Source organism: Stenotrophomonas sp. GD03794 (assembly GCF_029842145.1).
GTDB classification, from domain to species: domain Bacteria; phylum Pseudomonadota; class Gammaproteobacteria; order Xanthomonadales; family Xanthomonadaceae; genus Stenotrophomonas; species Stenotrophomonas riyadhensis.
Map to the genome: position 1 here is coordinate 52,934 of NZ_JAOCFV010000008.1, position 49,750 is coordinate 102,683.

The following is a 49,750-nucleotide window of genomic DNA, read 5'->3' on the forward strand; positions in this document are numbered from 1 at the left end:
GCCAGCGGCTGTACTGGCGCGGCCCTGGCTGCCCTGTGCCTGAGACGTGGTCAGGTGACGCAGATTCTTGATGAGAAAGTCCATGCGGGAAGGTTCGCGTCTACCGTTCGTCAGGTCGAATGCCTATAGGCATTGAATTTGCTTGACCGGAACATTCCTATAGGCATACTTGGCGCATGAACCCATCCGCCGCCATCGAGCTTCTGAGGGACGCCGGCATGACCGAACAGGCCATTGGGGCCAAGGTCGGTGCCGGGCAGTCGACCATCAACAAGATTAGACGCGGCCAGATGCAGCCCACCTACGAGGTGGGGCGTGCACTGGTCGAGTTGGCTGTCGCGGCTCGCCGCAGACAGGCGCGACGTAGGCAGATTCCGAGCTGACATGAGCGGTCAACGCCCCGCGCTCGGGAAGGGCAGCACTTCCCCCAGCGCCGTCCCTGGCGCTCGGCGGGGCTGGCGCAGACACCGCACCACATCCCGGCCTTTGACCCTCCTGATCGCGTACGACCTCCCCGCCATGTGCACCAGCCTGACCACATTCGGTGCCCACAGCAGCCTTGCTTCCTTTTTCGCTCGCTTCTCCATGCCGCGCATCTTGCGCCGGCGTCGTAACGCAAACCACGTTCACCGAGACCGCCCATGAACATCACAGACGCCGCACACAAGACCGTGAAGGACTACCCCGGTGGTAGTGAAGCGCTGGCCGTCCGCATCGGCATGTCCGCCGCAGTGTTGCGCAACAAGGTCAACCCGAACAACAACACGCATCACCTGACCCTGGCCGAAGCCAGCGAGATCATGGGCGTGACCGGTGACGACCGCATCCTCCACGCGATGGCCGCTGAGCACGGCTACACCCTCCAGAAGATGCAGGCGGACGGCATGGCGTCGGTGATGGGCGCCATGCTGGAGAACGCTGCCAAGCAGGGCGCGTTCGCCCAGGCGCTGCAGGAGGCTCTGTCAGACGGACTGATCAGCGAGAACGAGATGAAGGCCATCAGCAGCGCCGGCACTGCGCAGGTGGAGGCGATGATCAACCTGCTGGCACGCCTGCGGGCCGTGACCGGCCAGCGTGGGGTAGGGGCATGACCACCAACTTCGACCAGGCCCGCGAAGAGCGCATCCAGATGCTCGCCGCCCTTATGCGAGTGGCGATGGTTGCTGGGGAGAGGGAAGAGGCTACCCGCCTCCATTCCGAGTTCAAGGCGGCCGTGCTGGCCCGTTCTACCGAGCAGGTGCGTTCCATGGAGAAGCGTATGGGGGTGTCCCATGCGTGAGTACGGACAGATCCAGTGCGCGTTCTGGCAGAGCCAGGACGCACAGGAGTGGAGCGACGCCGGCAAGCTGCTGGCCGCCTACCTGATGACCGGCCCCCACTCGAACGGGCTGGGTTGCTACCGCTGCCCCGACGGCTACGTGATGGCCGACCTCGGGTGGTCTCTGGAAAGGGTTTCGGAAGGGTTTGCCGAACTGTCTCGAAACGGTTTCGCATACCGTTTCGAAGGGGTTGTTTTTCTGCCCGGATTCCTGCGCTGGAACAAGGTCGCCAACGGCAACGTGGCGGCAGCGCGCATGGCGGAGTTCGAGGCGCTTCCAAAAGGGGAAGCAAAGGCCCGCGTTGCCGGCGCAATCCTGAAGTACGTCAAGCACTTGGGTAACGACTACCGAACCGTTCTCCAAACGGTTGCAGAAACGGTTTCTGAAACGGTTCCCCCAACTGTTACCCAAACAGAACCCAACCCAACCCAACCCAGAGAGAACCCAAACCAAACCACTTGCGCTGCGCCGGCCGAGCCGGCTCCGGCTGCTGACCTGCTTCCACCGGAGCCTGCTTCGCCAGTGGCCGTCAGCTTCCTGCTGAACGACGGCAAGGACTTCGAAATCACCGAGGCCCAGGTCCGTGAGTTCGCCGAGCTGTACCCGGCCATCGACGTGATGCAGACCCTGCGGGCGATCAAGGCCTGGACGATCTCCAACCCGAAGAACCGGAAAACCCGTAGCGGTGCAATGCGGTTCGTGAATTCCTGGCTGAGCCGCGCGCAGAACCAAGCGCCGACGCGGCCGGGTGCTGCGGCGGCACCGCAGAAGGGCGCACTGCCGAGGCTCAGCGCATGACGACCGTCGAAGCCAACCATCGCGCCGCCATCCACCAGGTCGAGCGCCAAGTGCTGCACACGGCAATGTGCCGTCCGTCCAGCATCGCCGACATGCCGCTGCAGCCGGGTCACTTCGGCAACGAGGCGCACGGCCAGCTGTGGGAGCTGATCCGCAGCATGGACGCAGGCGGAAAGCCGGTGGACGCGGTGACGATCTCCGACGTAGCCGATCGCATGGGTAGCCCGCGACTGAGCGAGCTGGCGATGCTGATCGGCGTCGACCGCGATCTGTACCCCAGCAGCCAGCCGGCCTATCAAGCGTCCATCCTGCTGGCCGCGTGGCGTGACCGTGAGGCCTTGGCGATCGCACGGGAGCTGCAGGAAGGCGCGCAGGCTCGGCAGGAGGACGCGGTGGACGCCGCGATCCAGCGGCTGATGACCCTGCACACCGCCGACCGCAGCTACGAACACACCTCGCAGTCGGCGCTCGATGCTGCTGTGGCTCAGGCCATGGAAGCGCAGCGCAACGGCGGCAAGCTGATCGGCGTCTCCACTGGCATCTTCGACCTCGACGAGGCGCTGGGCGGCTTCCACGACAGCGACCTGATCATCGTGGGTGCCCGTCCGGCGATGGGAAAGACCGGCTTCCTGCTCGGCGCCACTGCCGCCGGCGCGAAGGGTGGGGCGGTGGGCCTGATCTCTGGCGAGCAACCCGCCGACCAGGTCGGCCTGCGCTGGCTGGCGGCTGGCTCCGGCGTCAACGTCGGCCGCCTGCGTGCTGGCAAGTTCCGCCACGACGATGTCGGCTCGCTGCTGCACGCCGCCGAGCAGTATGGCGCGCTCCCGGTGCGCATCCACGATCGGCCATCGCCGGACATCACCGAGGTGGTGCGCGAGGCCCGCCGGTGGAAGCACCAGCTGGGCATCCGCGCGCTCTACGTCGATTACCTGCAGCGCATCGAGATTGCATCGATGTCGCGCGCACCGAAGCACCAGCAGGTGGGCAGCATCACCCGCAGCCTGAAGAACCTCGCGCGCGACCTGCGGATTCCGGTGGTGGCCTTGGCCCAGGTGAACCGCGAGGCCGACGGAGAGCGGCCGCAGATGAAGCACCTGGCCGACAGCTCGGAGATCGAAAAGGAAGCCGACCAGATCATGATGCTGTGGCGCGACCTGTCCAACCCGCAGGCCGAACGCACCGCGGCAGAAATCAACGTGGTGAAGAACCGGCACGGGAACATCGGCGTGGTGCCGGTGACGTGGCATGGCGGATCGACGTCCTACGTCAACCGCAGCGCTGCCGACGAGCTGGGGGAAGTCGCATGACCCTGACCGCTGCAGCGAAGAAGATTCGCGCCAAGCGCGCGCGCCGGCCGATCTACCTGGTCGTGGCCAAGCTGATCGACCCGAACACGGGCGAGCTGGTCGGCGCCCTTGTGCCGGCCAATGCGGTCGACCAGCGGCTGCTGCGCGATCGCAAGTTCCGCGTGGGCCGGGAGATCCGCGGCGAGCTGAAGCAGCCGCGCGAGGAATGGCAGCACCGGCTGATCCACAAGATCGGGCATCTGATGGTCGACAACGTCGAAGGCTGGGAGCAGCTGGACGCGCACGATGCGATCAAGCGCCTGCAGCTGGACGCCGGCGTGTGCTGCGAGACGGTGGAAATGGACGCCACGCCGGTCATTGCTGCGGTGCTGGACGCCTGCGAGGCGCTGCTGGGTGCGGGCGCCCGCAAGGTGCTGGCCGGCGTGCTTCCGGAGATCCGCACGATTCCGGTCAAGCGTGCCGAAAGCCTGTCATTCGACGAGATGGAACAGGCCCGGTTCCAGGAACTGTTCGACGGCCTGACCGAGTACATCGGCAGCCACTACGCCCACGTGATGCTCGACGACGTGCGCGCCGAGTTCTGGAACATGGCCGGCTCGAACAGGAGGGTCGCGTAATGGACGCCATCGAGAAGCGGGCGCGGAAGTTGCTGGACACCGAGCTGCGAAAGCTTGGTCTGCACGAGGACGCCTATCACGTTGGCTGCGGTGCTGACCTCGACAGAAACGACCAGGCCGCGATCAACGCCATAGCCGCCGCCCTCACGCCACCCGAGGGCTTCGTTCTGGTTCCGGTGGATCTAGAACAAGGCCTAAGAATGTGGCAGGCGGGCATCAAGGCGAGGAATACAGGCGGCACAGTCGAGGCTATCTACGCGGCCATGATCGCCGCTCGCCCGGAGGTGACGCCGTGACCCGTGTCGGTTTTATCCCGCATCGTCAGTGCATGGTCGCCAGCGGCGAGTGCTTTATGCAGGGGCGATGCCTGCAGAAGTGCAACCCGTCCACTCTGCATGGCCTGAGCGCCGAGCAGCTGCTGATCATGGCTGCGCAGGCGCAACGGAAGGCAGTGGGCCAATCCTCACGCATTGCGGCCGTGATCGACCAGATGGTGCAGGACGTCCGTGGGGGTGCCCGATGAAGCGCGGCCGCTCTACCGGCAAGCCGACCGTGTCCCAGCAGCAGCGGATGGATGCCATCACTGAAATCGGCTGCATCGTGGCCCATAGCCTGGGCGTCGACTTGGGCGACAGGCCCATCCCCGCCGAGGTGCATCACCTGACGGTCGGAGGCAAGCATGGTGCCAAGCGCCGTGGCCACGATTTCACCATCGGCCTGAACCCATGGTCGCATCGCGGCGAGCCGTTCGGCGGGATGTCCGCTGCCCGATGCGAGGAACTGTTCGGACCGTCCTACGCCCGGCAGCCGCGCAAGTTCCGCCAGGAGATCGGCAGCGACGACTACCTGCTGGATCTGCAGAACACCCTGATCGAGAAGCACATGAAGGAGAGCCGCCAATGGCGAGCCGCTTGATTATCAGCATCGACCCAGGCCTGACCGGCGCCATCGCGGCGCTGGTGGACGGTGCGCCTGGCCCGGTGATTGATATGCCGTTGCAGACAGTGGGCGAGAGCCAGGAAGTGGACGCCCGGGCGATTGCGCTGTTTATCCGTGCCTCGCGCGATATGAACCCAGGTGCGGCCGTGTCTGGCGTCATCGAGCGGGTTCGTGCCATGCCCCCGAAGCGCGGTCCTGACGGAAAGGAAGAGCGGAAGGCGGGACCGCAGTCGTCGTTCAACTTCGGCGACCACTACGGCAAAGCCAAGGCGGTGTTCGAGTTGCTGGGCGTCCCGTACCTGCGAGCCGAGCCAGCGAGCTGGAAGCGCTGGTTCGGACTGACCAACCAGGGAAAGGACGCGGCTCGTCTGCTGGCGATCCAACGGTTCCCATCCGCCGCAGACCAGCTGACGAGGAAGAAGGACAACGGCCGCGCTGATGCGCTGCTGATCGGCCTGTATGGCGACAGTCAACTCAGGGGCGGCGCATGACCACGGCCGAGGCGCGCACGCGAAAGCGATACAACGCCTACCTGCGCCGGCATGGCGTGTGCGCGGTTTGCACCATGCGCGAGCGCGGCAGCAGCCCGGCGCACTGCCAGCGCCGGCCGGATCGGCAGGGCGGCTGCGACACCGACGGCCTGCTGCCGGTGTTCCGATTTGACGAGAACGTGCTGAAGGGGATGCGCGATGCGAAATGAAGATGAACTGATCGCTGAGCTGCGACTCTGGGGCAATGCCCACGTGAACCGCTTCGCGCTAAGCCGTGCCGACCGGAGCTATCACGTCCTGGACAAGGCGCGGGACCTAGCGCCCGGCACCACTGAAAACGCGATGCGTGATCTTGTGGGCCGGGACGGCTCAGAGCGCCGCAGCTTCATGGCCGAGCGGAGCGGGGTGCCTGGCATGGGCATGCTCCCGGCTTGGGCTGTTGATCCCGTTCGCTCGACAAACGATGCCGATCACCCTCACGACAACCCGGAGATAGCCGTCGACCTGGGAATCCCCGATGAGCTGCGGTGGATCGACAGAGCAGTTGCGGCCATGCACAGGCAGAGCCCGCTGAGGGCGATCATCCTGCGGGTCGAGTACACCAGCGCGGTGAGCAGGGGCATCAAGGCCCGTATGGCTTGCGAGCAGTTCGAGAAGGAAATGGCCCGTAGGTTGGGGATCGAGCCTATTGAGGCCCCGGACGACGAGCCGCCCGCCCTGTCTGTTCGGCAGTACCGACACGAACTGGCCAGAGCGCTGGACCTGCTCCGGGGAATGAGGTGGGCGATTGCCGCTTGACAGTGACGGCACCAAATGGTTGAATTCTGCAACTGTCAAGAATTGTCCCTGAAGCCCCGGCCCCGTGTCGGGGCTTCTGCGTTTCCGGGACTGCTTTTCCTGCGGGCGTGGGCCAGTGGTCTAAGCCGCCGGGCTCATAACCCGGAAGCCCCCGGTTCGAATCCGGGCCCCGCAACCACCTATGCCCGTCAGCCCACACCGGACCAACCATCGCGAGCCTGCCGGGCTGCGGTGACGGGCGCCCTTTCGCCGGAGATTGACCCATGGCACAGATCACCCCCAAGGAGGCTGGCGGCCAGAACGTCGTGGCGTTCTTGGACATGCTGGCCTGGTCCGAAGGCACCGACAACGGCCGGCAGCTCACGAAGAGGAACGGCTACGACGTCTTGGTGGGCGGTGGCCTGTTTACCGACCTCGGCAAGCATCCGGAGAAGCTGGTGCGGCTGAACTCCACGCTCAGCTCCACCGCAGCCGGCCGGTACCAGTTCCTGAAACGGACCTGGGCCACCCTGCAGGCACGGCTGAAGCTGCCCGATTTCGGCCCCCTGAGCCAGGACAAGGCGTGCATCGAGCTGATCCGCGGCCGCCGCGCGCTGGATGCGGTCAAGGGTGGCCAGTTCGACCGCGCCGTGGCGCTGTGCTCCAAGGAATGGGCGAGCCTGCCAGGTGCTGGTTACGGCCAGCATGAGCAGAGCCTGGAGAAGCTGCGACAGATCTACCGGAAGGCCGGCGGCGCCGTGGGTGAGGCCGCATGACCATGGAAGTCCAGCCGAGCCAAGACGGCAGCACCCGGATATCGTTCGGGCCCTTCGCCAAGGTGATCTTCACCGCGTTCACAAGCCTGGTGGCGGCTGGTGGCGTGTGGCTGGTCAGCTCCATGCAGGCGGTTCTTACCCAGCAGCAGGTCACCAACCAACAGATGGCGACCATGCAGCAGCAGCTTCAGGCGTTCAACACCCAGCTGGCCGACGTGCCGGCCGTGAAGCTCGAGCTGGCCAAGCAGGCCGTGCAGGTCGAGCAGAACAAGCAGGACATCCGCGAGCTGAAGCAGCTCAGGGGGCTGAAGTGAAGAACGTGAAACTCACCAGCGACCGGCACCACTTCTGGCGGTTCTGGTCGGTCCGCCTGTCGCTGCTGGCCGGCATCATCAGTGCCACCGCGCTTGGCATCATCGGCGCCTATATGCTGCTGCCGGCGGACTGGCTGCCTGTGGTGCACGACGGGTTCAAGCAGACCGTGGCCTACAGCGCCCTGGCATCGACCGGCGTCACCTCGTTCCTGGCTGCGGTGTCCCGCATCTTCGTGCAGCCCAAGCTGAGCAACGGCGATGCTGATCCCTGACCCGCTGCGGCCCTATGTGGGCCTGATCCGCGTGGGGCTGTGGGTTGCCGCGGTGGGCGCCGTCCTGCTGATAGGTGCCCGGCTCGGGTCGGACTATCGAAGCAAGAAAGACCAGGCCCTGATCGCCGCCGCCGAGAAGCAGCGCGACCTGGCCAAGGCCAGCTCCGACGAGAACCAGCGTGCGGCGAACGCCTGTGGCCAGCTGCTGCAGCAGGTGAACCGGCAGACCCAGTTGGCCATTGATGAAGCCGCCCGGCAGCAGCAGGCAGCCAAGGAGGCCGCCCGTCAGGCCGAAGCGGCAGCAGCCCAGAGCCAGCGTCGCGCCACCCAGGCCGAGCAGGCCCTGCAGGCGGCCAAGACCCAGCCGGGATGCCGGCAGCAGTTGGAGCAGAACCTATGCGACGCCATTCCGTTGCTGTGATCCTGGCCGCGGCCCTGCCGCTGTGCGGGTTCGGCAGCTGCAGCAAGGCCCAGAAGCCGGAGATCCCGCAGACCGTGTACGTCACCGTCGAGCGCACCGTGGCCGTGCCGGCGCCGCTGACCGCCCGCTGCCCGGTGAAGCGCGCAGTCGCCCGAACCATCGAGAGCGTGGTGTCGGCCTACAACGCCAACGTGCTGAGCCTGGAGCAGTGCAACAGCCAGCTGGGCGCCATCGAGAAGCTGGCTCCGGCCAACGAACAGAAGCAGGTGAAGCCGTGATCCTTGACCGATTCAACCCGCGTGTGTGGTTGCGCAACTGGCTGCTGAAGCCCACGGCAGCGGAAGCATCGATCGGTCAGGAGCTTCCCAACCGCGTGACCCTGACGGCAGAGCGCTTTGCGGTGGTGAACACCCATGCACAGGGTCAGCCGGTCGCTCATCCATTCGAATGCGCAGATGCCCAAGTGTCCTTGGGCATGGCGCTGGCCGAGAAGATCGACAAGGCCATCGGCCAGTGGGCGGATCGTGAGCAACGACCAGGTGGTGTTCTCTATGGCCGCTGCCCCGAGGCGTCATGGAAACTGATGAACGACGGCAGCCTCAAGATCCAAGGCATGGGGCCGAATGAGGGGCCGACTAGTGAGCCTGTCTGAGCGCTTGCGCCGCATTGAACTGCGGCAGGAAGAACAGAGCCGAGCAACAGCTCTGCTCGAAGAGAAGGTCGATGCCCTGCTGTCAGCGCTGGCAGCTGAGGGCGAGGAAGAGCAGGAAGAGCCAGCCCGCAGCCTGGACGGTGAGCTGGTGCCAGGCGAGCGCGACCAGTCGCAGAGTCTCGGCTGATGCCTGGGTTTCCGAACCGCCACCGCCCAATGCCGCAACTGGCGCCGGTGCATGTGGCTCAGTCCGCGCCTGAGAACTATGGCAAAGGACGCGGAGGTCGGCCATGGCGTCGCAAGCGCGATGCTGTGATGGCGCGTGACATGTACCTGTGCCAGCTGTGTCGCGCTGCTGGTCGCATCCGCCAGGCAGAAGAGGTCGACCACGTTGTGCCGCAGGCAGAAGGCGGCACGGATGCGTTGGACAACCTGCAGGCGATCTGCTGCGAATGCCATGGCACGAAGACCAAGGCAGAGGCAGCACGAGGCGCGAATCGTTCTCATCCATACCTCTCGAAGCGATGAATGCGAGCGATTCGCATCGCATACCCCGGGGGGAGGGGAAAAAGTTCGAAGCGTTCCCCTCGGACACCGGCCGCTCAGCCGTTTTTTTGCACCGTCAATTCAGAAAATTCAGTTTTTGAGGCCCGTCTATGTCCCGCCCCCGCAAGCCGACAGCGCTGAAGGTGGTGGCCGGCACCGACCGGCCTGACCGCGAAGCGCCCCCCGTCGCCGAGCTACCCCTGGTGTCCGATGTGCCACCGGCACCGGACTGGATGCCCAACGCACACGCACGTAAGGAATGGGAGCGCTTAGCCCCAATCCTCCACGCAAACAAGCTCCTGACCGAGGCCGGCCTGTCGGCGCTCGGCCAGCTCTGCGCTCTTCATGGAAAGACCGTCCAGCTGTACGCCGCCGGCGAGGCGCCGGTTGCATCGATGGTTGCCCAGCTGCGTGGACTGATGAACGACTTCGGCCTGACGCCAGTGGCGCAGGGAAAGGTGAAACCGAATGGCGACACGGAAAAGCCGGGCAACGCGTTCGCCGCGCTCGGAAAGCCCCGCGCCGCCGGAAAATGACTACGTCGATGTCGCGATCGGGTATGCGAAGGCGGCTGCGGCAGATAGGGGAGGGAGGTTCGGCCGGCTGATCAAGCTGGCGGCGAAACGGTTCCTGGACGATCTGAAGCGCGCAAAGAAGAAGGGTGCGCCGTTCTCCTTCTCGCGCGATCACGCCAATCACGCCTGCAGCTGGATCGAACTGCTGCCCCACGTGGAAGGTAAGTGGGAGACGCCGGAGATCCGGCTTCACCCGTCGCACGTCTGGTTCGTGGTTCAGCTGTTCGGGTTCCGCAAGCCCGATGGAACCCGCCGCTTCACGTCCGCACTGTTCGCGGTCGCGCGCAAGAACGCGAAGTCGACGCTGTCGGCCGCCATCCTGCTCTACTGCGAATGCTGTGAAGAGGAAGAGGGTGCGCAGGTCATCTCCGCGGCTACCACTGGCAGCCAGGCGCGCATCATCTTCAACGTGGCCAAGCGAATGGCCGAGAAGAAGGCCGATCTGCGGGAGGCGTACGGGCTGGAGTGCTGGGCCAACGCGATCGGCCGGGTCGAGACCGGCGCGACGTTCAAGCCGATCAACGCCAAGGCATCGACTCAGGACGGTCTGAACCCGTCCCACGTTGGTCTCGACGAGATCCATGCGCACAAGACCCCCGATCTGCTGAACGTGTTGCAGTCGGCGGCCGGTGCGCGCCGGAATCCTCTGTGGTTGTTCACGACCACAGAGGGGTACGCGAATCCTGGTCCATGGTCAGAGATTCGGCAGTTCGCTACACAGCTTCTGGAGGGGGTGTTCGGCGAAGCCGCCGACCACTTCCTGGCTATCTTCTTCGCAGTGGACAAGGACGACGGAGACTTCGACGAGAAGGCCTGGCACAAGGCCAACCCGTTGATGGACGTAAACCCCCACCTTCTCGCGGCAATCAGAAAGGAATCAATCGAGGCGAAGGCAATGCCTTCGAAGCTCGCTGAGTTTCAGATCAAGCGGCTGAACCGGCCTGCTGCAGCGGCCAACGGCTTCATCCTGCTGCCAAAGTGGAACGCCTGCCATGGCGTAGTCGATCTGGAGGCGCTGAAGGACGTTCCATGCTGGGGTGGGCTTGACCTGGCCAGCACGCGCGACCTTGCATCGCTGCGGTTGGTCTGGCGCTTGGACGACAAGATCATCACTTGGGGCCGCCGCTGGGTGCCTGAGTCGGCAGTGGCGCAGCGCACCGAGCGCGGAACGGTCCCGTATGCGGGCTGGGTCGCGGCCGGGTTGCTGGAGCAGACCGAGGGCGAGGTCACTGACTACGCGGTGATTGAGCAGGCGGTTCTGGGCGTACACGAGCGGTTCAACCTGCAATCGCTCGCGTTCGATCGCTGGAATGCGACCGAGATGGTCAGCCGCTTGGTAGCGGCAGAGGTTCCGCTGGTTGAGTTCATCCAGGGCACGAAGTCCTACCACCCAGCGATGGTGGAGCTGGAGCGCGCCTATATCGGAAAGCGGCTGGTGCACGACGGTGACCCTGTGCTTGCCTGGTGCGCGGCCAACCTGGTCGCTCGCAAAGACGTGAACTTGAACATGGCGCCGGACAAGCGCCGGTCCGCCGACAAGATCGACGACATCACCGCGCTGCTGATGGCCATTGGCATCAGCATTCCGGTGGCCGAAGAGAAGAGCAACAAGAAACTCGTCCTCATGACCCTGGGTGGAACTGAATGAACACCGAGAATCGCGCCTACAGCGTGTTGGAGGTCAAGTCCTACGACGACGACCAGCAGATCATCACCGGCTGGGCGACCACGCCGGAACCCGACCGCTATGGCGACGTCGTCGAACCGCTGGGCGCCAAGTTCGCCGCCGAGCTGCCACTGCTGTGGCAGCACCGCCACGACAGCCCGGTGGGCATCGTGAAGTTCGGCAAGCCAACGGCCAAGGGCATCCCGTTCACGGCCAGCGTGGCAAAGATCGCAACGCCCGGCGCGCTGAAGGATCTGTGCGACCTGGCTTGGCAGTCGGTGAAGGAGAAGCTGGTGCGCGGCGTGTCGATCGGCTTCCGCGCGCTGGAGTACAGCTACATGGAAGGCGGCGGTATCCGGTTCACCGAGACCGAGATCTACGAGCTTTCCCTGGTCACTATCCCGGCCAACGCCGCGGCGACCATTCAGACGATCAAGGCTATGGACACAGCCGGCGGCCGCCGCTCGGCGAACTACGGCGTCCCCCTCATCCAGCGCCAAGCGGCCAAGGTAGAACGACCGGCTGGCGGCGCGGTGAAGTTGCTGCACTGAAGCACCGGGCCTGACGGCCCTGCGGGGTGGAACCCGCTTCCCATCATCTGCAGGCACTGCCCGGCGTGGAACCCGGGCCGAACGGCTGCGCCTACGAAAGAGACCCCAAAAATGAACATCGCAGAACAGCTGGAGAAGCTCCGCGCCACCCGCATCGAGCTGGAGAAGAAGCTGAATACCGTCGTCGAGAAGTCGATGGGTGAAGGCCGGTCCATGAACACCGGTGAGCAGGAAGAGTTCGACTCGATCAAGGATCAGATCAAGACCCTGGATGGCGACATCGAGCGCTTCGAGGACCTGCTGGCGATTCAGGCGCGCTCGGCGGCCCCAGTTGCGCCGATCGCCGCCGACGATGCAGGCCGTCAGGCCGGCGCGGTGACCCACCAGCGAGGCGCAGTCCAGGTCCGATCGTCCGAGCGGCTGGAGCCGGGCATCATGTTTGCCCGCCATGCCATGTGCGTCTTCTCGGCGCGCGGCAACATGCGTGAAGCGTCGTACATCGCCAAGGAGCGTTTCGGCGCAGAGAGCGCGATTGCCAAAGCACTTGCCTTCTGCGGCTCGCAGAAGATGGAGTCCATCCTCCAGGCGAACGTTACCAAGGCAGCCGTGGACGCTGCCACCACGACTGACGCGACCTGGGCGGCCCCACTGGTGGCCTACAACCAGTACACCGCAGACTTCGTGGAGTTCCTGCGCCCCCGGACTATCGTCGGCCGCTTCGGCCAGGGCGGCATCCCGTCGCTGCGCCGCATTCCGTTCAACGTGCACATCCGCGGCGCGACCTCGGGCGGCACCGGCTACTGGGTGGGCCAGGGCAAGCCGAAGCCGGTAACCGCGTTCGGCTTCAACGACGTCTACCACGGCTGGTTCAAGGTCGCTGGCATCACGGTGGCGACCGACGAGCTGATCCGCTTCAGCGATCCGGCGGCGGAAACCCTGTTCCGCGACATGCTGGTCGACGCTCTGGTCGAGCGCATGGACACCGACTTCATCGATCCGGCTTTTGCCGGCGTGGCGAACGTCGCTCCGGCGTCGATCACCAACGGCGTGACTGCCATCCCGTCGTCGGGCAACACGGCTGCGGATATCCGTGCCGACCTGAACGCTCTGTGGGCAGCCTCCGATGAGGCGAACCACGTGTTCACCACGCCGGTGTACATCATGCGTGCCTCCACCGCGCGTGCAGCCTCGTCCCTGGTCAACCAGCTCAGCCAGAAGGAGTTCCCGGACCTGACCCCGCAGGGTGGTTCGATCGATGGCGTTCCGGTGATCGTGTCCAACTACGTGCCGGCCGATTCGAACGGCAGCTACGTTGTGCTGGTGGATGCCAACAACATCTACCTGTCCGATGACGGCCAGGCCACGGTCGACTTCAGCACCGAAGCGTCCATTCAGATGATGGACAACCCGACGAACGCCAGCGACCCGGCCACGCCGGCCCAGCTGGTCTCGATGTTCCAGACCGACAGCACGGCGATCCGCGCGCACCGTTTCATCAACTGGTCGCGCCGCCGCCAGACTGCGGTCGCGGTCCTGTCGGGCGTGAACTGGGGCAACTGACCGGAGCAGGGGAGGGCCGCGTGGCCCTCCCCGATTTCAGGAGATCTATCGATGAAAACAACCGTCATCTACCGAGGTGAGGCAGTCGAAGTTCCTTCTTTCCATGCTGAGCGTCTGGTCCGGAACGGGGTAGCGAAACTGCCGAAGGTGAAGGCGCCGAGCAGCACTCCGGGCGCGCCTGGCGCTGAGCCTCCTGCGACCGCCGCCGAAACGGCAGCGGACGATGGGACCGCGCAGGAACCGAAGGCTGGCCGCCGTTACAACCGCCGGGACATGAAGGCACAGGACTGACATGCGCATTTTCGGGATGGAAGTTACGCTGGCGAAGAAGGCACTGACTCCAGTCCCGAAGCGCGGCGGCTGGCGAGCGCTGATCCGAGAGCCGTTCGCTGGTGCGTGGCAGAGGGACATGGAGGAAGAGCACGGGACGGTGCTCTGCTACCCCACGCTCTACGCCTGTCTCAACCGCATCTCTTCCGACATCGGCAAGCTGCCGTTCGTGCTGAAGTCAGAGGACGCGAACGGGATCTGGCGGGTCGAGAAGAACAACACCGCCTACTGGCCCGTGCTGCGCAAGCCGAACAACTACCAGATCGCGCAGCAGTTCCGCGCCGCCTGGATGCTTTCGAAGTTGATCCAGGGCAACACCTACGTGCTGAAAGGCCGCGATGAGCGTCGCGTGGTCAACCGTCTGTGGGTGCTGGATCCGTTCAGCGTGCAGCCGCTGGTATCCGACAGCGGCGAGGTCTTCTACCAACTCAACTACAGCACTGGATCGAACCTGCTGCCGGAGAACTACCCGGGCAGTCAGCTGATCGTTCCGGCCAGCGAGATCATCCACGACCGGATGAACTGCTTCCATCACCAGCTGATCGGCGTGCCGCCTCTGTGCGCGGCCCACTGGCCGGCCGTGAAGAACCTGAAGATTCTGAAGGACTCGACCACTTTCTTCTCCAACGGCGCCAACCCTGGCGGCATCCTGACGGCGCCGGCGGGCATGTCCGACGAGGACGCTCAGGCTGTGAAGGACTATTGGAACAGCAGCTTCCAGGGGTCCAACGCGGGCAAGGTCGCCGTGGTCGGCGCGGACATGAAGTTCACCCCGTTTGCGTTCAAGTCGGCCGACAACCAGTTGGTCGAACAGATGCGCTATTCGGACGAGCAGATCTGTCAGCCATTCGGCATCCCGCCCTTCAAGATCGGCATCGGCTCGATCCCTGCGGGTATGAAGGTCGACGACATCAACCAGCTGTACTACTCGGATGCGCTGCAGGCGCACATCGAGGGTATCGAAGAGCTTCTGGACGAGGGCTTGGGTATCTCCCGCCCGATGGGCGTCGAGCTTGATCTGGAGCCGCTGCTGCGCATGGACGTGGGCAAGCAGGCGGACGTGCACGCCAAGCTGACCGGTGGCGGCATCGAGACGCAGAACGAAGCCCGACTTGCGTTTAACCTTCCGCCGCTGGAGGGGGGCGACACCGTCTACATGCAGCTGCAGGACATTCCGCTCGACCAGGTCCGGCAGAACAAGATCACGGCCGAACCCGAGGCCGCACCGGTGGCGCCGTCCGCCGAGGCCGACGACACGCCGCCTGACGACAGCGACGAACTGCGCGCGCTGCAGCAGGAGAATTTCATGATGAAGGCCATCCACGCCGCGCGAGCTGAGGTATTCCGCAATGACTGACCCCATCGACTTCGGCAAGGAGATCGGCGGCCTGATCCGGGAGGCGATCGCGCCGGTGAAGCGTGAGCTGGAAGAGCTGCGCGAGCGGGCTCCGGAGAAAGGCGACCCCGGCCAGGACGCCGAGCCGGTTGAAGTGGATGCGCTGGCCGACCTGGTCGTGGCCAAGCTTCTGGAATCTCCGCGCCTGCAGACGTTGGTCGACCTGGCCACCGCCGATGCCGTCTCCAAGCATTTCGAATCCAACCCAGTTCAGCACGGCCGCGATGCAGACCCCGCGGTGATTGAGGCAACGGTGAAGGCCGCTGTCGACGCACTGCCGGTGCCGAAGGATGGCCGGGACGCGGATCCGGTCACCGAACAGCAGTTGGCTGCGGCGGTGGGAAAGCACCTGGCCGAGAACCCGCCGCAGGCCGGTGCCGACGGTGTCGGCCTGGCCGGCGCCATGATCGATCGCGCCGGCGAGCTGGTGATCACCACCACGAAGGGCGAGACGATCAGGCTGGGCAAGGTCGTCGGTGAGGATGGCCGGGACGGCCTCAGCTTCGACACAGCCTCGGGTGACTATGACGCCGAGCGTGGCTTCGTCATCACACTGGGGGCCGGCGACCGCCGAAAGGAGTTCGTGCTGCCCTACATGGTGCACCGCGGCTTCTGGCGGGAAGGCCTGGGCGTGAAGGCGGGCGAATCCATCACCCACGACGGCGCCCTGTGGATCGCCAAGCGGAGCAATGCGTCGAAGCCCTGTCTGGAGAACGACCAGGACTGGGCGCTGGGCGCACGCAAGGGACGCGACGGCAAGGACGGCAAGAGCGTGCGCGTTCCGGCCGAGCCGGTGCAGCTGGGTGGCAGCCATGCGTGAGTTCGTCACCCCGGCGGACGCCCGCGAGCAGATGCGCATCGACAGTGACGCCGATGACCGCTGGCTGGCGATCTGGATTCCGGCCGTGTCCGAGTCTGTGGCAGCGTGGCTGAAGCAGGAGTGGCGCCTGTACGTGCTGCAGCGCGACTCTGATGGGGAACTGGTCCGTGACAGCGCAGGCCGGCCTGTGCCGGCCGAGGACAGCAGTGGTGAGCCGATCCTGCACCCTTCGGTGATCGCCGCGACGTTGCTGGAGCTGGCCTCCCAGTACCGCTTCCGCGAGGGCGAGGGCGACAACGTGGTGCCGGCCGATGCTGGCCACGGCTATGTGCTGTCGAAGGCCGCCACCGCACAGCTCGCGCCGCTGCGGCGCACGACGGTGGCCTGATGAGCAACGTTGCCAGTGGAATCCTGCGGCACCGGGTGCTGATCCAGCAGCAGGTGACGACCAAGGACAGCGATGGTGTCGAGCAGACGGCGTGGGTCGACGTGGCCACCGTATGGGCGTCTGTCGAGCCGCTGTCCGCCCGAGAGTTCATCCAGTCCGGGCAGACGCAATCGGCGGTCACGGCACGCATCACCATGCGCTACCGCGACGGTCTGCTGCCGTCGATGCGCCTGGTCCATCGCGGCGAGATCTTCAACATTGCCGGCCTGCTGCCGGACAAGGCATCGGGACTGGAGTACATCACCATTCCCGTCGCGGCCGGGGTCAACGACGGCCAATGATCGAGATCGACCTTCTTGGACCAGGCCCGAGCGCATCGGCCAGCCTGGCCGAGCGGCTGCGCGGGCGCCGCGTCGGCGTGGTCGCCAATGCCTTCGAGCTGGCGCCGTGGGCGGAATTCCTGGCGGCCAGCGATCGGCAGTGGTGGGACAAGTATCCGCAGGCCCGAGAGTTCGCCGGCGCACGCTACAGCAGCCACCGGATTGGCGGGGTGCTGCAGCTGCCCGGCGCGCTGACCAACTGGAACAGCGGGGTACTGGCGCTGTCGGTGGCCGCCCATCTGGGCGCGACGCTGGTTCGTCTGCACGGATTCGACATGCATGGCAGCCACTTCTTCGGGCCGTACGCCAACGGCCTGACCAACACGGCGCCGCATCGCCGTGAGATCCACAAGCAGCAGTTCGCCCAGTGGGCGAGCCAGAACCCCCACGTCCGGGTCGTGAACTGCACGGCCGGCTCAGCTCTCAGGTGCTTCGAATTCGATGAACAGATTGCCGCTTAGCTCGGTGCGAGGTCGCATCCGCGCATACATCGAGAGCCATGCTGGCGCCCTGGGCGATGACGTGCTGGAGGTCGGCAGTCGCATCCATGACCCTGCTGCATGGTGGTGCACGAACCGTGACCTGGCTACTGGCCGGTGGACCGGCATCGACATGCAGGCGGGCGAGGGCGTCGACCAGGTGGCCGACATCCACGACCTGCCGCCGGAATGGGCCGGGCGTTTCAGCGGAATCGTGTGCTCGGAGGTGCTGGAGCACGTGGCCCGGCCGTGGCTGGCGCTGCCGGAGCTTCGCCGGGTGCTGCAGCCCGGTGGCCTGCTGGTGATCACCACGCTGTTCGCGTTCCCGGAGCACGGCTATCCCGACGACTACTACCGCTACAGCCAGAGCGGACTGCGGCTGCTGCTGGCCGATGCTGGCTTCAGCGACATCGCGACCGAGTACGCCGGCGAGGTGCCGATCGAACTGAACGACCATGGCGAGCGTGGCGTGGCCCGCCGGCGCCTGCCGATGCACACCTTCTCGGTGGCGCGGTGCTGACGCTGCTCACAGCCACCGGTGCCCGGCCGTCCGCTTGGGCGCTGTGTGAGCGTTGGATGGCCCGGCAGGACTACGCCGGCCCCGTCCGCTGGATCATCGTGGACGACGGCCCTGAGCCGCAGCCAGTGACCTTCCGGCGCGAGGGTTGGCAGCTGGTGCTGGTGCGCCCATCGCCACACTGGGCGCCCGGGCAGAACACGCAGGCTCGCAACCTGCTGAAGGGGCTGGCCGCGGTTGGTCCGGAAGAGCGGCTGGTGATCATCGAGGACGATGACTGGTATGCGCCTGACTGGCTGACCACGGTCGCTGCGGAGTTGGAGCATGCCGAGCTGGTGGGCGAGCACCGCGCTCGCTACTACAACGTGGAGCAGCGGCGCGGCCGGCAGCTGGCGAACACCGGTCACGCCAGCCTGTGCAGCACCGCCATGCGTGGTTCGGCCCTCCGCGACTTCGCTGACGCCTGCCGATCACGGCCGAAGTTCATCGACCTGGAACTGTGGCGCCGTCCGCGCGGTCGCCGCCTGTTCGGTGGCCACCGTGTCGTTGGGATCAAGGGTCTGCCAGGTCGCGGTGGCATCGGCATGGGGCATGACCCGGGTTTCAAGGGTGAAGCGGACCCCGGTGGTGCCTTGCTGCGGAACTGGGTTGCAGAGGACGCCGAGGTGTACCTGTGAAGGTCGAACTTCAGATTCATGGGATCGAGGGCGTTCTGTCGACGCTGGAGGCTTTGCCGGCTGAGGTCGTCAGCAAGCGTGGCGGTCCGGTCAAGCTCGCATTGGCCAAGGGCGCCAGGTTGCTCCGCGACCAAGCAAAGGACAACTTCCGCCGTTCCGCAGCTATTGGTGGCGCCGACAGCACAGACACCACCGTCAACAGCATCATCGCCAGCCGTGGTAAGGCGCCCGTAGGAACCAAGGGCGAGCGTCAGCTGGTGCGTGTGAAGCGCAAGGCATTCGTCAACGCGCATGGTTCGAAGACGACCACCCGGAAGGCTGCCCAGCTCATGGAATACGGGTCCAGTACCCAACCCGCCTATCCGTGGTTGCGTCCGGCCGTCCAGCGCCGTGCCAGCCAGATCATCGACGTGGTCAGCGAAGACCTGCTGAAGCGCCTGGATCAGATCACCAAGCGCCTCGCCGCGCAGAATGGAGGGCGCCGCTGATGTTCCCGAAGGTGTATCGAACCATCCGCACCGCGGCGGTGTCGGCGATCGTCGACGACCGCATAGGGCGGCACGGTGAAGTGGCGCAGACAGAGACCCGCCCCTACATCGTCTGGCAGATCGTGACCGGTTCCGCGTTCGACAACCTGAGCGCAGCTCCAGGCGGTGATTTCACCAGTGTGCAGATCGACTGCTACCACAAGACCGACGCAGGAGTGGAGCAGCTCGCCAAGGCAGTGCGTGCTGCGCTGGATGGCGCACTTATCGTCAATCGTGTCGTGGTCAACAACCGCGACCCCGATACCAAGCTGTACCGCGTCGGCCTCGAGGCCGATTTCATCGATCAGCGCTGAACGCTGGTCATCCGTAATGCCGCCCTCGCGCGGCCCTTCAGAGGAAACTGCCATGACCGAGGGCGTCGTCAAGACCCAGGGCACCCATCTGTTCTTCGTCAACCCGAACGCGGCCGGTGGCCCGGCGATCGTGAAGTTCGCCTGCCCGACCGGTGCGTCCGGGCTGGGCGGAGCTGCCGATCAGATCGAATCCACCTGCCTGGATGCAACGGTGGACAAGGAGTACCAGCGCGGGTTGGGCAACCCGGGCCAGGTGTCCATCCCGTTTAACTACATCCCCAGCGACGCATCGCATGACGCGCTGTTCAAGCTGAAGGACACCGGTGAGAACGTAAGCTGGTACATCGGCCTGAGTGACGGCACGGCGGCGCCCACGCTCGACACCGAGGATGAGCTGGTGCCGCCTCTGGCTACTGCCCGTTCCGGCTTCCTGTTCAGTGGCTATATCGCCGACGTGAACATCGACATCGCCACCAACGAGATCGTGCGGGGCACGGTCACCGTGCAGCGCAGCGGCGGCGTCACCCGCTACGGCAAGCCGCTGGCCTGATCCCATCCAAGCGCCCGGCGCCCAAGCGGCGCCGTGGCGATCCATCTCTACGGAATCACCCCATGACCGAGACCAACGACGCTGCAGTGCCGCTGCTGGACCCCTCGCTGTTCATCTCCGACGACGTGCATGAGAGGGAGGTCAAGCTTGCCGATGGCAGCAAGCACACTTTCTACATCCGCGAGCAGGAGGCTGGTGTGCTGCGCGGGTTCTTCACGGGACAGTCCAGTGAAGACCCGGATAAGCAGGCTGAATCAATGGCTCGCCTCATCGCGAAGGCCATTTGCGATCCCGAGGGGAAACCGGCTCTTTCGCTGGCGCAGGCCAAGCGCCTGAAGTTCGCGGTGCAGATCGCTCTGACCAAGGCCATCAGCGAGGTGCACAGTTACCAGGGAAAGGAGAGCTTGCCCGGCGAGGAAGCAGCGAGTGGTTCCGATACCAGCTCGCTTTGACCCTGGGCAAGACACTCGGCGAGATCGATGCGATGCCAGCAGCTGAGTTGGACGGCTGGCGCGCGTTCTACGAACTGTACCCATTCGACGATCTGCACCGGTTCCACCGGCCGGCTGCAGTTATAGGAACCGCGTTCGGCGGCAAGTACGAAAGCATCATCGGATTCCTCGCCCCGAGCCCGGACGACCCGGTCCTGAGCGACGCCGATCGCGATGTATCCAAGGCCCTCGGCTTCTAACCTGACTGGACCCCACTATGGCCACTGCCGGCTCAATCGTTGTCGACCTACTGATGCGCACCGGGTCGTTCGAGACCGACACCAACCGCGCGTCCAAGCAGATGAAGAAGCTTGGCAAGGACGCTGGGGAGACTGCTGCTGATATCGGGCGTGCCTTTGGGCTAATCGGTGGAACCATTGCTGGTGGGTTGGCCACGGCCGGTACGGCAGTTCTGGGCTGGACCCGGCAGCTGGTCGATGCATCCGCGGAACTGGAGAAGTTTTCCCGCTTGTCGGGAACGAATGAGCAGGTATTCCAGCGCATGGCCGCAGGCGCGGCCACCGTTGGCATCCAACAGGACAAGCTGGCCGACATCTTCAAAGACACCCAGGACAAGCTGGGTGATTTCCTGCAGACCGGCGGCGGCGCGATGAAGGACTTCTTCGAGCAGATCGCGCCGCGTATTGGGCTTACTGCGAAGGAGCTGCAGCATCTGAGTGGCCCCGAGGTGCTGCAGCGCTATTACAGTGCCTTGGAGCAGGCCGGGGCGAGCCAATCCGAGATGGTCTTCTACATGGAGGCCATTGCCAGCGACTCATCGATGCTGGCACCGCTGCTGGCACGCAACGGCGAGGGATTCAAGAAGTGGGGCGATGAGGCGCAACGCCTTGGTGCTGTGCTCGACGCCGATACCCTGGTCGCTATGAAGGAGGTCAAGGAACAGTCCAACCTGATCCAATTGGCCTTCCAGGGGCTGAAGAACGAGGTAGCAGCCGAGCTGCTTCCTCAGTTCAAGGAGCTGACCGCTTTCCTTGGATCTGACCAGACTAAGAGCGCCTTCGTCACTATCACCAAATGGGTTGGAGACCTGGCCGCTGAGATGGCCAATGGTGCGGTGCTGATCGTCAACTTCATCGACAAGGCCAACCAGCTTCGAAAGCTGGATGCGGGCGGCATGGTCTCCGCCGCCGGCGAAGATGCATTGAACACCCAGATGGCGCGGCTGACTGACCAGATCAACTACGCCAAGAAGAACACCTCGGGCTTGTTCGGCCTTCCTCTGACCGACGGTCAGGAGGAAGCCCGGCTGAAGCGCATAAATGATCTGGAAGCCAAGCGGCTCGACATCCAGCGGGAGCTGACGAAGAGGTACAAGTCGGAGGCCGCGGGCGAGAGTTTCAAGGGAGTGACGGGTTCGGTCGATAGCACAGCCCGGATTCCTGGGAGCGGCCCACCCACCGGGTCAGGCGCTGCTGGCGCGTCCGACCGCCGCACGGGCGCTTTGACGAAAGAGAAGTCGCTACTAGAGCAGATCCAGGAGGATTACGAGGCGCTGTATGGAGCTGGCAGCGAGCGGGCTGACGATCAGATCGCCAAACTCGAGCGCGAGATTGCCCTGCATGGGGATCTCAGTGAGGTGGCCAAGGTCAACTACGACATACAGACCAACGCCTACGGCGCGCTTAGCGAGGCGCAGGCCGAGGTTCTTCGCAATCTGGCGGCGGTGAAGGACGCACAGGACGATTTTGCCGCGCTCTATGGGGATGGGCTGCAGGACCTGGCCAGCAAAACCCAGGATGCAAACAGCCAGATGAGCACCTTTGCCGACCAGGCCGCCCGCAACATGCAGGACGCCTTCGCTGACTTCCTGTTCGATCCGTTCTCGGAGGGCTTGGGCGGGATGGTTCAGAGCTTCGCGAAGACGCTGCAGAAGATGGCTGCCCAGGCGGCAGCCTCGCAGATCTTCAAGATGATAGGAAATTGGGCGAATAGCTACAGCGGTGCCGGCTCCAGCTGGATCAATGCGATCGGCAGCGCGATCGGAGGAACTGCAGGAGGCCGTGCCGGTGGTGGTCCGGTAGCGGGCGGCAGCATGTACCGAGTCGGTGAGGGTGGCCGTCCTGAGCTGTTTGATCAGGGCGGGAAAACCTATCTGATCCCTGGTGATGCTGGATCTGTCCGCCCGATCACTGCTGGGTTGCCTGCATCTTCGATGGGTGCTGGCGGAGGTATGAGCAACATCTTCAACACGACCCTGAACGTCACCAGCGACGGTACGAGCAACACGCAGCAGGGCGCCGGCAGCGAGCAGGGCCGGCAGGCGCAGCAGGCATTCACGCAGATGATCAACCAGTGGGCGGTACAGCAGTCGCGCCCCGGTGGGATCTTCCACCAGATGAGTACGCGCAATGGCTGAGGTCTTCACCTGGTGCGTGCGCACCGAGATCACCGGCACCGGCGACTTTCTTGTCCGGGAGGTGCAGTTCGGCGACGGGTACAGGCAGACCGCGTCCGATGGCCTGAACAACGAGACCCAGCAGTGGCCGATATCCATCGTCGGCCGCTCGTCGAAGGTGGGTCCTGCACTGGCCTTCCTGCGCGCACGGAAGGGAGCGGTTTCGTTCCTGTGGACGCCGCCGCTTGGAGTGCAGGGCCTGTACCTATGCAAGTCCTACACCCTCACCCCACATGGCAATGGCGTCTACACGCTCAACGCCACATTCGAACAGACGTTCCAGCCGTAAGGGATCAACATGGCACGCCAAGTAATCGACACCACCACCGACCATGGAACCTACAAAGGCGACCCCGCAAAGGCGGCCTTTGAGAAGGCAAACGCCAACTTCGAGGAACTATACGCGCGCGGGTTTGCAGCATCAGGCGTGTACGCGGCGCGGCCGGCTGCGGCGCAGAACAAGGGGCTCGGCTATTTCGCCACCGACGTGCAGGAGACTTACATTAGCGACGGGACTGCGTGGCGAGTGATGCCTAGCGGTGGCAGCGAGCTGGGATTCGCGCAGATGGGATCTGTCTTCAGCACCTCGTCCACAACCCTTGTCGATGTACCTGGCATGGCGGTCTCCTGCCGCGTTGGTGAGCGTCCCATCGTTGCGTCGTTTGGTGGACTGATGACTACGAGCGGAGACTTCTCCCGCCTCTATCTGCTGTGCGATGGCGTCAAAGTCGCCAACATCCTCAGCCCTAACCCTGTAGGCAAAGGAGGAGCCTCAGACCAGTACAACACTCGTTGGCGTGAGGCTCGCGTTGCGGGACTAACGCCGGGCAGGTCCTACTTATTCAAGCTCCAGCTGATGGTGCTTGGTACTGGCAATGCCAACCTCTACGGCAATGCCGCAGATGGCGACTACGCACATCTTCAGGTGAGGACCGCATGATCTGGACGGATACCGGCATCGGCAGGGCATTCGCGGGTGAGCGCGACGTTGTCGTGCGCTCAAAAGACTCAAAGGCCAGTTACCAAGGCGTGCTCTACGCACACGGTTCGGAGGGCGGCGACGGGGGGAGCTCGCAATGGATGGGAATTGGCACGCGCTGGCCTGTAATGCAGGCTGTGGGCGAGTCATGTCTCATGGTTTGCGCAGACCTTGGTGGAAATCAGACTTGGGGAAATGACACTGCGATATCCAGGATGACTTCGGCACGCGCTTACTTGCGTGGGATTCCTGGTGTGAAGCAGGGGCGGATCAACATCCTTGCCCAGTCAATGGGTGCAACGACGGCGCTGGCATGGGCTGCAGCGAACCCAACTCTAGTAGGGCGGATCGTCCTGATGATTCCTGTGATCAACCTGGCGGACATCAGGGCCAATAGCAGCCTCTACAGGCCATATATCGATTCCGCGTACGGCGGCACCTACAACGAAGCGACACATGGTGCGACCCACAACCCGTTGACTATGGCTCAGTTGGGAAAGCTTGCTGGCGTTCCGATCCAAATGTGGTACGGAATCGGAGATACGCTCTGCAAGCCGGAGTACGCGGCGCAGTTTGCCAACGCCATCAGCACATGCGACCCAAGGCCAATATCTGGTGGGCACGCTGAGACCACGATCAGCGGCGTGGACCCGGATGTGGTGGCTGCATTCCTCGGAGTGGAACGGACATGATTACTGCCGATGCCCAGCAGCTCGAGCCGGGCGGCCGCGTCACGGTCTACGAGCTGGACGCCAGCAGCTTCGGCGCCGACCAGCTGTTCTTCCACGCGCACCTGCAGTCTGGCGTGATCTGGTGGCAGGGGCAGGAGTACGGCGCCTGGCCGATTGAGGCGAGCGGCTTCGAGCGCACCAGCGACCAGCCGCCGAACCCGCGGCTGAAGGTCGGCAACCTCGACGGCCGGATCGCGGACATGTGCATGCTCTACGGCGACATGGTTGGGGCCAAGGTGATCCGCCGGCAGACGCTGGTGAAGTACTTGGACGCGGCCAACTATCCGCCAATCGTCAACCTGGTCAACTTCAGCAACAACCCCAACGGGTCAGGGTGGGTGAACAACGGTGCCGCGGCGGCACAACTACCGCAGGAAGTGGCGGACGGCATCACTTTCACGCCGACGCGCATTTCCAGCAATGGGGGCACTTCCAACAATCGCCGAGCACCACTGCGCTCATTCTCCATCGCTGCGGGCCAGTCTGCGGTTGCCACGTTCTACGTTCGGTTTGGAAGCTCGCAGCGGGTTCGACTAGTCCTCTCGAACACAGTGGGCGGCGCCTATCGCGAGTCGCTGTTCAATCTAAACAGCGATGGCAGCATTGCGGCTGCAACAGCAGCGGCTGGTCCGCTGGAGCTGCTGGGCTTTGAACAGCGCACAGGTGGTGTGGTCAAGATCACGGTGAGGATCGTCTACAACGCGGCAAATTCAGCGGCGCCGACATTGCAGGTTGGGCCCACCAGCGCCGTGGTTGGACAGGATGTGATCCTGCTGGGCGCGCAGCTGGAGCTCGGCCAGAATGCGACAACTTTTCAAGTCACCACGAATGATCCCGTCAAGGATCGACACCCCACCGCCGACCCCAATGAGCACTTCCTGGACGAGATCTGGTTCATCGAGCGCAAGGTCTCCGAAACCAAGGAAGTGGTCGAGTTCGAGCTGACCACGGCGATCGACCTCAACGGCGAGCAGCTGCCCGGTCGTCAGATCATCTCGGGCGTTTGCGGCGCACTGATCCGGGGCGGCTACCGCGGCCCCTACTGCGGCTACACAGGCCCGGCCGTGGCCGACGCCAACGATGTGCCGACCACCGACCCCGCGCGGGACCAGTGCGGGGGCAGGGTGGGGAGCTGCAAGCTGCGCTTCGGCGCCGACAAGCCGCTGCCCTATGGCGGGTTCCCTGCCTCCGGCCTGCTGCGCACCTGATTCGCGCCACGATCGAGCAACCATCCAGCCCGCCATGTGCGGGCTTTTTCATGGGCGAGACCATGCAACAGAGCACCCTGCAGGCCATCCAGGCGCACGCCGTGGCCGAGTATCCGCGCGAGTGCTGCGGCCTGATCGTGGCCGGCGCCGATGGCGAGGCCTACATTTCCTGCCGCAACGTGGCCACCACCCCCAGCGAGCACTTCCGCTTGCCGGCGGAGGACTATGCCGACGCTGAGGACCAGGGCGAGGTTCTGGCTGTCGTGCACAGCCACCCGAACGCCTCTGCGGCTGCGTCCGACGCTGACCGGGTCATGTGCGAGGCCAGCGGCCTGCCGTGGCACATCGTGAGCGTTGGGCAGTGCACCGGCGCAGAGCCGGAGTGTGGCGACCTGCAGACTATCGAGCCCTGTGGCTACGAGGCGCCGCTGGTTGGCCGCCAGTTCGCCCATGGGGTGCTGGACTGCTACACCCTGGTGCGCGACTTCTACGCCCGCGAGCTGGGCATCCAGCTCAGCCAGTACGAGCGCGAGGACGACTGGTGGGAGAAGGGCCAGGACCTCTACAGCCTCGACCGGCTGCGCGCTGAGGGGTTCGAGCTGATCGACAGCGAGCCGCAGCGCGGCGACATGGTGCTGATGCAGATCCGCTCGCCTGTGCCGAACCACGCCGGGGTCTACCTGGGCGACGGCCAGATGCTGCACCACATGCACGGCCGCCTGTCGGAGAAGGTGGTCTACGGCGGCATGTGGGCCGAGCGCACGCGCTACATCGTCCGGCACAAGGGGGCCCACCATGGCTGATCGCCTGCGCACTATTCGCCTGTACGGCCTCCTGGGCGCTCGCTTCGGCCGCAAGTTCCGCCTGGCCGTCAGCAACCCTGCCGAGGCCGTGCGCGCGCTGTGCGTGTTGCTTCCGGGATTCCAGCAGTACCTCATGGGCGCTAAGGCCAAGGGTATGGAGTTCGCCGTGTTCGTCGGGCGGCAGAACCTGTCCAAGGATCAGCTGCGTGATCCGCCAGGTGGTGACGACATCCGAATCGCGCCGGTGCTGATGGGGGCGAAGCGCGCGGGTGCGCTGCAGACGATCGTCGGTGCCGTGCTGATCGTGGTGGGCGCGATCTTCTCCTATACCCCGGTGGGCGTACCGCTCATGAAGCTGGGTGTGGCCATGGCCGCCGGCGGCATCGTGCAGATGCTTTCCCCACAGCCTACCGGGCTGGGTGCGAAGGACAGTCCTGAGAACACCCCGAACTACAGCATGAACGGTGCCGTGAACACGCAGGCGCAGGGCAACCCTGTACCCGTTGCCTATGGGGGCCACGACACCAAGGGGATGTTCGTGGGCTCGGCGGTGATCAGCGGCGGCATCTACGCAGAGGACCAGCAGTGAACGTAGCCATCAAGTATCAACCCACGAAGCTGGCGCTCGCCTGCTCGCCGGTGGCCATTGCCGGCGCTGGCGGCAAGGGCGGTGGGAACGCTCGCACGCCGGTCGAGACCCCAGACAGCCTGCACTCGATCTCCTACGCGAAGATCCTAGACCTGATCAGCGAGGGCGAGATCCGGGGCTTGGTGGCGGGCAATCAGTCCGTCTACCTCAACCAGGTTCCGATCCAGAACAGCGACGGCACCCTGAACTTTGCCGGCGTGCGCGTGGAAACCCGTGCAGGCACGCAGGACCAGGAGTACATCGCCGGATTCCCATCGGTCGAGAACGAAGTCACGGTCGGGGTAGAGCTGCGCAGCAACGCGCCTGTGGTCCGCACGATTTCAGGGGCCGATCTCTCGGCCGCGCGCATCCGCTTCGGTCTACCCGCACTCTGGCGCCAGAACACCGAAAACGCCGACATGGAAGGCTACGCGATCGAGTATGCGATCGATCTGTCGGTGAATGGTGGCGCTTTCAGCACCGTGCTGACCAATGCGTTACGGGGCAAGACGACCAGCGAGTACCAGCGGAGCCACCGCATTGATCTACCGGCCGGCTCGCAGTGGCAGGCACGCGTCCGCCGCCTGACGCCGAACGCCAACAGCTCCACCGTTGCCGATACGGTGAACATCCTCTCGCTGACGGAGATCATCGACGCCAAGCTGCGCTATCCCAACTGCGCACTGGCGGCGGTGCAGGTGGACGCGAGCGCCTTCCAGAACGTCCCCTCGCGCGCCTACCAGATCTGGGGCCGCATCATCCGGGTGCCGAGCAACTACGACCCGCGCACGCGGTCTTACAGCGGCATCTGGGACGGCACCTTCAAGTCGGCATGGACCAACAACCCGGCCTGGGTGTTCTTCGACATTGTCACCAACGACCGTTTCGGCCTGGGAAATCGGATCCCGCTGGATTGGGTGGACAAGTGGAAGCTGTATGAGATCGCGCGCTACTGCGATCAGCTGGTCAGCGACGGCATGGGCGGCCAGGAGCCCCGGTTCACCTGCAGCCTGTACCTGCAGACCCGGACCGACGCCTACAAGGTGCTACAGGACATGGCCAGCATGTTCCGGGGCATCAGCTTCTATGCCGGTGGCCAGGTCATGGCCTCAGCGGACATGCCGAAGGACCCGGGCCCGACATACAGCCAGGCCAACGTGATCGAGGGCCGCTTCCATTACGAAGGTAGCGGCCGGAAGGCACGCCACACCGTCGCGCTGGTGTCCTGGACCGACCCGGACGACTTCGGACGGCAGAAGGTTGAGCCGGTGCAGCTGCACGACGGCATCGCCCGCTATGGTGTGAACCAGATTGAGGTCACCGCGCTGGGCTGCCATTCGAAGTCGCAGGCGCAGCGGGTGGGCAACCACATCCTCTACAGCGAGAACCTGGAGACGGAGACGGTCACCTTCGCAGTGGGCCTGGACGCGTTGAACTGCATGCCGGGTGACGTGATCCATGTGGCCGATGCAAACCGTGCCGGCCGCCGCAACTCTGGCCGCATCAGCGCCGCAACTGCCAACAGCCTGACGCTGGACGTGGTGCCTCCGACAATGGCCGTGGGTGATCGCCTGCGGGCGACGCTGCCGAGCGGCAAGGCCGAGGCGCGCACCATCAATGGGATCAACCCGACCACGCGCGTGGTGACCGTCTCGGCGCCGTGGAGCGCGGTGCCGGTGGCGCAGTCGATCTGGGCGACCGAGTCGGCAGACCTGGTGCTGCAGCAGTTCCGCGTGCTGAGCATCGCCGAGGAGGAGGGGCTCACCTACCGCATCACGGCGCTCCAGCACCGCCCGGACAAGTTCGCGGCCATCGATGACGGCACCCGCCTGGAGCCGCCGCCGATCAGCGTCATTCCGCCGAGCGTGCAGCCGCCGCCGGCCAACGTGCGCATGTCGTCCCATGTGGTGATCGACCAGGGCATCGCCACGCCGGTGCTGACCATTGAATGGGATGTGGCCGACAAGGCCATCGCCTATGACGTGGAGTGGCGCCGGGACGACCTGAACTGGGTACGTGCGGGCAGGGTAGGGACCACCAGTTGCGAGGTGCGGGGCATCTATGCCGGCAAGTACCTGGCCAGGGTGCGCGCGGTCAATGCGCTCAACGCGGTTTCGCAGCCGACGCTGAGCATGCTCACGGACATCAAAGGCAAGACCGAGCCGCCGCCGGCGCTGACCTCGCTGACCGCCACGCCGGTGGTGTTCGGCATCCAGCTGGCTTGGGGCTTCCCGCCTGGCGCCACCGACACCGAGCGGACCGAGATCTGGCGCAGTGCCGGGCCGGACCGTGCCAGCGCCACGAAGTTCGCGGACTTCGCTTACCCGCAGAACCGCTACCAGCTGGACGGCCTGGCCGCCGGTGCGCGGTTCTACTTCTGGGGCCGCCTGGTGGACAAGAGCGGTAACATCGGGCCGTGGTATCCGGCCGGTGCTGGCGTCATGGGCGAGGCGAGCACCAACCAGTCGGACTACGACGCGTACTTCTCGGGGAAGATCAGCGAGAGCGCGTTGGGCCAAGACCTTCTGGCCAAGATTGAAAGCATCGACCAGATCGTGCCGCTGATCTGGGAGGCGGGTGCTACCTACGAGCCCGGCGAGACTGTTGTCTACAACGGCAAGATCTGGTTGTGGAACGACAACGCGCCGGGCAATGAGGAGCCGCCGGGCACGAAGTGGAAGGACGTGGGCGACGCGATCGCTCAGGCAGGCGCGGTGGTTGGCCGGGTAAACACCCTGGAGCTGCAGGTCAACGATCCGGAGACCGGCCTGCAGGCCATTGGCCAGAAGACCGACGGCTTGTTCGCGCAGCTCGATGTGCAGGCTGCCGGTGACAGTGATTGGGGTGCAGGTGACGCCACGGTGTTCGCTGGAACGCTCACCATCCAGACGGTCATTGCTGAGGGCGACTACGCCCTGGCGCGCCGGCAGGAAACAGTTGAGGCGAGCGTTGGCGAAACTCAGGCGATCGTGCAGCAGACCTCTCAGGCCGTCGTGGACATGGATGGTCGGATCAGCGCGTCGTGGAGCTTGAAGCTACAGGTCGCGGCCAACGGTCAGTACTACGCCGCCGGCATGGGCATCGGCATCGAGAATCAGCCCGACGGCAGCTACCAGAGCCAGATCCTGTTCCAGGCTGACCGGTTCGCGGTGATCAACCTGGTGAACGGCCAGGTGACCACGCCATTCGTGATTCAGGGCGGGCAGACCTTCATCAGCCAGGCGCTGATCGGCACGGCGTGGATCACCAATGCGAACATCGCCGACGCGGCCATCACCAACGCGAAGATCAGCGGGGTGATCCAGTCTGACGACTATGCCGCGGGCCAGACCGGCTGGCGGATCAACAAGGCTGCAGGTGGTGGGTTCGAGTTCAATGGCAGTGTTGCTGGCGGGTATCGACTGAACATCACCAATCAGGGCATCTACATCCGCTACCCGAACGGCAACCTCGCCGTGGAGCTTGGAGTGCTGCAGTAATGGTCGACATTGGGCTACGCGTGCGGAGCGAGAGCGGGTATGTGGAGACTTCGGTCACCACCAAACTGTCGAAGAGGATCGGGTCATACACGTTCCCGCTGTACAACCCGGTTAACTCCAACAACAAGTGGGTGGCTCCGCCCGAAGCAAATGGAGGTCTCGTCGTCAACGACTTTCTTGGAGGTGAGCCTTACTACTACTTCACCTGCGAGGGCCAGCGGTCGGTATACGGGATGCTGGCTCCGTCGGTCACCATTTCCGGGAACACCATCAACTGGAGTTGGGATCCTGACGTGGTGAACTACCACGTCAGGATGGAGATGTTTCCAAGCCAGCCGACTACGGGCACTGTCGGTGGCATCACGCTTCACTATGGGGTTTACAGCTGATGGACGTCGGGCTTCGCATACGAAACCAGGACACCGGGCAGATCCAGATCGGGGCTGGCTATCAGAATTTGCAGCTGGCCAAATCGGGAACGTTGGACACAGGAACCTTCTCAGGTGGCGCGACAGGTGGCTCACCGCCATTTGCAAGCTGGTCTCCCCGTGGATTGCTGGCGTCAACTGCCGGAACAACGAACCTGCACGTAGTCAGGTACATCAACGACAGCGTCGCGTACATCACCGGGTTTTCTATCGTCCAGTCTGGCGTGACATGTTCGGTGTTTGCGGCAAGTAATGCTCCGAACAAGACATTGGAGTACTACACATTCGACGCTACCGAGCGCGCCGCTTCAGGGCCGGTGGGGCTGCGCATGCGCGGGGAGGACGGATCAGTCTTCTATGACTCGAGGCGGAAGGGGGTGCGCGTGCTGCAGGTTGTGCCGCTCCCACCGCCGCCGGTCAATACGCCATTCGTTGAGGTCGGCCAGTTCTTCCCGGGCAGGAAGATTGGCATCGCTATCCCATCTCCTAGGTTCTACTACTCATCGGTGTCCCAGGACCGGTGTACGGCCTACGCCGACGCTTTCCACATGACGAGCGACAATAGGATCTACATGTCGAAGCATGAGACGTTCTCGCAGACCCTGATCACCAACACCTTCCCGGTGGGCGGCGTGACTATGGGCCCTCAGAACGCCACGATCTTCATCGTGGACCTGACAGAGGTGCCGCTGGGGTTCGGCTGAGTACGCTAGGTTTACCAAGATCACAGCCGCGAGCAGTTGCTGTATCGTTGGGCCATGAAGACCGTGGCCTCGATCGCTGCCGCCTTGTTCGTGGCAGTCTCAACCCTAAGCTGTCGTGCTGAGTCTCTTGCGGTTCCATTGGCGCACGAAGGCGAAGCCAGTCGATGCATCGCAGCTGTCGTCAAGGATATGAAGGTGGCCTGGCCGGGCAACCAGACCATCAACATCGTCGCGTTCGGTCATAGCGTGCCGGCGGGCTATGCGATTACCCCCGAGGTTCGAAAGAAGGACGCCTATCCTAGGCTGCTCGAAGACGCCCTGGCCGATCGATATCCGCATGCCGTGTTGAATGTCATCACCTCTGGTGTAGGTGGGCAGAATTCAACGCAGGGCCTGGCTCGCTTTCAGCGAGATGTGCTAGATCACCACCCGCGCGTGGTGCTCATCGATTTTGCGTTGAATGACCGACCGCTGGGTGTTGAGGTGGCTAAAGGCAATCTGACCAAGATCGTCGATGGTGTGCGTTCTGCGGGGGCGTGCCCAGTACTACTGACGCCGACATGGGATGAGCAGGCATCTCCGAACCAGCCCGGCGACGCACTGGGTGAGCAGGCCGCCATGATCCGTGGGTTGGCAAAGCAGCTGGACGTGCCGTTGGCAGACAGCCTTGCTGCTTTCGCCGCCTACAGGGGGGATCGGCACTTGTTGATGGCGCAGTTCAACCATCCGAACAAGGAGGGGCACAAGATCGTGCTTTCGCAGATCATGCCCTTGTTTGAGAAGTGAAGGCTAAGCAACCTGCTGCAGCAGGTCCTCGCGGTTGTTCCGCGGCGTGTTCACCGCGCGGCTGACGCGGTAGGCCTCCATCGCCGGTGGCTCGCTGGCCAGCAGCATGGCCATGGCGTCGTCGGGGCTGGCGGCGATCCACTCATCGATCTGGCCGGCCTGCAGCCACACCGGCATGCGGTCGTGGATGTCGGCCGAGACGCCGCTGCTGTCGCCGGTGATGATGGTGAAGGTGCCCAGGTTGCCGTCGGGCAGCAGGGGGCTGGTGTCCTCCCACAGGCCGGCGGCCAGCAGCGGCCCGGTGGCGTGGATGAACCACGGGTCCTTCTTGCCGTCCTCGGGGCTCACCGACCACTCGTAGTAGCCGGCCATCGGGATGACACAGCGACGCTTCTTGAACGCCGACCGGAAAGCGGGCTTGGTGGCCACCGTCTCTATGCGGGCGTTGATGGTTGAGCCCTGCAGGCCCTTGGCCTTGGCCCAGAACGGCAGGAGGCCCCATGCCAGCCGGGTGACCTGCCGGCCTTCGCCGCGGTCCAGGACCACCGAGGCGCGCTGTGTCGGCGCCAGGTTGTAGCTGGGCTGGATCTCGGCCAGGCCGGGGGCAAGGTCAGCCAGCCCCGGCTGGCCGAAGTCGATCACGGGAAGCTGGACGAATCGGCCGCACATGGCCGGAGGGTAGCCCAGCCGACCGTGCCCGGGGCGTGTAGGGACAGCCCGACCAGACAGGGAGAGGTTGCCCGATGGTGCCGGGCGCGAGGTGAAGGCATTCTGGACTTGCCGGATCCGGGGCCGCAGGCAGCTCAACCCGGGGGCGCTTGAGCAGCGCCGAGCCGGCACAGAGTCGGGTCAGGCTCGACACTGCGATTCAGGCAAATTGACGATTTCGTCAAATCGCCGATGCAGGCCTTAACAATTTCTTCGCCGAACGATTCAGCCAGGTCGCCACCGCGTTCGCAGGATCTGCGACGGCCGGCCGTATCCTTCCGGCCATGATCTCCTCCACCTACCAAGGCTTCCGCACCGCGCCGATCCCGTCTGGCTGGGTCCAGACCGGGGAGCGTTGGGATCTGTGGTGGAACGGGCGCTCAGTCGCCAATATCACTCCGGCGCCCGGCCGCGGTGTCCGGCTTCACCTGGATGCGCGAAAGATCTTCGAGACCAAGAAGGTTTTTGCCGCCAGCGTGTCTCAGGGCAAGCGCTACGCCGAACGCTGGTGCGCCGCCAGGTTGTACTCCGACCTGCCTTTGCGCGAGGCCGTTGCCCGCTTGACCGACAGCACCCCGATTCAGCCGGCACCGCCACCGCCAGGCCTTCCGCCAACCCGCGAGCAGCAGCAACAGGCCCGGCGCCTAGCTGAGGCAACGGCCACCGCCACAGCCCGGGTCAAGGAAGCGTTGGAGCCGGCCAAGCCGCCGGCTACCAAGCCCCGCCCGAAGGACGCGCGCAAGGCGTGGCTGAGGGCTGGCCTGCAGCAGATGCGGCGAGGAGTGTAGGCCGTGCGGGCTGCACCCTATCATCGCGTAAGTGATTGATCCTATTGGGACGCAATCTGCACTTTTGGGATGCCTCGCGCAGCCCCGAAACCCTTACAGATCAAAAGGATGGGCCTATCTGTAACGATGCCTGGGGGGCAGAGGGTCGTCGGTTCGAATCCGGCCGTCCCGACCACTGTGATGAATCAAGAAGCCTGCGCAGCGATGCGTGGGCTTTTTTGTGCGCGCGGTGTATGCTGCGCGCCACTCGTACTACCGCGGCTGCTGAACCCGGTACTCACGAGAACACATCATGGAATCTGCAAGAAACCGTGCCTGGCGTCGCAGCCAGGCCCGCAACCGTGGTGGCGACCGCGCCACGACCGCCGACAGCTACAAGCCCGAGAAGAACTGGAAGCTGCTGTACACGCGCGATGCCAAGCTCGCGCGCGCACGCCAGCTGGGCTTCACCTATCCGGTGCTCAGCGCCCGCCAACTGCAGGAACAGGAATGATCAACCTGCTGTTCGTCTGCAGCCGCAACCAGCTGCGCAGCCCGACCGCCGAAGCCATGTGGCGACGGCGGCCCGGCTTCACTGCGCGGTCGGCTGGCACCAGCCCGCATGCACGACGCCCCATCGGCCCGGCGGACATCCGCTGGGCCGATGTCATCTTCGTAATGGAGGCCAAGCATCAGCATCGACTGCAGGCCGCATACGCGCGCCTGCTGGAACACAAGCGCCTGCATTGCCTCGATGTTCCCGACGACTATCGCTGCATGGATCCCGTGCTGATGGATCTGCTGGACACCAAGGTGACGGCGTATCTCGATCAGCTGCCGGCAAAACGGTAGATCAGCTCCGGGTCGCCGTCATCCAGTCCATGCACGATGCCGCTGTCGATGAAGCCCGATGCAACGAGCAGGCGCTGCATGGCGATGTTGGAGGCATTGGTCGAGGTGAACAGCTTGCGTTGCCCACGCTGTGCGATCGCGTGCCGCAGCAGTGCGGCGCCGACGCCCTGGCTGCGCCGCCCGCGCGCGACCATCAGCATTTCGACGAAGGCTTCGCCGAAGAAGTGCTCATGGAGGGTCATGTAGCCGACGATCTCGCGCTCCTGTTCGGCAACATGCACGTTGCCCTGCGCCAACCACTCGCCGATCTGTTCCGCCCGTCGAGGGTCGCTTGCCGCCACGCTGTCGAGTGCGATCAGCGCAGAGGCATCGGTTGGCGTCGCGTCGCGGACACGCAGCACGGTCGCAGCGGGCATGATCGGGCTCCTGACAGGAGGGCCCAGTCTATCGGCTCTGCCGCAGGCGCAGTCGCACCCGCCGCAACCAGCGCGTGCTCGGCAGTCAATACACCCGGAACTCGGCACGGCAGCCGTCGCTGACCCAGATCCCGCGTCGGTCCCAGCCCCAGTTCTGGTCCTCGATGCAGGCCGTCACCGACTTCTGCTTGACCAGGCGCACCTCGTGGCGCACACGGATACGGCATTCCTTGTCCTTCTTTTCGTAGGACTCGCAGTCCAGGCGCTCGCCATCATCGTCACGGTCCCTGCCGCGGCCCGGCCAGCGTCCGCGCCCATAGCCGTCGGCAACGAACTCGGCGCGGCAGCCGTCGGTCACCCACAACGTGCGGCGGCTCTGGCCCCAGTTCTGGTTCTCCACGCAGCGGGTGACCGACAGTTGCCTGGCCAGGCGCATCGGGCCCTCGATGGGGCATTGCTCGGTCTTGTTGAACTGGGATTCGCAGCGCAGCGCCGGAATGTGATCAGTGTCGTAGTCCTGGGCGGCCACGGTGGTGGCGGCCAGTAGCAGGGCAAGGGCGGCGCCGGTGATCGGCAGCAGCAGGCGAAGGGTCATGGGGGAGCCTCGGGCGGGGATTCGGGCGGCAAGAATGACCCAGCACGGGGGCGTCGGAACGCATCGTTCCGGAACTGGCTCAGTAGGGATTTAGTAGTGCGCACCGGCCCATGCAGAGGCTTACATCCCGTATCATCGCTGCACATCCGATCGCATCGGTTTACACCTTCTTACATGTCTTCCACGCCTGTCGGCGCAGCCTGTGGCTGCCGTCACTGGCGTGCGGGCGGCCTGTGAGGGAGGATGCGCGGACCACGACGACCACAGGGGGTTGCGTTGATCAGCAGTACCGTCATTCATCGCTCGGCCGACGCAGGCGGCGCCGAGGTGCGGGTCCTGGACACTACGTTCAAGGGCAAGCATGTGTTCATTGCCTGGGGCCTGCGCGGGCCGGAACTGACCCGTAGCGCGGACCCGGCAGCGACCGTGGCCGCACGCAAGGCGCTGCACGCGGTTGCCGGCCACAGCGAGGGGCCGCGCAGCCCGGAAGTGTTCATCGCCAATCAGTCGGCGGTGGCGATCACCGTCTATCGCCTGCTCACCGAAGCGCGCTCCGGTGATGCCATCTTCTTCCTGTGTGATTCGCAGGCGGTGGTCGATTGGCTCATCACCGCGCTGGAAGTGCAGGGCGCGGACTGATCCCGCGCTCCGGCGCGCATCGATTCACGCCAGCGCCGCGTCCACCGCAGCCCGCGCATGCAGTGCAGTGGTATCAAACAGCGGCACGGCGCTGTCCTCCGGCCCTACCAGCAGCATGATCTCGGTACAGCCCAGGATGATGGCTTCGGCACCGCGTGCCACCAGGCGCGCGATCACGTCGGCGTAGACCTGCCGCGAGCGTTCGCGGATCACACCGGCAATCAACTCCTGGTAGATGATGTCGTGCACGCTGCGACGATCATCGGCTTCGGGTACCAGTACCTCCAGCCCGAAGCGCTCCTGCAGCCGGCCGCGGTAGAAGTCCTGTTCCATGGTGAAGGCGGTGCCGAGCAGGCCCACCTTGCGAGCGCCTGCCTGCACGATGGCCTGGGCGGTGGGGTCGGCGATATGCAGCAGCGGGACGGCGCAGGCAGCCTCGATGCGGTCGGCCAGCTTGTGCATGGTGTTCGTGCAGATCAGCAGCAGATCGGCGCCGCCGGCCTGCAGGCGCCGTGCAGCGTCGGCCATGTGGTCGCCCAGCGCATCCCAGTCGCCGTCATGCTGCAGCTGCTTGATCGGGGCGAAGTCGACCGACCACAGCAGCAGCTGCGCCGAATGTGCGCCACCGAGGCGCTGCCGCACGTCCTCGTTGATGAGCCGGTAATACTGCGCCGAGCTTTCCCAGCTCATGCCGCCGATCAGGCCAAGGGTCTTCATGCACAGCTCCATGCCGGGGAGCCGTCATTGCAGCACAGCCGATGCGGGAGTTGCACTACACATTAGTGATTGCTAATGTGTTGGTCATGATCGAGAACGCCCTCTTCAAAGCGCTGGCCGACCCCACCCGCCGCCACATCTTCGAAAAGCTGGCCGAGGGCGGGCAGCATGCCAGCGCGCTGCGCGAGGGCATGGCGATCAGCCAGTCTGCGATGTCCCAGCACCTGGCGGTGCTGCGCGATGCCGGGCTGGTGAGCGAACAGCGCCAAGGCCGTTTCGTCCACTACGAGGTCGATCCGCGCGGGCTGGCGCACATCGGCAACTGGCTGCAGCGCTACCGGGCCTACTGGCCCGCGCGGATGGATGCCTTGCAGGATCTGCTGAAGGAGATGGACTGATGGACGATGTTCTGAACGAAGCGGCTCCCGCGTTGGTGATGGAGCAGTGGCTGCCAGCGCCACCGGAACGGGTCTGGCGCGCACTGTTCGATCCGGCGCTGCGTGAGCGCTGGTTGCCTGCGGCCGATCTTGCCGATCCGCAGCCTTGCCTGTGCGAGGAGGGGCGGGAACTGGGGTTCCACCTGCGCGATGCGCAGCCCCCGCATCTGCACAGCCTGGTGTGTTTCCGGCTGCGCGCGGACGGCGGGGGGACGGTGCTGACCATCGTGCATCGGCTCACCGACCTGCGCGCGCTGCTGCCGTTGGCCGCCAACGACGATCATCGCACCATGATGCGCGCGGCCTGAGCCGGCGCCTGGATCAAACGCTACAGGGAGCAGGCACATGCGGGACAGAATGCAGCTGATACCGATGGTGGTGGAACGCAGCGAGCGCGGTGAGCGCTCCCATGACATCTACTCGCGGCTCCTGCGCGAGCGCATCATCTTTCTCAACGGTGAAGTCGATGACACTGTGTCGGCGCTGGTCTGCGCGCAGCTGCTGTTCCTGGAATCGGAAAACCCGGAGAAGCCGATCCATCTGTACATCAACTCGCCGGGTGGGGTGATCTCCAGCGGCCTGGCGATGTACGACACCATGCAATACATCTCGGCCCCGGTGCATACGCTGTGCATGGGCACCGCGCGGTCGATGGGTTCGTTCCTGCTGATGGCCGGCGAGCCCGGTCACCGTGCGGCGTTGGCCAATGCCAGCCTGCATGTGCATCAGCCGCTGGGCGGGGTGCAGGGCCAGGCGTCGGACATCTTCATCCATGCCGAGGAAATGCAGCGCACCAAGCAGCGCATCACCCGGCTGTATGCGCAGCATTGCGGACGCAGTGTCGAGGAGGTCGAGCAGACCCTGGACCGCGATCGTTTCATGAGTGCCGAGCAGGCATGCGAATGGGGCTTGATCGACCAGGTACTGGTACGGCGCGACGTGCTTGCGGCCTGAGCTGCCTCTGTAACCACCGCATCCATGCTGCGCTGTGTGTGCCGCGCCAAGCCGGCGCACTCTATGCTGGTGGGATCTTCTGAAGTGGATGTCCGATATGGCCCTGCATACCTGGTGGTGGTTTCTCGCCACGGTGTTCGTTCTGTGTGGTACGCCGGGGCCGAACATGCTGCATATCCTCGGTCGCAGCGTCGGGCTCGGCTTTCGCGGTAGCGTGCCGGCGATGGCTGGCTGCCTGCTGGCGATGCTGCTGGTGCTGGCGGCCTCCGCAGCAGGCTTGAGTGCGCTGCTGCATTCCTCGCCGATGCTGTTTGAGGTGCTGCGCTATCTGGGCGTGGCCTATCTGGCCTGGCTGGGCCTGAAGGCATGGCGTGACAGTTGCCGGCCGGCACCACCGGTGACGGTCGATGCCGCGCTGCCGGTTGCGGCGTCGCTGGGCGCGTGGAAGGTGTTCCGTGGTGGCCTTCTGGTGGGCCTGAGCAATCCCAAGCTGCTGCTGTTCGCTGCGGCGTTCCTGCCGCAGTTCGTCGACCCGTCGCGTGGCCAGGCGCTGCAGTACAGCGTGCTGGTCGCCACCTTCGCCGGCTGCGAACTGTTCTGGTACGTGATGTATGCCGCCGGTGGCCATGGCCTGCGCCGATGGTTGGCCAAACCCTTCGCGCGGCGCTGGTTCGAGCGGCTGGTGGGCAGCGTTTTCCTGGCCTTTGCAGTGGCCCTGCTGCGTTTCCGCCCGCGCTGATTCACGCCGCGCACGCGGCCTGTTCACGACTGCCGCATCGGCTACGGCCTAGCCTGATCATCCAGTACGCAGTCCCCACGGGGAAAGGTTTGACATGATCAAGTGGGCCATCATCTTCGCCATCATCGGCGTCATTGCGGGCGTGCTCGGCTTCGGCGGCATTGCCGGCGCCGCGGTCGGCATCGCCAAGTTCCTGTTCTGGGCCGGCATCATCATCGCCGTGGTGCTGTTCCTGCTCGGCATGACCGTAGCGAAGAAGGTCAGCTAGCGTTGATCGCGCAGCAGCATGCTCAGTGTGCGCTGCTGTGCGAGAACAGATTGATCACCAGTACGCCAGCACAGATCAGGCCGATGCCGATCAACGCCGGTGCATCCAGGCGCTGCTTGAACACCACCAGCCCGATCAACGAGATCAGCACGATGCCGACGCCGGACCAGATGGCGTAGGCAATGCCGGTCGGTATCGATTTCATGGTCACCGACAGCAGGTAGAAGCACAGTCCATAGCCGACCAGCGCGCCCAGTGTCGGCGCCAGCCGGCTCATGCCGTCGGATGCCTTCAGCAGCGACGTGGCAATTACTTCCAGCACGATGGCAGCGGCAAGGTAGAGATAGGGATTCATTGAGCGCTCCTGCTCACTGCGGGTCGCATAGTTTCAGGGCCTGTTCGGCCATCGCCAATGCGTTGGCGCGTTCTTCCTCGTCCAGCGGACGCCCATAGGCCGTGGCCCAGTAGCCATCGGCAGCGCAGCGCGCCGCATACAGTCGCGGATCGTTGGCTTCGCCGGCGAACTCGGCCAGCATCGCACGCTTCCAGGTACGCCAATGCGCGAGCAGGGCTGGTTCCATCAGGTTGCCCAGGGTCAGGCCGATGTCGTTGTCCTGTTCCTGCTGCAGCAGATGCTCGAAATTGGCCTGCACATAGGCGCGGCTGAAACGGCCATGCCCTTCGGAGTTTTCCTGCAGCAGGGCACGCACCCGCGCTTCGAATTCGCCGATGAGCGCTCCGATGGCTTCATCCACCAGTGCCTGCTTGCTGCTGAAATGATGGAACAGCGCACCCTTGCTGACACCGGCGGCCTGTGCGACGTCCTGCACGGTCAACGCGGCCAGGCCATCTCGGCCGATCACTTCAATGGTGGCCTGCAGCAGTGACTGGCGCACGCTGTCGGGCGCCTTGCGGCGCGAGCGGGAGGGGGATGCGGACATGGCGGGAAGAAACCGACTGGACGGTACGATTGTAACGCAGGCCCGTGGCGTTACCGCGCTGCCGGCCAGGGCCGGCAGCGGAACCGTCATGCGTCGATGCGGGCGAAACGCGGCTGCGGTCCGTGTTCGCCCGCTACCTGTTCGACGAACATGGTATACGGGCGCACCCACAGGCCGCCTTCGCCATAGAGCGCGCGATACAGCACCAGTGGCTCCAGCGTCTCGCTGCTGCGGACGATATCGAGCACTTCGTACTCGCCGCCCTTGAAGTGGCGGTAGCGACCCGGGGCGAGGGTGGGTAGCGGGCTCAGCTCAGCCATGGGGTGCGCGCCTCACTTGCGTGCCGGGCTGGCCGGCTTCGCGCAGTAGGCATCGATGGCCTCGGCGGTATTGGCCAGGCCCTGTGCCTGTGCCAGTTCCCACGGGCGTTCGCAACGCTGGCTGTGCTCGCACCACTGGTAGCCGGCCGAACCAATGCATCCGTGGGCATCGCGATCGCCGCCCACCTTCGGTATCGCAGACGAGGTGGGCGCCGCATCGGCACGTGCGGCGGCGTCGTGCTGGTTGGCGCATGCGGTCAGCACCAGCAGGGCTGGAATCAGAAGAAGCGCTTTCATCGGGCGGGCTCCGTGCCTAAAGCGACAGTGTCTGTCGCAAATAGCCCTCCAGCAAGCGCTCAGTGCATGGCGGCGCGGATCAGCTCTTCAATCAGCACCAGATAGCTGGCCACGAAATAGAACTTCAGCAGCGTCCAGCGCTGCTGCGAGAAGAAGGTGCGCATGTGGAAGGGGCCCCTGTTGGTGACGGTAGTGTGAAGCTCCGTCAACTCCGTGACAAGGGTCACGGAACGGCTTCACTAAACAGCCTCAGGGATGTGAGGGTTGGGAAGCGCCCGACCGAATCCTGAGGCATTTTCGTACAAATCTGATAGGCCATCTCCGACGCGATCGATAGCCTGAGGGTGTACTGGCACGTGGCCCTGCCGCCTGTCACCGCCTCTTTCCTTCCGCAGGAGCTTCTCATGGTCTTTACTGTCCAATGCACTGCCCGGCACTGGTCCGTGTTGCATCCGAAGGCGGGTGACGCCACCCGTTACGCCCGCGGTGCCGATGCCTTCGACGCGGCCGCTGCGCTGGCCCTCGAGCACCATCGTCGCACCGGCCAGCGCAGCACGGTCCGGGTCGAGGCGCTCGGCAGCACCGTGGATGCGCTCCATATCGGGGAGTGACGCCACCGGCCGAGGCGCAGTCAGCCACGGTTGAGTTGTTTGAATGGGGAAAAAACCGCCGTGGTCGCCCCCCTGTGCGCCGCGCCACGAATCCCGGATGCTTGCGCCATCGTATTCATCCGGAGATTCCGATGGGCAAGGCACTCACCTGGCGAACTCTGGCCTGCACGCTGCTGCCGATGCTGGCGGCCGCAGGCGGCGCGCAGGCGCAGAGCTATGGCTACGGTTATGACGACGATCGCTATGGCGGTCGTGATGGCGGCGGCATCGTCCGCTGCGAATCGATCAAGAACCGCAGCAATGAATGCCGCCTGGAAGGCCGTGCCCGGATGATCCGCCAGTTGTCCGGTTCGCCGTGCGTGGAAGGCGAGACCTGGGGGCAATCGCGCTACGGTGTGTGGGTCACCCAGGGCTGCCGTGCCGAGTTCGTTGGCGAGTACCGCCGTGGCGGTGGCTGGGGTGGTGGCCATGGCAACGGCTGGGGTAACGGTGGCAATGGCTGGGGCGGGGGTGAGGTGATCACCTGCCATTCCAACGGCCACCGCCAGGAGTACTGTGATGCCCGCATCCGTCGTGGTGTGCGCCTGGTGCGTCAGGATTCACGCAGCGCCTGCATCGAGGGCCAGACCTGGGGCTGGAACCGTCGTGGCATCTGGGTCAGCGACGGCTGCCGGGCGCAGTTCCAGGTGAATTGAACTCGCCCATCGAAAATCAGAATAATCTGATACAGCTCACATTTTGAACGTCGTATCTTCTGTGATCAGGGCACCCCTGCGTGCCCCTGATCCGTCGCGATGAAGTCTGCCGTAACCGGCACGCCCGTCCCGCCACCGTCGATACGCTGCCTCAAGGAGTGAGCTGCATGTTGATCCGCCTGCAATGCGAGCAACGCCAATGGCGCGTGCTGCACCCGGACCGGCCGGAACCGATCGAGTTCCGCGATGGTGCCCGGGCCTACGATTTCGCTGAAACCCTTGCACGCCTCCACTTCGTCGACACCGGGCAGCGCGCTGCGGTGCGGGTGGAGGCCAGCGGTGCGTTCGTGGAAGCGGTCAGCTACGGCTGAGGGTTGGGGTTTCCGGCCAGATCATCGTTCCGGAGCCCGCTAGCCACGCACGGCGTGGATCTACTTTGCATCTGTCTCCACGCATGGCGTGGATCGACCCCTGTTCCGCAGTAGATCCACGCCATGCGTGGATCTACTGGTGGTGACCGGCTTCAGCCTGCCGCGCTGAGCGGCGGGGTCCCGGCAGCCAGCTGCGGCCAGCGCTTGAGCACTGCCGCACGAATGCCCGCCGCATCGATGCCGGCCTCGGCCAGCAGGTCCTCGCGGCTGGCGTGGTGCTGATAGCTGTCTGGCAGGCCCAGATGCAGGATCGGGCGCAGTACGCCTTCGGCGTTGAGCAGCTCGCCGACGCCGGAACCGGCGCCACCGGCCACCACGTTGTCTTCGATCGTCACCAGGCCCTCGTGCTGGGCGGCCACGGCCAGCACCAGCTCGCGGTCCAGCGGCTTGATGAAGCGCATGTTGACCACGCTCAGGCCCAGCTCGCGCCCGACCTGTTCGGCGGCCGCCACGGTGCTGCCAAAGGCCAGCAGTGCCACGCGGCTGCCCTGCAGGCGCCGCTCACCCTTGCCGATCGGCAGGGTCGACAGGTCGGTGCCGGCGGCCACGCCGGTGCCGGTGCCGCGCGGATAGCGCACGGCAGCCGGGCCCGGATGCTGCAGGCCAGTGCTGAGCATCTGCCGGCACTCGGCTTCGTTGGACGGTGCCATCACCACCATGTTCGGCACGCAGCGCAGGAAACTCAGGTCGAGGTTGCCGGCATGGGTGGCGCCGTCCGGGCCGACCACGCCGGCGCGGTCGATCGCGAACAGCACGTCCAGGTCCTGGATGGCCACGTCATGCACCAGCTGGTCGTACGCACGCTGCAGGAAGGTCGAGTAGATCGCCACCACCGGCTTGCCACCCTGGGTGGCCATGCCGGCGGCGAGGGTGACCGCGTGCTGTTCGGCAATTGCCACGTCGAAATAGCGCTGCGGGTATTCCTTGCTGAAGCGCACCAGGCCGGAGCCCTCGCGCATCGCTGGGGTGATGCCGTACAGGCGCGGCTCGGCGGCGGCGGCGTCACACAGCCAGTCGCTGAACACATCGGTGTAGGTCGGCTTCTTGGCACCGGCCTTGGCCACCAGGCCCTTGTCCGGATCGAACGGGCCGACGGCGTGGTAACCGATCTGGTCGCCTTCGGCCGGCTCGTAGCCCTTGCCCTTGGTGGTCATCACGTGCAACAGCTTCGGGCCCTTGGAGGCGCGCAGCGTCTTCAGCGTGGACAGCAGTGCCGGCATGTCGTGGCCGTCGATCGGACCGGTGTAGTGGAAGCCCATTTCCTCGAACATCGTGGACGGCACGAACATGCCCTTCCAGTGTTCTTCCCAGCGCTTCACGAAGCGCGCCGGGTTGTTCTTCTTGTCGCCGAGGATCTTCTTGCCGCCTTCGCGCAGCGCATTGAGCGTGCGGCTGCCGGTGGCGCGGCCGAGCATCTTGGTCAGGCCACCCACCGCCTCGGAGATCGACATGTTGTTGTCGTTGAGGATCACCAGCAGGTTCGGCTCGGGCTCCATGCCGCCGGCGTGCATCAGCGCTTCGAAGGCCATGCCGGCGGTCATTGCACCATCACCGATCACCGCAACGACCTGGCGGTTGTCGCCTTCGGACTGGCGGGCGATGGCCATGCCGAGTGCGGCCGAGATCGAGGTCGAGGAGTGGCCGACGCCGAAGGTGTCGTACTCGCTCTCTTCGCGCTTCGGGAATGGCGCGACGCCGTCCTTCTGCTTGACGGTGTGGATCTCGTCGCGGCGACCGGTCAGGATCTTGTGCGGGTAGGTCTGGTGACCGACGTCCCAGACCAGTTGGTCCTGCGGAGTCTGGTACAGGTAGTGCAGGGCCACGGTGAGTTCGATCACGCCCAGGCCGGCGGCGAAGTGGCCGCCGCTCTTGCCCACCGACTCGATGAGGTAGGCGCGCAGTTCGTCGGCGACCGCCCTCAATTCGGATTCGTCGAACGTGCGCAGGTCATCCGGTGTCTGGATGCGCGCGAGGCGGGGATAGCGGGCAGAGTCGATCATCATGTTCGCACTTGTTCTGAACGCCCATTTTCGCCCTCAAACGGGGGTGGGGCAAGCAAACGCCGCCGCCCGTGACAGGACGGTGAGGGTTGCATTTTCAGCGATTCAGGTGCTCAGTTTTGAGCGCTTGGGCAATTGCGCCTTCAGGAAGGCCATCTGGTCGGCCAGGATGTTGCGGTTGGACAGGATCAGGTGTTCGATCCAGCTGGGCCGGTAAGGCACCGCCAGCAACGGCATTCCGGCCTGCTGCGGGGTGCGGTCGCTCTTGCGCGAGTTGCAGTGGAAGCAGGCGGTGACCACGTTTTCCCAGCAGTCCAGGCCCCCCTTGGACAGCGGCATGACGTGGTCGCGGGTGAGCGTGGGGCGGTTGAACTGCTGGCCGCAGTACATGCACAGGTGCGCGTCGCGGGCGAACAGGGCCGGGTTGGTCAGGTTCGGCGTGGGGTCGATCGCGCGGGAGCGGGCGTGGCCGCGGGCGGCGATGATCGGGTGCAGGTCCATGCCGCTCTGCAGGCCGCTGAAGCGGTTGGTACCGCCGTGGATGTGCAGGCACGGATCGCCCAGCGTCCAGGCCACGGCTTCACGAGCGTAGAGGCAGGCCGCATCCTGCCAGGTGATCCAGTCCAGTACGCGTCCGTGGGCATCCAGCGAGAGCAGCCGGACCGAACCGGGGCGATGCAGCGTCGTGGCGTTGGGCGATGCTTCGGCGCCCGGAGCAGAAAACGGAGCTCCGGCTTCGATCAGACCCAAGCGTGTAGTGTCTGTCTCCATCGGGAGAACAGCTTATACCTGAATGTTGACGATTTGTGTATCGCCGGTTGGCGATACACAAATCGTCAACATTCAGGTCCACGCATTCCACCTATTCCCCGCGCCTGTCGGCGCGCCCCCTTTAACAAAAGGGGGCTTTTCTCCAGAGGGATTGTGGGGCGGGCTGTCAGGCTCGGGTCGGATCCCTTTCCGCAGGAAAGGGCTCTGACCCCGCATCCACGCATGGCGTGGATCTGCCGTGTCGACCAAGGTCGACACCTACCAGCAGCAGAAATCTGTCGAAGGCGGGGTGGGTCCGGTTGCGGGGGCGTGAGCCGCATGGATGCGGCGACCGAGCTTACATGGACGTACTTGCAGCGTCCCCCGCAATTGGACCCACCTCGCCACCCCGCAGGAAGCCAGCTCTTGCCGTTGATGTTGCTGTTGCGGTGGCCGGCCAGCGGCCGGCACTACCGCGGGTGCCGGGCGCAGCCCGGCTCAGGCGCCGAAGCGCTCGTCGTCCATCGCCATCAGCGGGGCGGCGCCGGCCTGGATCGCGGCGGCGTGGGCGAGGGTGCGCGGCAGCACGCGGGTGAAGTAGAACCGTGCGGTCTCGCGCTTGCCCTGGGCGAAGGCGGCGCCGTGCGCGCTGGCATCGGCGGCCGCCACGCTGCGGGCCCACCAGTAAGCCAGCACCACGTAGCCCGAATAGAACAGGTAGTCGTAGCTGGCTGCGCCCAGTTCGTCCGGGTTGGCGGCCGCGCGCTGCAGCACGTCCAGGGTCAGCTTGCCCCACTCGGCGGCCTTGGCGCGCAGCGGGCCGATGAACTCGGCCAGCGCTTCGTTGCCCTCGTTGGCCTTGGCGAACGCCTCGATCTCGGCCAGCATCAGCTTCAGGCCGGCGCCCTGGCTGGACGCGGTCTTGCGGCCGATCAGGTCCAGCGCCTGAATGCCGGTGGTGCCTTCATACAGCGTGGTGATGCGGGCATCGCGGGCCAGCTGCTCCATGCCGTGTTCGCGGATGTAGCCGTGGCCACCGAAGCACTGCAGGGCGTTGTAGGTGTTCTCGATGCCCCATTCGGTCTGGCAGGCCTTGGAGATCGGGGTCAGGAAGCTCACCAGGGTGTCGGCGCGCTCGCGCTCGGCGGCATCCTCGGCGTGGTGGGCGACGTCGATCAGGGTGGCGGCGTGCAGGGCCAGCAGGCGGCTGCCTTCGACCAGCGACTTCACCGTCAGCAGCATGCGGCGCACATCCGGATGGACCAGGATCGGGTCGGCCGGCTTGTCCGGGAACTTGGCGCCGCTCAGGGCGCGCGACTGCAGGCGCTCACGGCTGTACTTCAGTGCGTTCTGGTAGGCGCGCTCGGACAGGCCGATGCCCTGCAGGCCGACGCCCAGGCGCGCGGTGTTCATCATGGTGAACATGGCCTGCAGGCCCTTGTGCGGCTGGCCGACCAGGTAACCCTGCGCACCATCGAAGTTCATCACGCAGGTAACCGACCCCTTGATGCCCATCTTGTGCTCGATCGAGCCGCAGCGCAGTGCGTTGCGCTCGCCGACGTTGCCTTCGCGGTCGACCTTGAACTTCGGGGTGACGAACAGCGAGATGCCCTTGGCACCCGGAGGAGCGTCGGGCAGTTTGGCCAGCACCAGGTGCACGATGTTGCCGGTCAGGTCATGCTCGCCGGCGGTGATGAAGATCTTGGTGCCGGTGATCGAATAGCTGCCATCGGCATTCGGCTCGGCCTTGGTCTTGAGCAGGCCCAGGTCGGTGCCGCAGTGCGGTTCGGTCAGGCACATGGTGCCGGTCCAGCGGCCCTCGATCAGCGGCTTCAGGAAGGCCTCGTGCTGCCAGGCTTCGCCGTGCTGCTTCAGCGCTTCGATGGCGCCGTGCGAGAGCAGCGGGAAGTTGCCCCACGCCAGGTTGGCGGCATTGATCATTTCGTTGAGCGGCACGCCCAGGGTGTGCGGCAGTCCCTGGCCGCCCAGCTCCGGCGAGGCGGTCAGGCCGGTCCAGCCGCCATCGACGAACTGGTCGTAGGCCTGCTTGAAGCCGGGCGGGGTGGTCACTTCGCCGGTGGCCTGGTCGAGCACGCAGCCGATCTCGTCGCCGACGCTGTTGAGCGGGGCCAGCACGGTGGCGCTGAAGCGGCCGGCTTCTTCCAGCACGGCATCGACCACGTCGGCGGTGGCGTCGGTGAAGCCCAGGCGGGCGAACAGGGGTTCGACCTTGAGCACGTCGTGCAGGGCGAAACGGAGGTCGGAAAGCGGGGCGGTGTAGCTGCTCATCGGTACGTCTCGATTTGATCAGGGCAGGGGAGAGCGGCGCGGGGCGCCGCGACGAAAGGCGGGTTCAGCGCAGTACGCCGGGCAGGCCGGGGGCCTGGTTGAGGGTGCTGCGGCTGCTGATGTCGAAGCTGCGCTGCTTCTTTTCCTGCGGCGTGGCCGCCACCGTTCCCTTCAGGCCATAGGCCAGGGTGCGGTTGCCGGCCAGCGCGTCGGCCACCACCAGGCGTGCGGCCGAGCTGGGCACGAGGTCGACATTGATGACGTCGGCGGAGGTGCCGCCGATGGAGATGCCGGGCTTGGCCATCAGGGTGCCGGCGTCGCTGTCGCCGACAGTCAGCGCCAGTGCGACATCATCGAAGGTCATCGGCATGGAACTGTAGTTCTGCAGGCGCAGGGCCACGGTCCAGTTGCCGTCGGCGCGCACGGTCAGCTGCTGCAGGCTGGCCGCCGGTTCCGAAACACGCTTGACGATGCCGTTGTTGCAGGCAACAAGGGCGAGGGTGCACAGGACGATCAAGGCGATACGGAAGCGGTGGAGCATGGGCGCAGGTCCTCTGGAGGGGTGCGTTGGATAAGCATACTACGGCGTATGGTTGTTTGGAGCGCCTGTGGCGACCCGTCGCAGAGGGTAGCGCGTGAAGATGGCGGACGGGCGTGCGCGGCGCCGGATCGAGCGCGCGTGGTGCGCCGGATTGCGGCGCGGTTCAATCGGTGGCCGTATCGCGCAACGGAGCCATCAGGCGCAGTGGTCCGAGGTCGTAGCCCATGGCTTCGGCTTTTTCTTTCAGCTGTTCGAACCGGGCGCGATCCATTTCCGGCAGGCGCGAGAGAATCCACAGGTACTTGCGGTCCGGTTCACCGACCAGCGCCCATTGGTAGTCCGGGTCCAGTGCCAGAACCCAGTAGTCGGCCCAGACCAGTGGCACCCAGCTCAGCCAGTCCGGCACGAAGCGCACCTGCAACTGGCCGGGATGGCCGGCAACCGGGCGCGCCACGCCTTCAGCCACCACGCGTTCGCCATCGCCGTTGCGGCAGGCATTGGTGACACTGATGCGGCCATCGCGGCGCAGCCCGTAGTTGGCGGTGATCTCGCCGACACACTGCTTCTGGAACGACACCGGCAGGTGCGCGATCTCGTGCCACTGGCCTGCATAGCGGTCGATGTCCAGCGTGTCGACTGCACGCACCGGTTCGGCGGCGATCACCGGAAAGACGGCCAGCAGCAGGCAGGCGAGCAGGGCGGGGCGCAGAGGCATCGGCAGGCTCCAGGCAGGAGTCTGGAGCGTAGGTGCCACGGCACGGGCCGGTGTAAATGTTTCGTCAACCGGGTGGTGTGGCCGCCGCTTGCGCGGAGTGCGAACAAAAAAAAGACCTGCATTTCTGCAGGTCTCTGAAGATGGTGGCCGAAGACGGAATCGAACCGCCGACACGGGGATTTTCAATCCCCTGCTCTACCAACTGAGCTACTCGGCCAAATTGTGTGGCAACCGTGATCAAACCCGGTTTCCGGAAAAAAAAGACCCGCATTTCTGCAGGCCTTCGAAAGTGGTGGCCGAAGACGGAATCGAACCGCCGACACGGGGATTTTCAATCCCCTGCTCTACCAACTGAGCTACTCGGCCACATGTTTCGTAGCAGCGAGGTCGCTGCCAAGGAGGCGTATATTACGGAGGTCGGCAGTCTTCGGCAAGCGTTTCGCCAAGATTTCTTCA

General features: G+C 64.9%; 73 protein-coding genes and 3 tRNA genes (1 of these 76 only partly in view). 60 read left to right on the forward strand and 16 right to left on the reverse strand.

Features of this window, described 5'->3' with window-relative positions; translation table 11 throughout:
- Positions 1-84, reverse strand: the beginning of a protein-coding gene (locus N5D91_RS06805; protein WP_180853706.1) for a helix-turn-helix transcriptional regulator. Its footprint begins 360 nt before the window's first position; only the first 84 of its 444 coding nucleotides appear in the window; it begins with the start codon at positions 82-84; its stop codon lies beyond the left edge, outside the window.
- Positions 85-176: 92 nt separating this feature from the next.
- On the opposite strand from N5D91_RS06805, the gene N5D91_RS06810 reads away from it, so the two are divergent.
- The 48 genes from N5D91_RS06810 to N5D91_RS07045 all read left to right on the forward strand — a co-directional run bounded on the left by N5D91_RS06810 (position 177) and on the right by N5D91_RS07045 (position 32,612).
- Entirely contained in the window at positions 177-383 is a 207-nt protein-coding gene (locus N5D91_RS06810) for a helix-turn-helix transcriptional regulator (protein WP_180853705.1), read from the forward strand.
- A gap of 258 nt (positions 384-641) precedes the next feature.
- Positions 642-1,091, forward strand: coding sequence for a phage regulatory CII family protein (locus N5D91_RS06815; RefSeq protein ID WP_180853704.1), 450 nt, complete (start codon positions 642-644; stop codon positions 1,089-1,091).
- Positions 1,088-1,279: a hypothetical protein gene (locus tag N5D91_RS06820; RefSeq protein ID WP_180853703.1), complete on the forward strand. Its 192-nt coding sequence runs from the start codon at positions 1,088-1,090 to the stop codon at positions 1,277-1,279. The genes N5D91_RS06815 and N5D91_RS06820 overlap by 4 nt, the downstream gene beginning before the upstream one ends.
- Entirely contained in the window at positions 1,272-2,117 is an 846-nt protein-coding gene (locus N5D91_RS06825) for a hypothetical protein (RefSeq protein ID WP_180853702.1), read from the forward strand. The genes N5D91_RS06820 and N5D91_RS06825 overlap by 8 nt, the downstream gene beginning before the upstream one ends.
- Positions 2,114-3,424 carry a DnaB-like helicase C-terminal domain-containing protein gene (locus tag N5D91_RS06830; protein ID WP_180853701.1) on the forward strand — a complete coding sequence of 437 codons (1,311 nt, stop codon included), beginning with the start codon at positions 2,114-2,116 and terminating at the stop codon, positions 3,422-3,424. Before N5D91_RS06825 ends, N5D91_RS06830 begins: the two co-directional genes overlap by 4 nt.
- Positions 3,421-4,041: a hypothetical protein gene (locus N5D91_RS06835; protein WP_180853700.1), complete on the forward strand. Its 621-nt coding sequence runs from the start codon at positions 3,421-3,423 to the stop codon at positions 4,039-4,041. The genes N5D91_RS06830 and N5D91_RS06835 overlap by 4 nt, the downstream gene beginning before the upstream one ends.
- The gene (locus N5D91_RS06840; RefSeq protein WP_180853699.1) at positions 4,041-4,337 is read left to right on the forward strand and encodes a hypothetical protein; all 297 of its coding nucleotides are present in this window, start codon (positions 4,041-4,043) and stop codon (positions 4,335-4,337) included. Before N5D91_RS06835 ends, N5D91_RS06840 begins: the two co-directional genes overlap by 1 nt.
- A complete protein-coding gene (locus tag N5D91_RS06845) occupies positions 4,334-4,564 on the forward strand; it encodes a hypothetical protein (protein WP_180853698.1) in 231 nt (76 codons plus the stop codon). The genes N5D91_RS06840 and N5D91_RS06845 overlap by 4 nt, the downstream gene beginning before the upstream one ends.
- Positions 4,561-4,956, forward strand: a complete 396-nt coding sequence (locus N5D91_RS06850; protein ID WP_180853697.1) for a Ref family recombination enhancement nuclease — start codon at positions 4,561-4,563, stop codon at positions 4,954-4,956. The genes N5D91_RS06845 and N5D91_RS06850 overlap by 4 nt, the downstream gene beginning before the upstream one ends.
- A complete protein-coding gene (locus tag N5D91_RS06855; RefSeq protein ID WP_180853696.1) occupies positions 4,941-5,471 on the forward strand; it encodes a hypothetical protein in 531 nt (176 codons plus the stop codon). The genes N5D91_RS06850 and N5D91_RS06855 overlap by 16 nt, the downstream gene beginning before the upstream one ends.
- Positions 5,468-5,680, forward strand: a complete 213-nt coding sequence (locus tag N5D91_RS06860; RefSeq protein WP_180853695.1) for a hypothetical protein — start codon at positions 5,468-5,470, stop codon at positions 5,678-5,680. The genes N5D91_RS06855 and N5D91_RS06860 overlap by 4 nt, the downstream gene beginning before the upstream one ends.
- Positions 5,670-6,269 carry a hypothetical protein gene (locus tag N5D91_RS06865; protein WP_180853694.1) on the forward strand — a complete coding sequence of 200 codons (600 nt, stop codon included), beginning with the start codon at positions 5,670-5,672 and terminating at the stop codon, positions 6,267-6,269. The genes N5D91_RS06860 and N5D91_RS06865 overlap by 11 nt, the downstream gene beginning before the upstream one ends.
- A gap of 100 nt (positions 6,270-6,369) precedes the next feature.
- A tRNA-Met gene (locus N5D91_RS06870) sits at positions 6,370-6,447 on the forward strand.
- 85 nt (positions 6,448-6,532) lie between these two features.
- On the forward strand, positions 6,533-7,024 hold the full coding sequence (locus N5D91_RS06875; protein WP_180853693.1) for a glycoside hydrolase family 104 protein: 492 nt from the start codon (positions 6,533-6,535) through the stop codon (positions 7,022-7,024).
- Positions 7,021-7,338: a hypothetical protein gene (locus tag N5D91_RS06880; protein WP_180853692.1), complete on the forward strand. Its 318-nt coding sequence runs from the start codon at positions 7,021-7,023 to the stop codon at positions 7,336-7,338. The genes N5D91_RS06875 and N5D91_RS06880 overlap by 4 nt, the downstream gene beginning before the upstream one ends.
- Positions 7,339-7,343: 5 nt before the next feature.
- The gene (locus N5D91_RS06885; protein ID WP_180853691.1) at positions 7,344-7,610 is read left to right on the forward strand and encodes a hypothetical protein; all 267 of its coding nucleotides are present in this window, start codon (positions 7,344-7,346) and stop codon (positions 7,608-7,610) included.
- Positions 7,597-8,031, forward strand: a complete 435-nt coding sequence (locus tag N5D91_RS06890) for a hypothetical protein (RefSeq protein WP_180853690.1) — start codon at positions 7,597-7,599, stop codon at positions 8,029-8,031. Before N5D91_RS06885 ends, N5D91_RS06890 begins: the two co-directional genes overlap by 14 nt.
- Entirely contained in the window at positions 8,007-8,309 is a 303-nt protein-coding gene (locus tag N5D91_RS06895; protein WP_180853689.1) for a hypothetical protein, read from the forward strand. The genes N5D91_RS06890 and N5D91_RS06895 overlap by 25 nt, the downstream gene beginning before the upstream one ends.
- Positions 8,306-8,683: a hypothetical protein gene (locus N5D91_RS06900; protein WP_180853688.1), complete on the forward strand. Its 378-nt coding sequence runs from the start codon at positions 8,306-8,308 to the stop codon at positions 8,681-8,683. The genes N5D91_RS06895 and N5D91_RS06900 overlap by 4 nt, the downstream gene beginning before the upstream one ends.
- Positions 8,670-8,870 (forward strand): hypothetical protein, encoded by a 201-nt coding sequence (locus tag N5D91_RS06905; protein WP_180853687.1) that lies wholly within the window; start codon positions 8,670-8,672, stop codon positions 8,868-8,870. Before N5D91_RS06900 ends, N5D91_RS06905 begins: the two co-directional genes overlap by 14 nt.
- Positions 8,871-9,339: 469 nt before the next feature.
- Positions 9,340-9,765, forward strand: a complete 426-nt coding sequence (locus N5D91_RS06910) for a hypothetical protein (RefSeq protein ID WP_180853685.1) — start codon at positions 9,340-9,342, stop codon at positions 9,763-9,765.
- Positions 9,698-11,452, forward strand: a complete 1,755-nt coding sequence (locus tag N5D91_RS06915) for a terminase TerL endonuclease subunit (RefSeq protein WP_180853684.1) — start codon at positions 9,698-9,700, stop codon at positions 11,450-11,452. Before N5D91_RS06910 ends, N5D91_RS06915 begins: the two co-directional genes overlap by 68 nt.
- On the forward strand, positions 11,449-12,021 hold the full coding sequence (locus N5D91_RS06920; RefSeq protein WP_180853683.1) for an HK97 family phage prohead protease: 573 nt from the start codon (positions 11,449-11,451) through the stop codon (positions 12,019-12,021). The genes N5D91_RS06915 and N5D91_RS06920 overlap by 4 nt, the downstream gene beginning before the upstream one ends.
- 111 nt (positions 12,022-12,132) lie before the next feature.
- Positions 12,133-13,581, forward strand: a complete 1,449-nt coding sequence (locus N5D91_RS06925; protein ID WP_180853682.1) for a phage major capsid protein — start codon at positions 12,133-12,135, stop codon at positions 13,579-13,581.
- A 51-nt stretch (positions 13,582-13,632) separates the two neighbouring features.
- A complete protein-coding gene (locus N5D91_RS06930; protein WP_180853681.1) occupies positions 13,633-13,872 on the forward strand; it encodes a hypothetical protein in 240 nt (79 codons plus the stop codon).
- A 1-nt stretch (position 13,873) separates the two neighbouring features.
- Positions 13,874-15,268 (forward strand): phage portal protein, encoded by a 1,395-nt coding sequence (locus N5D91_RS06935; protein WP_180853680.1) that lies wholly within the window; start codon positions 13,874-13,876, stop codon positions 15,266-15,268.
- Complete coding sequence (locus N5D91_RS06940) at positions 15,261-16,127, forward strand: hypothetical protein (RefSeq protein WP_180853679.1); 867 nt, start codon at positions 15,261-15,263, stop codon at positions 16,125-16,127. Before N5D91_RS06935 ends, N5D91_RS06940 begins: the two co-directional genes overlap by 8 nt.
- A complete protein-coding gene (locus N5D91_RS06945; protein WP_088497105.1) occupies positions 16,120-16,515 on the forward strand; it encodes a phage head-tail connector protein in 396 nt (131 codons plus the stop codon). Before N5D91_RS06940 ends, N5D91_RS06945 begins: the two co-directional genes overlap by 8 nt.
- Positions 16,515-16,856 carry a phage head closure protein gene (locus N5D91_RS06950; protein WP_180853678.1) on the forward strand — a complete coding sequence of 114 codons (342 nt, stop codon included), beginning with the start codon at positions 16,515-16,517 and terminating at the stop codon, positions 16,854-16,856. Before N5D91_RS06945 ends, N5D91_RS06950 begins: the two co-directional genes overlap by 1 nt.
- A complete protein-coding gene (locus tag N5D91_RS06955; protein ID WP_180853677.1) occupies positions 16,853-17,356 on the forward strand; it encodes a hypothetical protein in 504 nt (167 codons plus the stop codon). Before N5D91_RS06950 ends, N5D91_RS06955 begins: the two co-directional genes overlap by 4 nt.
- Positions 17,337-17,894 (forward strand): methyltransferase domain-containing protein, encoded by a 558-nt coding sequence (locus tag N5D91_RS06960; RefSeq protein WP_180853676.1) that lies wholly within the window; start codon positions 17,337-17,339, stop codon positions 17,892-17,894. Before N5D91_RS06955 ends, N5D91_RS06960 begins: the two co-directional genes overlap by 20 nt.
- Positions 17,895-17,950: 56 nt before the next feature.
- Positions 17,951-18,568: a glycosyltransferase family A protein gene (locus N5D91_RS06965; protein ID WP_180853675.1), complete on the forward strand. Its 618-nt coding sequence runs from the start codon at positions 17,951-17,953 to the stop codon at positions 18,566-18,568.
- Positions 18,565-19,056 (forward strand): hypothetical protein, encoded by a 492-nt coding sequence (locus N5D91_RS06970; RefSeq protein WP_180853674.1) that lies wholly within the window; start codon positions 18,565-18,567, stop codon positions 19,054-19,056. The genes N5D91_RS06965 and N5D91_RS06970 overlap by 4 nt, the downstream gene beginning before the upstream one ends.
- On the forward strand, positions 19,056-19,409 hold the full coding sequence (locus N5D91_RS06975) for a DUF3168 domain-containing protein (protein WP_132809892.1): 354 nt from the start codon (positions 19,056-19,058) through the stop codon (positions 19,407-19,409). The genes N5D91_RS06970 and N5D91_RS06975 overlap by 1 nt, the downstream gene beginning before the upstream one ends.
- A gap of 52 nt (positions 19,410-19,461) precedes the next feature.
- Positions 19,462-19,959 (forward strand): phage tail tube protein, encoded by a 498-nt coding sequence (locus N5D91_RS06980; RefSeq protein WP_180853673.1) that lies wholly within the window; start codon positions 19,462-19,464, stop codon positions 19,957-19,959.
- 62 nt (positions 19,960-20,021) lie between these two features.
- Positions 20,022-20,411: a phage tail assembly chaperone family protein, TAC gene (locus N5D91_RS06985; protein WP_180853672.1), complete on the forward strand. Its 390-nt coding sequence runs from the start codon at positions 20,022-20,024 to the stop codon at positions 20,409-20,411.
- A complete protein-coding gene (locus tag N5D91_RS06990; protein WP_132809895.1) occupies positions 20,408-20,650 on the forward strand; it encodes a hypothetical protein in 243 nt (80 codons plus the stop codon). Before N5D91_RS06985 ends, N5D91_RS06990 begins: the two co-directional genes overlap by 4 nt.
- A gap of 17 nt (positions 20,651-20,667) precedes the next feature.
- A complete protein-coding gene (locus tag N5D91_RS06995; RefSeq protein WP_180853671.1) occupies positions 20,668-22,827 on the forward strand; it encodes a phage tail tape measure C-terminal domain-containing protein in 2,160 nt (719 codons plus the stop codon).
- Complete coding sequence (locus N5D91_RS07000) at positions 22,820-23,155, forward strand: phage tail protein (protein ID WP_180853670.1); 336 nt, start codon at positions 22,820-22,822, stop codon at positions 23,153-23,155. The genes N5D91_RS06995 and N5D91_RS07000 overlap by 8 nt, the downstream gene beginning before the upstream one ends.
- A gap of 9 nt (positions 23,156-23,164) precedes the next feature.
- The gene (locus N5D91_RS07005) at positions 23,165-23,806 is read left to right on the forward strand and encodes a hypothetical protein (RefSeq protein WP_180853669.1); all 642 of its coding nucleotides are present in this window, start codon (positions 23,165-23,167) and stop codon (positions 23,804-23,806) included.
- Entirely contained in the window at positions 23,803-24,537 is a 735-nt protein-coding gene (locus tag N5D91_RS07010) for a hypothetical protein (protein WP_180853668.1), read from the forward strand. Before N5D91_RS07005 ends, N5D91_RS07010 begins: the two co-directional genes overlap by 4 nt.
- A complete protein-coding gene (locus N5D91_RS07015) occupies positions 24,534-25,784 on the forward strand; it encodes a phage minor tail protein L (RefSeq protein ID WP_258011448.1) in 1,251 nt (416 codons plus the stop codon). The genes N5D91_RS07010 and N5D91_RS07015 overlap by 4 nt, the downstream gene beginning before the upstream one ends.
- Positions 25,785-25,846: 62 nt before the next feature.
- A complete protein-coding gene (locus N5D91_RS07020; protein WP_180853667.1) occupies positions 25,847-26,587 on the forward strand; it encodes a C40 family peptidase in 741 nt (246 codons plus the stop codon).
- The gene (locus N5D91_RS07025; protein WP_180853666.1) at positions 26,580-27,176 is read left to right on the forward strand and encodes a tail assembly protein; all 597 of its coding nucleotides are present in this window, start codon (positions 26,580-26,582) and stop codon (positions 27,174-27,176) included. Before N5D91_RS07020 ends, N5D91_RS07025 begins: the two co-directional genes overlap by 8 nt.
- Positions 27,173-30,694 carry a host specificity protein J gene (locus tag N5D91_RS07030; protein ID WP_180853665.1) on the forward strand — a complete coding sequence of 1,174 codons (3,522 nt, stop codon included), beginning with the start codon at positions 27,173-27,175 and terminating at the stop codon, positions 30,692-30,694. The genes N5D91_RS07025 and N5D91_RS07030 overlap by 4 nt, the downstream gene beginning before the upstream one ends.
- Entirely contained in the window at positions 30,694-31,083 is a 390-nt protein-coding gene (locus N5D91_RS07035; protein WP_180853664.1) for a hypothetical protein, read from the forward strand. The genes N5D91_RS07030 and N5D91_RS07035 overlap by 1 nt, the downstream gene beginning before the upstream one ends.
- Positions 31,083-31,826: a hypothetical protein gene (locus N5D91_RS07040; RefSeq protein ID WP_180853663.1), complete on the forward strand. Its 744-nt coding sequence runs from the start codon at positions 31,083-31,085 to the stop codon at positions 31,824-31,826. The genes N5D91_RS07035 and N5D91_RS07040 overlap by 1 nt, the downstream gene beginning before the upstream one ends.
- Before the next feature lie 54 nt (positions 31,827-31,880).
- Positions 31,881-32,612: a GDSL-type esterase/lipase family protein gene (locus N5D91_RS07045; RefSeq protein ID WP_111172989.1), complete on the forward strand. Its 732-nt coding sequence runs from the start codon at positions 31,881-31,883 to the stop codon at positions 32,610-32,612.
- A 3-nt stretch (positions 32,613-32,615) separates the two neighbouring features.
- Here N5D91_RS07045 and N5D91_RS07050 read toward each other — a convergent pair whose 3' ends face one another.
- Positions 32,616-33,281, reverse strand: a complete 666-nt coding sequence (locus N5D91_RS07050) for an SOS response-associated peptidase (RefSeq protein ID WP_180853662.1) — start codon at positions 33,279-33,281, stop codon at positions 32,616-32,618.
- A 323-nt stretch (positions 33,282-33,604) separates the two neighbouring features.
- On the opposite strand from N5D91_RS07050, the gene N5D91_RS07055 reads away from it, so the two are divergent.
- The 3 genes from N5D91_RS07055 to N5D91_RS07065 all read left to right on the forward strand — a co-directional run bounded on the left by N5D91_RS07055 (position 33,605) and on the right by N5D91_RS07065 (position 34,939).
- Positions 33,605-34,108: a hypothetical protein gene (locus N5D91_RS07055; protein ID WP_180853661.1), complete on the forward strand. Its 504-nt coding sequence runs from the start codon at positions 33,605-33,607 to the stop codon at positions 34,106-34,108.
- Positions 34,109-34,400: 292 nt separating this feature from the next.
- Positions 34,401-34,601, forward strand: a complete 201-nt coding sequence (locus N5D91_RS07060) for a hypothetical protein (protein ID WP_153855902.1) — start codon at positions 34,401-34,403, stop codon at positions 34,599-34,601.
- Entirely contained in the window at positions 34,598-34,939 is a 342-nt protein-coding gene (locus tag N5D91_RS07065; RefSeq protein WP_153855903.1) for a phosphotyrosine protein phosphatase, read from the forward strand. Before N5D91_RS07060 ends, N5D91_RS07065 begins: the two co-directional genes overlap by 4 nt.
- Here N5D91_RS07065 and N5D91_RS07070 read toward each other — a convergent pair.
- A complete protein-coding gene (locus N5D91_RS07070) occupies positions 34,918-35,355 on the reverse strand; it encodes a GNAT family N-acetyltransferase (RefSeq protein ID WP_153855904.1) in 438 nt (145 codons plus the stop codon). The two genes, N5D91_RS07065 and N5D91_RS07070, sit on opposite strands and share 22 nt — an antisense overlap.
- Positions 35,356-35,440: 85 nt before the next feature.
- A complete protein-coding gene (locus N5D91_RS07075; protein WP_180853660.1) occupies positions 35,441-35,950 on the reverse strand; it encodes a DUF3011 domain-containing protein in 510 nt (169 codons plus the stop codon).
- Between the two features lie 243 nt (positions 35,951-36,193).
- Here N5D91_RS07075 and N5D91_RS07080 point away from each other — a divergent pair, with 243 nt between their 5' ends.
- Positions 36,194-36,589 carry a hypothetical protein gene (locus N5D91_RS07080; protein ID WP_100435043.1) on the forward strand — a complete coding sequence of 132 codons (396 nt, stop codon included), beginning with the start codon at positions 36,194-36,196 and terminating at the stop codon, positions 36,587-36,589.
- A gap of 24 nt (positions 36,590-36,613) precedes the next feature.
- Here the strand turns inward: N5D91_RS07080 and N5D91_RS07085 are convergent, their stop codons facing one another.
- Complete coding sequence (locus tag N5D91_RS07085; protein WP_180853659.1) at positions 36,614-37,306, reverse strand: aspartate/glutamate racemase family protein; 693 nt, start codon at positions 37,304-37,306, stop codon at positions 36,614-36,616.
- Between the two features lie 86 nt (positions 37,307-37,392).
- On the opposite strand from N5D91_RS07085, the gene N5D91_RS07090 reads away from it, so the two are divergent.
- From N5D91_RS07090 to N5D91_RS07110, 5 genes are all read left to right on the forward strand, one after another.
- Complete coding sequence (locus N5D91_RS07090; RefSeq protein WP_042358872.1) at positions 37,393-37,704, forward strand: metalloregulator ArsR/SmtB family transcription factor; 312 nt, start codon at positions 37,393-37,395, stop codon at positions 37,702-37,704.
- Positions 37,704-38,051, forward strand: coding sequence for a polyketide cyclase (locus N5D91_RS07095; RefSeq protein ID WP_088026629.1), 348 nt, complete (start codon positions 37,704-37,706; stop codon positions 38,049-38,051). Before N5D91_RS07090 ends, N5D91_RS07095 begins: the two co-directional genes overlap by 1 nt.
- Positions 38,052-38,088: 37 nt before the next feature.
- On the forward strand, positions 38,089-38,697 hold the full coding sequence (locus tag N5D91_RS07100) for an ATP-dependent Clp protease proteolytic subunit (RefSeq protein WP_049462118.1): 609 nt from the start codon (positions 38,089-38,091) through the stop codon (positions 38,695-38,697).
- 97 nt (positions 38,698-38,794) lie between these two features.
- The gene (locus tag N5D91_RS07105) at positions 38,795-39,436 is read left to right on the forward strand and encodes a LysE family translocator (protein ID WP_032128667.1); all 642 of its coding nucleotides are present in this window, start codon (positions 38,795-38,797) and stop codon (positions 39,434-39,436) included.
- Positions 39,437-39,530: 94 nt separating this feature from the next.
- A complete protein-coding gene (locus N5D91_RS07110; protein ID WP_006380555.1) occupies positions 39,531-39,704 on the forward strand; it encodes a DUF1328 domain-containing protein in 174 nt (57 codons plus the stop codon).
- A gap of 22 nt (positions 39,705-39,726) precedes the next feature.
- On the opposite strand, the gene N5D91_RS07115 is transcribed toward N5D91_RS07110, so the two are convergent.
- The 4 genes from N5D91_RS07115 to N5D91_RS07130 all read right to left on the reverse strand — a co-directional run bounded on the left by N5D91_RS07115 (position 39,727) and on the right by N5D91_RS07130 (position 41,262).
- Complete coding sequence (locus tag N5D91_RS07115; RefSeq protein WP_110712970.1) at positions 39,727-40,059, reverse strand: SMR family transporter; 333 nt, start codon at positions 40,057-40,059, stop codon at positions 39,727-39,729.
- A 13-nt stretch (positions 40,060-40,072) separates the two neighbouring features.
- Positions 40,073-40,645 (reverse strand): TetR/AcrR family transcriptional regulator, encoded by a 573-nt coding sequence (locus N5D91_RS07120; protein ID WP_279908110.1) that lies wholly within the window; start codon positions 40,643-40,645, stop codon positions 40,073-40,075.
- A gap of 86 nt (positions 40,646-40,731) precedes the next feature.
- A complete protein-coding gene (locus tag N5D91_RS07125) occupies positions 40,732-40,965 on the reverse strand; it encodes a DUF1653 domain-containing protein (RefSeq protein WP_180853657.1) in 234 nt (77 codons plus the stop codon).
- 12 nt (positions 40,966-40,977) lie between these two features.
- A complete protein-coding gene (locus N5D91_RS07130; RefSeq protein ID WP_032128670.1) occupies positions 40,978-41,262 on the reverse strand; it encodes a hypothetical protein in 285 nt (94 codons plus the stop codon).
- A 404-nt stretch (positions 41,263-41,666) separates the two neighbouring features.
- Here N5D91_RS07130 and N5D91_RS07135 point away from each other — a divergent pair, with 404 nt between their 5' ends.
- The 3 genes from N5D91_RS07135 to N5D91_RS07145 all read left to right on the forward strand — a co-directional run bounded on the left by N5D91_RS07135 (position 41,667) and on the right by N5D91_RS07145 (position 42,939).
- Positions 41,667-41,873: a hypothetical protein gene (locus tag N5D91_RS07135; RefSeq protein ID WP_049423877.1), complete on the forward strand. Its 207-nt coding sequence runs from the start codon at positions 41,667-41,669 to the stop codon at positions 41,871-41,873.
- A gap of 131 nt (positions 41,874-42,004) precedes the next feature.
- On the forward strand, positions 42,005-42,568 hold the full coding sequence (locus tag N5D91_RS07140; RefSeq protein WP_049401711.1) for a DUF3011 domain-containing protein: 564 nt from the start codon (positions 42,005-42,007) through the stop codon (positions 42,566-42,568).
- A 167-nt stretch (positions 42,569-42,735) separates the two neighbouring features.
- The gene (locus tag N5D91_RS07145; RefSeq protein WP_005417823.1) at positions 42,736-42,939 is read left to right on the forward strand and encodes a hypothetical protein; all 204 of its coding nucleotides are present in this window, start codon (positions 42,736-42,738) and stop codon (positions 42,937-42,939) included.
- Positions 42,940-43,091: 152 nt separating this feature from the next.
- Here N5D91_RS07145 and dxs read toward each other — a convergent pair whose 3' ends face one another.
- The 7 genes from dxs to N5D91_RS07180 form a co-directional block, all read right to left on the reverse strand.
- On the reverse strand, positions 43,092-44,999 hold the full coding sequence (gene dxs / locus N5D91_RS07150) for a 1-deoxy-D-xylulose-5-phosphate synthase (protein WP_180853715.1): 1,908 nt from the start codon (positions 44,997-44,999) through the stop codon (positions 43,092-43,094).
- 105 nt (positions 45,000-45,104) lie between these two features.
- Entirely contained in the window at positions 45,105-45,770 is a 666-nt protein-coding gene (locus N5D91_RS07155; protein WP_019336875.1) for an HNH endonuclease, read from the reverse strand.
- Positions 45,771-46,247: 477 nt separating this feature from the next.
- Complete coding sequence (locus N5D91_RS07160) at positions 46,248-48,038, reverse strand: acyl-CoA dehydrogenase C-terminal domain-containing protein (protein WP_180846244.1); 1,791 nt, start codon at positions 48,036-48,038, stop codon at positions 46,248-46,250.
- A gap of 64 nt (positions 48,039-48,102) precedes the next feature.
- Positions 48,103-48,579 (reverse strand): LEA type 2 family protein, encoded by a 477-nt coding sequence (locus N5D91_RS07165; protein ID WP_110712962.1) that lies wholly within the window; start codon positions 48,577-48,579, stop codon positions 48,103-48,105.
- Positions 48,580-48,742: 163 nt separating this feature from the next.
- Complete coding sequence (locus N5D91_RS07170) at positions 48,743-49,294, reverse strand: lipocalin family protein (protein WP_153855911.1); 552 nt, start codon at positions 49,292-49,294, stop codon at positions 48,743-48,745.
- 141 nt (positions 49,295-49,435) lie between these two features.
- Positions 49,436-49,511, reverse strand: a tRNA-Phe gene (locus N5D91_RS07175).
- 73 nt (positions 49,512-49,584) lie between these two features.
- Positions 49,585-49,660: transfer RNA gene (locus tag N5D91_RS07180), tRNA-Phe, on the reverse strand.
- Positions 49,661-49,750 lie beyond the last annotated feature (90 nt).

What these genes read in the sequence shown, in the direction of transcription:
- N5D91_RS06810 (WP_180853705.1), top strand. Translation starts at nt 177, where the DNA reads ATGAACCCATCCGCCGCCATCGAGCTTCTGAGGGACGCCGGCATGACC.
- N5D91_RS06815 (WP_180853704.1), top strand. Translation starts at nt 642, where the DNA reads ATGAACATCACAGACGCCGCACACAAGACCGTGAAGGACTACCCCGGT.
- N5D91_RS06820 (WP_180853703.1), top strand. Translation starts at nt 1,088, where the DNA reads ATGACCACCAACTTCGACCAGGCCCGCGAAGAGCGCATCCAGATGCTC.
- N5D91_RS06825 (WP_180853702.1), top strand. Translation starts at nt 1,272, where the DNA reads ATGCGTGAGTACGGACAGATCCAGTGCGCGTTCTGGCAGAGCCAGGAC.
- N5D91_RS06830 (WP_180853701.1), top strand. Translation starts at nt 2,114, where the DNA reads ATGACGACCGTCGAAGCCAACCATCGCGCCGCCATCCACCAGGTCGAG.
- N5D91_RS06835 (WP_180853700.1), top strand. Translation starts at nt 3,421, where the DNA reads ATGACCCTGACCGCTGCAGCGAAGAAGATTCGCGCCAAGCGCGCGCGC.
- N5D91_RS06840 (WP_180853699.1), top strand. Translation starts at nt 4,041, where the DNA reads ATGGACGCCATCGAGAAGCGGGCGCGGAAGTTGCTGGACACCGAGCTG.
- N5D91_RS06850 (WP_180853697.1), top strand. Translation starts at nt 4,561, where the DNA reads ATGAAGCGCGGCCGCTCTACCGGCAAGCCGACCGTGTCCCAGCAGCAG.
- N5D91_RS06855 (WP_180853696.1), top strand. Translation starts at nt 4,941, where the DNA reads ATGGCGAGCCGCTTGATTATCAGCATCGACCCAGGCCTGACCGGCGCC.
- N5D91_RS06860 (WP_180853695.1), top strand. Translation starts at nt 5,468, where the DNA reads ATGACCACGGCCGAGGCGCGCACGCGAAAGCGATACAACGCCTACCTG.
- N5D91_RS06865 (WP_180853694.1), top strand. Translation starts at nt 5,670, where the DNA reads ATGCGAAATGAAGATGAACTGATCGCTGAGCTGCGACTCTGGGGCAAT.
- N5D91_RS06875 (WP_180853693.1), top strand. Translation starts at nt 6,533, where the DNA reads ATGGCACAGATCACCCCCAAGGAGGCTGGCGGCCAGAACGTCGTGGCG.
- N5D91_RS06880 (WP_180853692.1), top strand. Translation starts at nt 7,021, where the DNA reads ATGACCATGGAAGTCCAGCCGAGCCAAGACGGCAGCACCCGGATATCG.
- N5D91_RS06890 (WP_180853690.1), top strand. Translation starts at nt 7,597, where the DNA reads ATGCTGATCCCTGACCCGCTGCGGCCCTATGTGGGCCTGATCCGCGTG.
- N5D91_RS06895 (WP_180853689.1), top strand. Translation starts at nt 8,007, where the DNA reads ATGCGACGCCATTCCGTTGCTGTGATCCTGGCCGCGGCCCTGCCGCTG.
- N5D91_RS06910 (WP_180853685.1), top strand. Translation starts at nt 9,340, where the DNA reads ATGTCCCGCCCCCGCAAGCCGACAGCGCTGAAGGTGGTGGCCGGCACC.
- N5D91_RS06915 (WP_180853684.1), top strand. Translation starts at nt 9,698, where the DNA reads ATGGCGACACGGAAAAGCCGGGCAACGCGTTCGCCGCGCTCGGAAAGC.
- N5D91_RS06920 (WP_180853683.1), top strand. Translation starts at nt 11,449, where the DNA reads ATGAACACCGAGAATCGCGCCTACAGCGTGTTGGAGGTCAAGTCCTAC.
- N5D91_RS06925 (WP_180853682.1), top strand. Translation starts at nt 12,133, where the DNA reads ATGAACATCGCAGAACAGCTGGAGAAGCTCCGCGCCACCCGCATCGAG.
- N5D91_RS06930 (WP_180853681.1), top strand. Translation starts at nt 13,633, where the DNA reads ATGAAAACAACCGTCATCTACCGAGGTGAGGCAGTCGAAGTTCCTTCT.
- N5D91_RS06935 (WP_180853680.1), top strand. Translation starts at nt 13,874, where the DNA reads ATGCGCATTTTCGGGATGGAAGTTACGCTGGCGAAGAAGGCACTGACT.
- N5D91_RS06940 (WP_180853679.1), top strand. Translation starts at nt 15,261, where the DNA reads ATGACTGACCCCATCGACTTCGGCAAGGAGATCGGCGGCCTGATCCGG.
- N5D91_RS06945 (WP_088497105.1), top strand. Translation starts at nt 16,120, where the DNA reads ATGCGTGAGTTCGTCACCCCGGCGGACGCCCGCGAGCAGATGCGCATC.
- N5D91_RS06950 (WP_180853678.1), top strand. Translation starts at nt 16,515, where the DNA reads ATGAGCAACGTTGCCAGTGGAATCCTGCGGCACCGGGTGCTGATCCAG.
- N5D91_RS06955 (WP_180853677.1), top strand. Translation starts at nt 16,853, where the DNA reads ATGATCGAGATCGACCTTCTTGGACCAGGCCCGAGCGCATCGGCCAGC.
- N5D91_RS06960 (WP_180853676.1), top strand. Translation starts at nt 17,337, where the DNA reads ATGAACAGATTGCCGCTTAGCTCGGTGCGAGGTCGCATCCGCGCATAC.
- N5D91_RS06965 (WP_180853675.1), top strand. Translation starts at nt 17,951, where the DNA reads ATGGCCCGGCAGGACTACGCCGGCCCCGTCCGCTGGATCATCGTGGAC.
- N5D91_RS06975 (WP_132809892.1), top strand. Translation starts at nt 19,056, where the DNA reads ATGTTCCCGAAGGTGTATCGAACCATCCGCACCGCGGCGGTGTCGGCG.
- N5D91_RS06980 (WP_180853673.1), top strand. Translation starts at nt 19,462, where the DNA reads ATGACCGAGGGCGTCGTCAAGACCCAGGGCACCCATCTGTTCTTCGTC.
- N5D91_RS06985 (WP_180853672.1), top strand. Translation starts at nt 20,022, where the DNA reads ATGACCGAGACCAACGACGCTGCAGTGCCGCTGCTGGACCCCTCGCTG.
- N5D91_RS06995 (WP_180853671.1), top strand. Translation starts at nt 20,668, where the DNA reads ATGGCCACTGCCGGCTCAATCGTTGTCGACCTACTGATGCGCACCGGG.
- N5D91_RS07000 (WP_180853670.1), top strand. Translation starts at nt 22,820, where the DNA reads ATGGCTGAGGTCTTCACCTGGTGCGTGCGCACCGAGATCACCGGCACC.
- N5D91_RS07005 (WP_180853669.1), top strand. Translation starts at nt 23,165, where the DNA reads ATGGCACGCCAAGTAATCGACACCACCACCGACCATGGAACCTACAAA.
- N5D91_RS07010 (WP_180853668.1), top strand. Translation starts at nt 23,803, where the DNA reads ATGATCTGGACGGATACCGGCATCGGCAGGGCATTCGCGGGTGAGCGC.
- N5D91_RS07015 (WP_258011448.1), top strand. Translation starts at nt 24,534, where the DNA reads ATGATTACTGCCGATGCCCAGCAGCTCGAGCCGGGCGGCCGCGTCACG.
- N5D91_RS07020 (WP_180853667.1), top strand. Translation starts at nt 25,847, where the DNA reads ATGCAACAGAGCACCCTGCAGGCCATCCAGGCGCACGCCGTGGCCGAG.
- N5D91_RS07025 (WP_180853666.1), top strand. Translation starts at nt 26,580, where the DNA reads ATGGCTGATCGCCTGCGCACTATTCGCCTGTACGGCCTCCTGGGCGCT.
- N5D91_RS07035 (WP_180853664.1), top strand. Translation starts at nt 30,694, where the DNA reads ATGGTCGACATTGGGCTACGCGTGCGGAGCGAGAGCGGGTATGTGGAG.
- N5D91_RS07040 (WP_180853663.1), top strand. Translation starts at nt 31,083, where the DNA reads ATGGACGTCGGGCTTCGCATACGAAACCAGGACACCGGGCAGATCCAG.
- N5D91_RS07045 (WP_111172989.1), top strand. Translation starts at nt 31,881, where the DNA reads ATGAAGACCGTGGCCTCGATCGCTGCCGCCTTGTTCGTGGCAGTCTCA.
- N5D91_RS07050 (WP_180853662.1), bottom strand. Translation starts at nt 33,281, where the DNA reads ATGTGCGGCCGATTCGTCCAGCTTCCCGTGATCGACTTCGGCCAGCCG.
- N5D91_RS07055 (WP_180853661.1), top strand. Translation starts at nt 33,605, where the DNA reads ATGATCTCCTCCACCTACCAAGGCTTCCGCACCGCGCCGATCCCGTCT.
- N5D91_RS07060 (WP_153855902.1), top strand. Translation starts at nt 34,401, where the DNA reads ATGGAATCTGCAAGAAACCGTGCCTGGCGTCGCAGCCAGGCCCGCAAC.
- N5D91_RS07065 (WP_153855903.1), top strand. Translation starts at nt 34,598, where the DNA reads ATGATCAACCTGCTGTTCGTCTGCAGCCGCAACCAGCTGCGCAGCCCG.
- N5D91_RS07070 (WP_153855904.1), bottom strand. Translation starts at nt 35,355, where the DNA reads ATGCCCGCTGCGACCGTGCTGCGTGTCCGCGACGCGACGCCAACCGAT.
- N5D91_RS07075 (WP_180853660.1), bottom strand. Translation starts at nt 35,950, where the DNA reads ATGACCCTTCGCCTGCTGCTGCCGATCACCGGCGCCGCCCTTGCCCTG.
- N5D91_RS07080 (WP_100435043.1), top strand. Translation starts at nt 36,194, where the DNA reads ATGCGCGGACCACGACGACCACAGGGGGTTGCGTTGATCAGCAGTACC.
- N5D91_RS07085 (WP_180853659.1), bottom strand. Translation starts at nt 37,306, where the DNA reads ATGAAGACCCTTGGCCTGATCGGCGGCATGAGCTGGGAAAGCTCGGCG.
- N5D91_RS07090 (WP_042358872.1), top strand. Translation starts at nt 37,393, where the DNA reads ATGATCGAGAACGCCCTCTTCAAAGCGCTGGCCGACCCCACCCGCCGC.
- N5D91_RS07095 (WP_088026629.1), top strand. Translation starts at nt 37,704, where the DNA reads ATGGACGATGTTCTGAACGAAGCGGCTCCCGCGTTGGTGATGGAGCAG.
- N5D91_RS07100 (WP_049462118.1), top strand. Translation starts at nt 38,089, where the DNA reads ATGCGGGACAGAATGCAGCTGATACCGATGGTGGTGGAACGCAGCGAG.
- N5D91_RS07105 (WP_032128667.1), top strand. Translation starts at nt 38,795, where the DNA reads ATGGCCCTGCATACCTGGTGGTGGTTTCTCGCCACGGTGTTCGTTCTG.
- N5D91_RS07110 (WP_006380555.1), top strand. Translation starts at nt 39,531, where the DNA reads ATGATCAAGTGGGCCATCATCTTCGCCATCATCGGCGTCATTGCGGGC.
- N5D91_RS07115 (WP_110712970.1), bottom strand. Translation starts at nt 40,059, where the DNA reads ATGAATCCCTATCTCTACCTTGCCGCTGCCATCGTGCTGGAAGTAATT.
- N5D91_RS07120 (WP_279908110.1), bottom strand. Translation starts at nt 40,645, where the DNA reads ATGTCCGCATCCCCCTCCCGCTCGCGCCGCAAGGCGCCCGACAGCGTG.
- N5D91_RS07125 (WP_180853657.1), bottom strand. Translation starts at nt 40,965, where the DNA reads ATGGCTGAGCTGAGCCCGCTACCCACCCTCGCCCCGGGTCGCTACCGC.
- N5D91_RS07130 (WP_032128670.1), bottom strand. Translation starts at nt 41,262, where the DNA reads ATGAAAGCGCTTCTTCTGATTCCAGCCCTGCTGGTGCTGACCGCATGC.
- N5D91_RS07135 (WP_049423877.1), top strand. Translation starts at nt 41,667, where the DNA reads ATGGTCTTTACTGTCCAATGCACTGCCCGGCACTGGTCCGTGTTGCAT.
- N5D91_RS07140 (WP_049401711.1), top strand. Translation starts at nt 42,005, where the DNA reads ATGGGCAAGGCACTCACCTGGCGAACTCTGGCCTGCACGCTGCTGCCG.
- N5D91_RS07145 (WP_005417823.1), top strand. Translation starts at nt 42,736, where the DNA reads ATGTTGATCCGCCTGCAATGCGAGCAACGCCAATGGCGCGTGCTGCAC.
- dxs (WP_180853715.1), bottom strand. Translation starts at nt 44,999, where the DNA reads ATGATCGACTCTGCCCGCTATCCCCGCCTCGCGCGCATCCAGACACCG.
- N5D91_RS07155 (WP_019336875.1), bottom strand. Translation starts at nt 45,770, where the DNA reads ATGGAGACAGACACTACACGCTTGGGTCTGATCGAAGCCGGAGCTCCG.
- N5D91_RS07160 (WP_180846244.1), bottom strand. Translation starts at nt 48,038, where the DNA reads ATGAGCAGCTACACCGCCCCGCTTTCCGACCTCCGTTTCGCCCTGCAC.
- N5D91_RS07165 (WP_110712962.1), bottom strand. Translation starts at nt 48,579, where the DNA reads ATGCTCCACCGCTTCCGTATCGCCTTGATCGTCCTGTGCACCCTCGCC.
- N5D91_RS07170 (WP_153855911.1), bottom strand. Translation starts at nt 49,294, where the DNA reads ATGCCTCTGCGCCCCGCCCTGCTCGCCTGCCTGCTGCTGGCCGTCTTT.